This is a genomic window from Salininema proteolyticum (assembly GCF_042685645.1).
GTDB lineage: Bacteria > Actinomycetota > Actinomycetes > Mycobacteriales > Micromonosporaceae > Salininema > Salininema proteolyticum.
The window spans coordinates 3,565,846-3,621,440 of sequence record NZ_JBHUNX010000001.1 but is presented as its reverse complement, the minus strand read 5'-3'; the positions used below and the strand labels follow the sequence as shown (position 1 = coordinate 3,621,440).

Below are 55,595 nucleotides of genomic sequence, written 5' to 3'. Positions count from 1 at the left end.
CGACACCCACCTGCCGCACTGGTTCGGCAACGCCGACGAGCACCCGGTGGAGTTCCTGAGCATTCTAGGGCCGCAGGGCGAGCGCTTCCACATCAAGGCCCGCTACCGAAGGGAGTGAGTCGGAGGAGAGATCGGCCGCACTGTCGGCTGTCCAGTCGGACTCGATCTGACTGAACCGGAGCTCCCTGACCTGGGGTCCGACAGAAACTCCGGACTAGCAGAAGTAGTTACCGTCCGGTTGGAGTTGTCATTTCTGAAGTTTCAAGTTGACCCGGATTCCGCCACGTACCTGCCGGCTACTTCCGGATCTTGGCTTTGACGTTTGTCGCCTGTACCCAGGCATACAGCCCGTAGACCGCGCCCAATCCCAAGCTCGGCCCCACCAATATGGTTGTCAGAACCTCAGCCAACGACACGAAACTCACCAGAATCGTCGCCAGAATCCAAACCGTCGCCGTTGTCGTGTAGGTTCGCCGGAGGCTACTGGCTCGCGCCGTCACCATCAAGACTGCCACTGTCACCAGGGAAAGTAGCCACAGCGGAATATTGTACGTAGCGAAGAAGACCATAAATTCAATCGTCGAGTCGCTGTTACTCCTGACTTCAGCAATCCAGGCCAAATGGAAAACCACTTGGGCTGACAGAACCATGGCGACGGCTCCAAGGAGTTCCTTAAGGGGCCTGTTGATCACCTGCTCAGATTCTTCGTGGCGGCTGATCTGGTCGTCGCTCTGCGATGTTTCCATATGCACTGCCGTTCTACGAGGGGGAGGGGTCTCCGTCCGCATCATAGTCGACCCGACCAATAGGCTGTTGGGTCAGCTCATGACTCCTGGGGCCGTTTCCTTCTGGGCTGTACTGCCCGGTCCGGCTCGAAGTGACGGACTCGAACTGTCCAGTTTAACTTAAGGTGGCGAAACGACGTGGCGCCGACCTGGAACTCGACAAGTGCCTTGGACACGTTCTCTAGACTACTGTCCAGTCCAAGTTGTCATCTCTGAAGGGAGTACAGGGACCCTGAGGCCGATCGGACGGAACATGCGGCACGGCAAAATACGTAGATGCAGGTAGAGAAATACATGCGGAGTCGCGCATGAAAGATTCACTTGGAACCCGCCATGTGCTTGACAAGTAGTTTCAGAATTCGCCAACTAGGGCGGGACTGGACATCAGCTGTCGGTCATATCACTGGGTGGACGGCCGGTTGACATCCTCGCCCCGCTTATTGCAAAATTCTTGCAATAGCTCGATAGCGAGTTGTGTTTCCACGGTCGTTCGAAGCGGACCCGCTTCGAACGGCCACTACGCCCCGGCCGAAAGGCATGTCTATGGATCTTGCCCTCCATATTCCCAACGGCATCATCAACCTCCCCGTATCCCTGGCCTACCTCGCCCTCTCCGCAGCAGTGGTGGGCTTCGCCCTGTACAAGGCCCGCGAAGACCTCGACCAGCGCCTCGTCCCGCTCGCGGGACTGGCCTGCGCCTTCATCTTCGCCGCCCAGATGCTCAACTTCCCCGTCGCCGCCGGCGTCTCCGGCCACCTGCTCGGAGGCGCGCTCGCCGTCGTCCTCCTGGGCCCCTGGCTCGCGATCGCCTGCGTGACGGTCGTCCTCGTCCTGCAGGCCCTCGTGTTCGCCGACGGCGGCATCATGGCCATCGGACTCAACGTCGCCAACATGGCCGTCCTCTCCAGCCTGACGGCCGCCCTGGTCGTCCTCGCACTGCGGAAGATCCTGCCGAGCAACAGGACCGGCGTCATCGCCACGGTCTTCATCGCCTCGGTCCTCTCCGTCCTGGTGGCCGCCCTCGGATTCGTCCTGCAGTTCGCCATCGGCGGCGAGCCCATCGGCCCGAGCCTGGCCGCCCTGACCGCCACCATGCTCGGCGTCCACCTGCTCATCGGGCTGGGCGAGGGCGCCATCAGCGCCCTGACCGTCGCCAGCGTCGCCTCCACCCGACCGGACCTGGTGTGGGCGTTGAAGAACCAGCCGAAGGAGACTGTCGATGCGTAACCGTGGATTCCTCGTCTGGGGCCTGATCGTCGCGCTCGTCCTCGGCGGCGGCATCGCCCTGTTCGCCTCCTCCAACCCCGACGGCCTCGAATCGGCCATGCTCGACGGCTGCGAACTCACCGACGACGAGATCACCGGAGGGGAGTGCATCGCCCAGAGCGAGGGCGAGCACGAGGTCGGCGGACCGATGGCCGACTACGGCCTCTCGTTCCTCGGCGAGAACGACCTGGCCGCCTCTCTCTCCGGACTCCTCGGAGTCCTCCTCGCCATGGGAGCCGCCACGGGCCTCTTCTGGCTCCTGGCCAAGCGCCCTAAAGACGACGCCGCCGCGGCGACGGACCCGAAGCCCGCCCGGGCCGAGGGCGAGTAGGGATGGGAGCCGGACACGCGGAGGTCCTGTACCGCCCCGGAACCGGCCCCCTCCACCGGCTTCCCCCGCAGGCCAAACTCATCGCGCTGATCGCCTTCACCCTCGTCGTGGTCGCCACGCCGAGGGAGGAGGCGATCGCGTTCGCCGCCTACGCCCTCATCGTGGCGGCACTGGTCGCCACGGCGCGGATCCCCCTGGGATGGATGGCCAAAAGGTCGCTCGTGGAGGTGCCGTTCCTCCTCATGGCCGCCGCCTTCCCCTTCGTCATGCACGGCCCCCACACCGAGCTGTGGGGACTGGAACTGTCCGTGCCGGGCCTGTGGGCCGGCTTCAACCTGGCCGCCAAGGCCACCCTCGGCGTGTGGGCCGCCCTGGTCTTCGCCGCCACCACACCGGTGGCCGACATCCTGGCGGGACTCTCCCGCCTCAAAATGCCCGACCTCATGGTCCAGATCGCCGCCTTCGCCGTCCGCTACGCCCACCTGACCTGGGCCGAACTGGCCGCGCAGAGGCGGGCCCGCCTCGCCCGAGGCTACGATCCGCGCTTCCTGTGGCAGGCCAAGGCCATCGCCCAGGGACTCGGAACCATCTTCGTGCGCAGCTTCGAACGCGGCGAACGCGTCTGGATGGCCATGAGCGCCCGCGGCTACACCGGCCGCCTGCCCGTCGACGTCCGCCCCGAGACGGCCACCGCCGGACAGTGGGGCCAGGCGCTCGCGCCCGCCGCGGCCGCCGCCGCGATACTGGCCGCGACGGTCGTCTGAGAAGGAGAGACCCATGCCCGTGATCAAGGTCGACGACGTCTCCTACGCCTACCCCGACGGACACAAGGTCCTGACGGGACTGGGCCTCGAAGTGGAGGAGGGCGAGAGGATCGCCGTCCTCGGCCCCAACGGAGCGGGCAAGACGACGCTCATGCTCCTGCTGGCGGGACTGCTCATGCCCTCCGGAGGCGGCGTCGAGATCTCCGGGGTCCGCCTGGACGAGAAGACCGTCCGCGACGTCCGCCGGAAGATCGGCATCGTCTTCCAGATACCCGACGACCAGCTCTTCATGCCCACAGTCGCCGCCGACGTGGCCTTCGGCATGGCCAACTACGGCGTCACCGGCGACGAACTGGACACACGGGTCCGCGAAGCCTTGGAGGACGTGGACCTCGCCGACGCCGCCGAGCGAGCCCCGCACCACCTGTCGGTCGGACAGCAGCGGCGCGCGGCACTGGCCGGAGTGCTCGCGATGCGCCCCGACTGCGTTGTCCTCGACGAGCCCTCCGCCAACCTCGACCCCGCCTCGCGGCAGCAACTCGCCCGCGTCGTCGCCCGGACGGTCGAGACGCTCGTGCTCGTCACCCACGACCTTCCCTACGCGCTGCAAATGTGCGACAGGGCGGTCATCCTCGACGGCGGCACCGTAGCCGCACAGGGCACCGTGGCGGAAGTGCTGGCCGACGACGAGCTGCTGCGCCGCCACCGCCTCGAACTGCCCTTCGGCTTCTCGCTGGACCTCGCCCTGGAGCAGATGAACGCCTGAGACGCATAGAAGCGGGTCACCCCTTCGCGGGGTGGCCCGCTTCTATGCGTCTCAGGGTCCTACTCCGAACCGTCGATGGCCTTCTGGACCAGGGTCTGGAAGTCGTTCATCTGCTCCCTCTGGACCTTGGTGCCGTCGATGAACACCGTCGGAGTACCGGTCACATCGCCCTTGTCGAAGGTCGTGTCGGTTCCCTCGGCGATCCAGCCGGCGTACGTCTCGTCCCGGACGCCGTCCTCGAAGGCGGAACCGAACTCGAAGTCCTTGCCCAGGGCGACCAGCTGGTCGTTCGTCAGCGTCTCACCCGAGCCCTCCGGGGGCTGGTTGTCGAAGATCTTCTTCGAGTAGTCGAGGAACTCCACCGGGTCCCCGCTCTCCTGCAACGCGTATATCGCCGCGTTGCCGGCACGCGAGCTGAACTCCTTGTTCAGCTTCGTGTCGAGGAAGTTGAGGATGTGGAGGTTCAGCGTGATGTCGCCGTCGTCCACCCACGTCTCGATCTTGTCCCCGTTGGCGTCCTCGAAGCTTTTGCAGACCGGGCACTGGTAGTCGACGTACAGGTCCACCTGAGTGGAACCGTCGCCCACGACCAGGCCGTAGTCGTCGGTCGTGCTCGCCTCGGGCTGGACGACCTTGAGCTCCTCGGGCCGGTTGAGGTAGATGCCGAGGGCGATGAGCCCCCCGATGAGGAGGACCGCTATGCCGGCTACCGTGCCGAACAGAATCTTCTTGCGCCGGTCCTCGGCCGCCTGCTGCTTCTTCAGGGCGGCCGCGGCCTCGCGGCGAGAGTTGTTTCCCATAATCCTTTACGTCCTAACCATCCTGGCGGCAATCTCCGGAAAATCGCCGTGGCCGCCCGGAGTCGGTGCCCTCCCGAGCGCACGTGCCTACGTGGTGCACAACGATTCAGCCGGGCGATTGGACGCGGCCCGGCGGCCGGCCGGTTCCCGATGGTGACCGACTCGACAGGCCGTGGGGAGACGGTGACAGGACCGGTACCCGGTCACCAGTTCCCGAAGGCGCGCCGCGTGTTCTGGTCCAGCTGGAAGCACAGCTTGGAGAGGTCCTTGCCCAGGAACTCGGCGATGTAGGACACCGTGTACGCGGTGAGGGCGGGCTCGTTGCGATAGCCGCGGACGGGAACCGGCGCCATGAACGGGGCGTCGGTCTCCACCAGCAGGTGGTCGGAGGGCACGAACGTCAGCGCCTTGCGCAGCTCGCCGGCGTTCTTGAACGTCACGTTCCCCGCGAAGCTCATGAAGAACCCGCGCTTGGCGCACTCCTCGGCGAAGACGTAGTCGCCGGAGAAGCAGTGGAAGACCACCCTGTCGGGTGCGCCCTCGTCGTCCAGGATCGCCAGGCAGTCGTCGTGCGCCTCGCGGTCGTGGATGACGAGCGTCTTGTCCCGCCGCTTGGCCATCTCGATGTGCGCGCGGAACGACAGGCGCTGGACGCTGCGTCCCTCGGGGCCCGTGCGGAAGTAGTCCAGGCCGGTCTCGCCGAGGGCGGCCACGCGCTCGCGGGCGGCGAGGTGGTCGATCTCGTTGAGGGCGCCGTGGATGTCGCCCAGCAGGGGCGCGTCGTTGGGGTGGAGGGCGACGGCGGCCAGCACGCGGCGGTCGGAGTCGGCCAGGTCGGCCGCCCAGGTCGAGGAGGCGACGTCCGTGCCGACCTGCACGACGTGCTCGACGCCGGCGGAGGCGGCCTCGTCGAGCCACTTCGCGACCGCCGGGTCGTCGACGGAGGGGATCACCGCGCTGTCGGCGGGGAACCCGGCGTCGACCAGGTCGATGTGCGTGTGCGTGTCCACCACGGGAACGGGCAGGGACGCGGGTCTGGGTGCGGGATCAGTTCTGAACACCTTTTAAATGTGCCACGCGGGGTGGGGAGGCGTAAAGGAATACGGCAAAGAGGCCAGGTCGACGACCTGGCCTCTCACGCTTCGGATCCCGCGTCCTAAGAGTTGAACCTCTCCAGCTCCTCCTCGACGATCGAGGGGTCGAGCTTGGTGAAGATCGGCGTGGGCTTCTCCAGCGCGACGCCGGGCTTGAGCGCCACCGGCTCCCACGCGGGGGCGTCGGCGTAGTCGCCGGTCAGGATCGGGTAGTCGCCCTGGATCGCCCCGCCCTCGTCGAGGTCGGCGACCTCTTCGATGCGCGGCATGGGGGCGAACACACCTTCCCCGCCCAGCAGTTCGTGCACCTTCTGCGAGGAGTGCGGCAGGAACGGGGAGAGGACGGTCTTGAGGTCCGAGACGGCCTGCAGGACGGTGAACAGCACCGTGGCCTGGCGGTCCTTGTCCTCCTTGAGCTTCCACGGCGCGGTGTCGGCCAGGTACTTGTTGGCCGCGGCGACGGTCTTCATGGCCTCGGCGGTCGCGGCGCGGATCTTGTTCGCGCCGATCAGCTCGCCGACGGAGTCGAAGGACGCCTTCACCGTCTCCAGCAGTTCGCGGTCGACCTCCCGCAGCTCGCCCGGCTCGGGGACGGCGCCGAAGTTCTTGGCGGCCATCGCGACCGAGCGGTTGATCAGGTTGCCCCACCCGGCGACCAGCTCGTCGTTGTTGCGGCGCAGGAACTCCGCCCACGTGAAGTCGGTGTCCTGGTTCTCCGGACCGGCGGCGCAGATGTAGTAGCGCAGCGCGTCGGCCGAGTAGCGGTCCAGGAAGTCCCGCACGTAGATGACCACGCGGCGGGAGGAGGAGAACTGCTTGCCCTCGACGGTCAGGAACTCCGAGGACACGACCTCGGTCGGCAGGTCCAGCCTTCCGAGTTCGCGGGGCTCGCCGCCCGCGGCGCCCTCGCCGTTGTTGCCCAAGAGCATCGCCGGCCAGATCTCGGAGTGGAAGACGATGTTGTCCTTGCCCATGAAGTAGTACGAGATCGCCTCGGGGTCGGACCACCATTTCTTCCACGCCTCGGGGTCGCCGGAGCGGCGCGCCCACTCGATGGAGGAGCTGAGGTAGCCGATGACGGCGTCGAACCACACGTAGAGGCGCTTGTCGCCGCGGTCCTTCCAGCCCTCGAGCGGGATCGGCACGCCCCAGTCCAGGTCGCGGGAGATCGCGCGCGGCTTGAGGTCCTCCAGGAGGTTCTTGGTGAACCGCACGACGTTGGTGCGCCACCCGGTGCGCGTGTCCAGCCACGAGTTGAGCGCGTCGGCGAACGCCGGCAGGTCGAGGAAGAAGTGGCTCTCCTCGACGAACTTCGGCGCCTCCCCGTTGATGCGCGACTTCGGGTCGATCAGGTCGACCGGGTCCAGCTGGCGGCCGCAGTTGTCGCACTGGTCGCCGCGCGCGGACTCGAAGCCGCAGTGGGGGCACGTGCCCTCGATGTACCGGTCGGGCAGGGTGCGGCCGGTCGACGGGCTGATCGCGCCCAGCGCCGTCTGCTCGATGATGTACCCGTTCTCGTAGAGGGCGGTGAACATCTCCTGGACGGTCTTGTAGTGGTTGCCCGTCGTGGTGCGGGTGAACAGGTCGTAGGACAGGCCCAGGCGGTGCAGGTCCTCGACGATGACCCGGTTGTACTTGTCGGCCGCCTCGATGGGGGTGAGGCCCTCCTCGTCGGCCTGCACCAGGATCGGGGTGCCGTGCTCGTCGGTGCCCGAGACCATGAGCACGTCGTGACCGCGCATTCGCATGTAACGGGAGAAGACGTCAGCGGGGACCCCGAAACCGGCAACATGCCCGATATGGCGTGGGCCGTTGGCGTAAGGCCAGGCCAGCGCAGTCAATACGTGTGTCATGGGATTAATCCTATAGGTAGGGTCGAGAGGCGGCCCGGCTAGGCCGCCGCACCGCCGAATAGTGAGAGATCTCCGTCTCGGAGTGTCCCGTTTTCGGCCAATGCGGCATTTTCGCCTCCGAAGAATGGTCAAATACCAGTATGCCGGAATCGCCCGAGACCCGTGACGCCGAGGAAGCGCAGCCCCAGGCCGGATCCCCGCATAACGAGGGGTTCGAAGAGGGGCGCGGCCGCTCTTCCGACGGGCTCGGGGCGGAGTCGCGGACGACCGCCGAACAGGGCTCCGAGGATAGCGCGGATACCGCGCCCGGCGCCGAACGGGCCGGGAACGGGCCGGCCGACTCGGGGGAGGCCGTCCCCGGCACGGGTGAAAACTCCGGTGAACTCTCCGACACCGGCCCCATGACGGCCGTCGACCTCGCGAACGTCGACCTCCCCGACGTCCCCCTCGCTCCCCGCCCCGACCAGATCGAACCCGCCGTCCCGCCGCAGGCGCGCACCGCACCGCCCCCGCCCGAACGCGACCGCCAAGTGGAGGCCATCGAGGCCGTCTGGGACGACGCGGCCACCAAGAAGAAGCTCAAGAAGGAGAAGCGGGAGGCCAAGGCGAAGGTCGCGCCTCCGCGGCAGGACAAGGCCCGCCGCCCCGCCGTGGCACTGCCGGCAATGATCCTCCTGGCGCTGGTCATGGCGTTCTTCGCCTGGATGTCGGCCCCCGCCACCCTCATGCTCCTGGGCTTCGGCCAGAGCGAGTCGGTCAGCATCACCGACTGCTCCGAGGCCTTCGCCCCCTCCTGCGACGCCCGCACCGCCTCGGTCGACACGGCCGAGGAGGCAGGCGCCACTCTGCGCGTCATCGGCGACGCTACCGCCGACGACGCCGGTACCGACGTCACGGCCGAGCGCGTCGGAGAGACCGTCTACGTCGGAGAGACCTCCGGACTGCTGTGGCGTGCGCTCCTGCCGCTGGGACTCTTCGCGGTCACAACATTGCTCTTCGTATACGCCAGCGGCGCGGGGCGCCTCTACGATAAGAGGACCGCCGCCCGCCTCAGCTGCGTCGCCTTCGCCGGAGCCCTGTGGGTCGGCATCCTCGGCGCGAGCGCCACCGCCGCCCTCGCCTGAGCGAGTGGTCGGGAACGCAACGCCGTCGACTTCACCCGCGAAGCCCGGTTCGGCGCCTTAGTATGGACATCCGCCTTCCTTGCCCTGAAAGTCGGCCGAGCACGGGTCGCAACCCGGGCCCGACACGGCTATGCCGCTGAACGCCCAGCCTCAGCGTGCCGGCGGCCCGGCCGCCCAGTCGATTACGGGACGAACGATCAGAGGGACAGGACTTTGACAGAGAACACCAGACGGTTCCCACCCCTGAACCGGCAGCAACGCAAAGCACTCGCCACCATGGGACCCTTCGCCCTCATGGCCGGCGTAGTCGTCGCCCTCATCTTCGCCCCGCTGGCCATCGCCGTCGGCGGCGTCACCAAGGTCGGTTCGGAGACCGCTCTCGACCTTCCGCAGGACCTGGTCCTGCCCCCCGCCCCCAAGGCCTCCGTCCTCTACGCCAACGACGGGGTCACGCCGATCGCCGAGTTCGGCGACCAGTACCGCATAGCCCTCTCCTCCGACGAGATCCCCGACATGGTGAAGAACGCCGTCGTCGCGGTGGAGGACGAGCGGTTCTACGAGCACAACGGAGTCGACCCGACCGGCGTCATGCGCGCCGCGGTCACGAACGCGACCTCCGGCGGAGTCTCGGAGGGCGCCTCGACGATCACCATGCAGTACGTACGCCAGGTTCTCGCCTACACGGCCACCAGCCCCGAGGAGGTCGCCGCGGCCACGGACGTCACGCCGGGCCGCAAGATCCGGGAGATGGGCTACGCCCTCTCGCTGGAGAAGCAGATGAGCAAGGACGAGGTCCTCACCGGGTACCTCAACACGGTGTACTTCGGGCACGGCGCCTACGGCGTCGGCGCGGCCGCCAAGGTGTACTTCAACAAGGGCGTCGACGATCTCACTACCGCCGAGGCGGCGCTGCTGGCGGGACTCATCCAGGCGCCCAGCTCCTACGACCCGATCTCCGGCTCCACCGAGGCGGCCCTGCTGCGCCGCGAGCACGTGCTCGGCCGCATGAAGGCCAACGACTACATCGACAAGGCCGAGTTCGCCGAGTCGAAGGAAGAACCGATCGAGCTCGACCCGCAGCAGGAGGACGCCAAGGGCACCGGGGCGTACAACTCCGAGTACGGCTTCTTCGTCGACTACTTCGAGACGTGGTGGGAGAAGCAGGAGGCCTTCGGCGAGACGCCGGCGCAGCGGCGAGCCCGCCTCAACCGCGGCGGCTACGAGATCGTCTCGACACTCGACCTCGACATGCAGACGGCCGCCGAAGAGGCCATCGCGGAGGAGTTCCCCAAGAAGGATCCGATGGCGCTGGGAACAGCCGCCGTCGAACCGGGCACGGGCAAGATCCAGGTCATGGCCATCAACCGCGACTTCTCGCTGGACGTCTCGAAGAACGGCCCCAACACCGGGGGCGCGGGCAAGGGCTCCTACCCGAACACGACCAACCCCCTGCTGTCCTACGGCGGCTCGCACGGCGGGTCGACGTTCAAGCTGTTCACCCAGATCGCCGCGCTGGAGCAGGGATTCGACCTCGACTACTCGATCTACTCGCCGCACAAGTACAAGACGAGCGAGCCCACCGACCCGGGCCCGGCCGCCTGCGGACGCTACTGGTGCCCGTCGAACGCCAGCGAGTCCATGGCCGGGAACCGGAACATGTACGACGCCTTCGGCATGTCGGTCAACACCTACTACGTCCAGCTGATGGAGCGAGTCGGCGGGGACAAGGCCGTCGACGTCGCCGAGCGGATGGGCATCAAGTACTACAACTCGCCCGACCAGAGCCTGGCCGAGGACGGCGAGCTCAAGTACACGCTGGGCATGACGAACACGACGGCCCTCGACGAGGCGGCGGCCTACGCGGTCCTGCCGGCCGACGGCCAGTACTGCGAGCCGATCCCGGTCTCCACGGTGACCACCGGCAAGGGCGACGTCACCGAGTTCGACTCCACCTGCGAGCAGGCGATCGACACCGAGGTCGCCAGGGCGGCCCTGGACACCGCCCGGTGCACCACCGGCATGGGCGCCGCCACCGGCAGCTGCGGGAGCTGGGGCACCGCCGACGACATGTACAAGAAGGTCGGCGGTCCCGTGGCCGGCAAGACCGGTTCGACCGACAACAACGTCTCCAGCTGGTTCGCCGGGTTCACGCCGAACTCCGCCGTAGCCTCCTTCGTCGGCAACCCCGACGTCCCACAGGACGGCGTGCCGGACTCCAAGCTCCGCTCGCCCGCCTCGGTGGCCACCGAGGTCCTGAAGACCCAGTGGGCCGAGAACGGCAAGGGCGGCTTCACACCGCCGAACGAGCACACCGGCTAGAGGGCCGGCAGCGTCGGTGACCGCGGCACCGCGCCAGGACAAGGCGAAAGGCCGGGGAGGACTCCCCGGCCTTTCGCGTACTCCCTGAGGGACTCAGTCGGTGTACTTCCACGTCCAGGCGTAACCGGTGTCCTCGCACTCGAAGCCCGGCTCGCACAGCTCCAGCGGACGGAACGTGTCGATCATGACCGCCAGCTCGTCGAACTTCTCCGCGCCGATCGACCGCTCCGGCGCGCCCGGCTGCGGGCCGTGCGTGAAGCCCGACGGGTGCAGCGAGATCGAGCCCTGCTCGATCCCCGAGCCCTTGCGGGCCTCGTAGTCCCCGCCGGTGTAGAACATGACCTCGTCGGAGTCCACGTTGTGGTGGTTGTACGGCACCGGGATCGCGTCCGGGTGGTAGTCGACCTTGCGGGGCACGAACGAGCAGATGACGAAGTTCGGCCCTTGGAAGGTCTGGTGCACCGGCGGCGGCTGGTGGATGCGGCCGGTGATCGGCTCGAAGTCGTGGATCGAGAAGACCCACGGGTAGAGGCAGCCGTCCCAGCCGACCACGTCGAACGGGTGCTTGTCATAGGTGAACTTGGTCCACAGCGTGTCCTTGCCCCGGCCGCGGTGCTGGACGTAGACGTCCACGTTCTCGCCCTCGACGACCAGCGGCTCGTCGGGGCTGCGCAGGTCGCGCTCGCAGTAGGGGGAGTGCTCCAGGAACTGGCCGCGGACGGACAGGTAGCGCTTGGGCGGGGTGATGTGCCCGGTCGACTCGACCACGAGCGTGCGCAGCGGCCGGTCGCCGGTCGGGACGATCCGGTAGATCGTCGACATCGGCATGATCAGGTAGTCGCCCGGTCCGACGTCCAGGGCCCCGAAGGAGGTCTCCACCCGGGCGGTCCCGTCCTCCACGTAGACGCACTCGTCGCCGATGGCGTTGCGGTAGAGGGGGCTGGGGTCCGAGGCGGCGGCGTACGAGATGCGGCAGTCGGCGTTGGACAGCAGTGGCCGGCGCCCCAGCACCGGGTCGGAGTCGGCGCCGTTGAGCTTGTGGGTGCGCAGGTGGCGCGGTTTCAGGGGATGGTTGGGGACCGGGGACCCGTTGGAGGGGGCGAACTCCTGGCTGGAGCTGATCGCGGTGGGGCGGAAGCGGTGGTACAGCAGCGACGAGTCGGAGGAGAAGCCCTCCTGGCCCATCAGCTCCTCGCTGTAGAGGCTTCCGTCGGGCTGGCGGAACTGCGTGTGGCGCTTAGGGGGGATCTCCCCGACTCTTCTGTAGAAAGGCATCGTTGACTTCTCCTGTGCGTCCCGGGGCGGATGTACCCTCACCATCGAGACTAACGCAATAGATCTGTGTCACGTAGACAGCTCGCCCATTCATCGGCGCTCCACAACTCCAATCCGTCCCCGGGTGCACAGAATGCCTTGCCGTGCGGCCCGGAACCGGGGGTGACACCGAGCAGAATGACCAGTCGGGTAGGTGGCGTATGCTCGATCACATGGTTGCAGTCATTCCAAGGGCCTTCCACGGACTGGTCGACGACGCCGCCGTCTTCCCTCCGGGAAACGCCGCACTACCCGACGCACTGGAGAACCACCACCGCTACCGCGAGAGCTGGTACTCCGACCTGGTGGGTCCCCTTCTCCTGCCGGCCTCCCGGCTGGCCGAGGTTCCCGCCCTGACCGAGAAGCCGCCCGCCGTGGGGGTCGTAGCCGACACCGACCCCAGAACGATCGACATCCCCGACTCGCTCATCGTCACCCACTTCGAGACGAGGGCGCCCCTGGCCGACGACCTCCGCCTCGCCGCCCGGGGCCTGCCCGGGCACGAACAGCCGGTCATCACCGAGATCCCCTGGGGCGACGGGCAGAGGGACCTGCTCCGCCTCGCCCTGGACCTGGGCCTCACCCCGAAGTTCCGCACCGGCGGCCTGGACGCCTCCGCCTTCCCCGAGCCCGAAGAGCTCGGCCACGTTGTCTGGGCGTGCATGGAGGCCGAGTCCGGGTTCAAGCTCACCGCCGGCCTGCATCGTGCCGTCCGGCACACCGAGGACGACACCGGCTTCGTCCACCACGGCTTCCTCAACGTCCTCGCCGCCACGCAGTGCGACTCCGAGCGCGAGGTGGTCGACATGCTGCGATCCACCGATGCCGACGAGATCGCCTCGGCCGTTAGACTGCACATGAGCCGGCCGCGGAACCACTGGGTCGCCTTCGGATCCTGCTCCGTGGCCGAACCGCTCGAAGACCTGGAAGCAATGTCGCTTGTGGAGGAGATTCGATGATCCAGACCAGTTGGGTGCCCGGGGCCGACCAGAGCGGGCACTCTGTGCACCACTTGCCCTACGGCTCCTTCACCTCCCCGCGGAACTCCGAACCGCGCCTGGGCGTCCGGATCGGGGACCGCGTCCTCGACCTCTGCGACAACGCCGAGGACCTCGCCCCCGAAGGACCCCTGCGCGCGGCCCTGCGCCGCCCGAACCTCCAAGGACTGCTCCCGCTCGGCCGCGAGTCCTGGGACGAGCTGCGGACCTCCTTGCAGCGCTTCCTGACCGACCCGGCCAAGGCCCACGACCTGGTGGACGTCTCCCAGGTGAGCCTCCACGCGGCCTTCGAGCCGGCCGACTACGTCGACTACTACGCCTCCGAGCACCACGCCACCAACCTCGGCCGCCTCTTCCGCCCCGACAGCGCCCCGCTCATGCCCAACTGGAAGCACCTCCCCGTCGGCTACCACGGCCGCGCCGGAACGCTCGTCCCCAGCGGCGTGAACATCAAACGCCCCTCCGGGCAGCGGCGCACCCCCGACGGGGAGATCGTCTTCGGGCCCTCCGCGCGCCTCGACATCGAGGCCGAGATGGGCTTCGTCGTCGGCGCGCCGACCGCCCTGGGCGACACCGCCTCCGTTGACTCCTTCGCCGACCACGTCTTCGGGCTCTGCCTCGTCAACGACTGGTCGGCCCGCGACATCCAGGCCTGGGAGTACCAGCCGCTCGGGCCCTACCTGGGCAAGTCCTTCGCCACCTCCTACGGCGCGTGGATCACCCCGCTGGCCGCCCTGGAGGCCGCCAAGACCGAAGCGCCCGAACAGGACCCGCGGCCCCTGCCCTACCTGACGGAGAAGGACCGCTACTCCTACGACATCGAGCTGGCCGTGACCCTCAACGGCACCACCGTGTCCCGCCCCAACTACCGGGACATGTACTGGACCCCGGCCCAGATGCTCGCCCACATGACCGTCAACGGCGCCTCGCTGCGGCCCGGCGATTTCTACGCCTCCGGCACCATCTCCGGCCCCGAGCGCTCGCAGGTCGGCGCGTTCATCGAGCTGACCTGGGGCGGCAAGGAGCCGATGAAGCTCGACGACGGCACGGAGCGGACCTTCCTCAAGGACGGCGACATCGTATCCATCACCGCCACCGCCCGCGGGGCCGCCGGAACCACCCTGGAACTGGCCGAGGTCACCGCCGGCGTCCTCCCGGCCGACTGAGACCGGCGGCGGTCGTCCCGGACCCCGGCCCGGGGCGACCGGTCGACCGGCGGGCCCGCTCTTCGCTGAGCGGGCCCGCCGACCCCGCCGAGGCCGTGGACGGCGGCATTCGCGAAAGGGACGCGGGCCCTTCGCATTGATACCCTTGCATCATGCGTTTCGGAGTTCTGGGACCTGTGGCCGTCTGGGACGAAACGGGACGAGAAGTCCCCGTCCCCGGGACGAAAGTGCGCAAACTGCTGGCGCTGTTGCTGGTCGCCGACGGCTCCCCCGTATCGGCCGACCGCGTCGCCGACGCCCTCTGGGGCGACGCTCCGCCGCCCCAGCCCGCCAAGGCGGTCAAATCGAAAGTCTCCCAACTCAGGCGCGTCCTGCGCGACGCCGGCTGCGACGCCTCCGCCGTCCTGCCGTGGAGCCCGGGCGGCTACCGCCTGCTGGCCGCGGAGGGCGACCTGGACTCCCTGGTCTTCCGCGCCTCCGTCGAACGCGCCCGCCGTTCCCCCGACACGAACGACGCCTTCATCGAACTCGCCGTCGCCCTGCGCGCCTGGAGGGGAACTCCCTTCGGCGAGTTCCGCCACGAGCCCTTCGCGCTCGCCCCCGCCGCCGACCTCGAAGAGACCCGCCTGGAGGCCCTGGAACTCCGTGCCGCCCGCCGGATCGCGACCGGATCGGCCGCCGCCGCGCTCTCCGACCTGACCCGCTTGGCCGGCGAGCACCCGCTGCGGGAGTCCCTGCACGCCCTCCTCATGCGGGCCTACGGACTCACCGACCGCCAGGCCGACGCCCACTGCGTTTACACGGCCGTCCGCGAGCGCCTGGCCGACGATCTGGGCGTCGACCCCGGTCCGGCCCTCAAGGAGGCGCACGCCTGGCTCCTGCGACTCGACGAGGCCGAAGCGCCGACGGTCGCGCACCGGCCGGTCCATGCGCCTGCGCCGTCCCCTCCTGCGCCGCCCGAGCCGTTCATCGGCCGCGAGGACGACTCCGCCCGCGTCGCCAAACTCCTGTCCCAGTACCGCTCGGTGACCGTGACCGGTCCCGGCGGCGTCGGCAAGACCTCCCTGGCGCTGCGGGCCGCCGCCGACCGGGAGCACGACTTCCCCGACGGCGTCCATTTCATCGACCTGGGCGGGGTCCGGGGCGGCTACGACGAGGTCGTCAGGGCGATGGCCGAGGCGCTCGGAGTCCGCGACGACCAGGCCTCCGGCACCGCGACCACGGCGGAGCCGGTCGGCCTGTGGTTCCGGTTCTCCAGCCTGCTCCTCGCGCGGCGGTCGCTGCTCGTCCTCGACAACGCCGAGCATCTCGCGGGCGAGGTCGCCAAGGCCGTCTCGGCCCTGGTACGCGACACCTCGGAGGTCCGTGTCCTCGTGACCAGCCGCGAACCGCTCCACTCGCCGGGGGAGAGGACGGTCGTCCTCGACTGCCTGGCCGCTCCGCCGCCCGGGACGCCCGTCGAGGACGCCTGCCGTTATCCGGCGGTTCAGCTGCTCTTCGACCGTATTGAGGCCTCGGGCGCCGACCTCGCCGATGGCCGGGAGACGATGGAGGCCGTCGTCGCCCTCGCCCACCGCCTGGACGGGCTGCCGCTGGCGCTCGAACTCGCCGCGGCCCGCGTGCGGTCCATGGGTTTGTCGGCCACGCTCGACCGGCTCGACGACCGGTTCCGCCTGCTGCGCGGGGGATCGCGCCACCGGCCCGAACGCCACCGCACCCTCGAAGCGGTCATCGCCTGGAGCTGGGGCCTCACCGCCCCATCCGACCGGGAAGCGCTGGCGCGCATGGCCGTCTCCCCGGCCCCTTGGCGCCTGGACGACCTCGAGGCGGTCGTCGGTCCCGACGTGCTCGACTCTCTCGACCGGCTCGTGGACCAGTCCATGGTCGTCATGGAGGAGACCGAGGCCGGCCCGGAGTACCGGCTCCTGGAGTCCGTCCGCGCCTTCGCCGAGGCGCGGGGCGGCGATCCGGAGCACGCACGGCGCCACGCCGAACACTTCTCGCGCGTCGCCGGCGACCACGTGACCGGGATCCGCGCGGGAGGGCAGGAGTCCGCGCTGCGGGTCCTGACCCGCTTGGGCGGACACCTGCGCCGGATCCTCGACGGGGACCCCTCGAACCCGCTGGCCCTCCGGCTCGTCTGGTACTGGATCCTCACCGGGCGCCTGACCGAGGCCCGCGAAAGGCTGACGGCGCTGGGGGAGGACCCGGAGGCCGCCGCGTGGCTCGCGTCGCTGCGCTGGCGTGTCGACGACGAGGAGCCCGCCGGCTTCGCGACCGGCCCGGCGGGGTTCCTTCCGGCCTTCTACCTGGCATTGACCGCACGCTCCCGGGGCGCCGGGGCTCGGCCGGTCCTTCCCGAGCCCTCCGACGAGTGGGAGACGGCCGCCGAGTCCCTGGTCTTGGCTCTGGACGCGCTGTCGGGGGACGATCCGGCAGGGGCCGAGGGCCTCGCCCGGGCGGGAGGCGAGCTGTTCGCCTCGCTGGGCGACGAATGGGGCGAACTGCAGGTCCTGGACGTTCGCAGTCGGGCCGCCGAGGAGCGGGGGGACGACGGGGAGGCCGAGGCCTCGGACCGCAGGGCCCTGGACATCGCCGACCGCCTCGGGTTGCACAGCGACCTGTCGCGGCTTCTCACGCGCCTGGGCCGGAGGGCTATGGCGAAGGGCGACGTCGAGGAGGCCGGGGATCTTCTGCGGCGCGCGCTGCGGATCTCGGGGGAGCAGTGCGACACGGCCGTCTACGCCGAGGCCCACGAGGCGCTGCGGGAGTGCACGGGCAGTGCGGGGCCTCCTCCGGGCTGTACGGTCCTCGCACCGGGTTCCTGACCGCCGCACGGCGGCTCGAGGGCGTGGACGCCCCCGCCCTTCGATCGTTCGGGGTTCGGCGCACCGGGGATACGGGTTCTCGGGTCCTTTGCCCCGTTCCGCCCGTGCGCCGGACCGCCTCTAGATGAACGTTTCCCATTGGCGCCGCGCGGAGCGTCGGCGGCGGCCTGGTGTTCTACGCAAGGGGCGGAATCGTGTCCCAGTGCGTCAGATCTGTTTCTGTTCTTTCGCGTGGTCGAGGCGTCCTGGCGGACGTCCGACCGCGCGAAAGGGCGGAGACGGGGTGCCGGGGCGCGATTCCGCGGTCACCACAGCCAGGAAGCAACCGTCTAGGGGACCGCGAGCGCGTCCACGGCGCGGGCGATCTTCGCGCCCAGGTCGTCCGTCCAGCCGGGGACCTGGCGGGAGCGCAGGTAGAGGTCCTGGGAGTAGATGACGATGGCCGGGGACGCGCAGTTGTGCAGGGCCGCCATAACGGCCGGCGGGCGCTCGGCGACAGGGCAGTCGGCCGCCTCTCGGGGTATCAGGTAGACGTGCCGCGACCGCTCGTCGAACCGGACGTCGAAGGCGTCGCCGTCGTGGGTGACGGAGCCGAGGTCGGCCGTGTCGGGCGGCAGGTAGAGGACTGGCATCGGACTCTCCTTGTGGGATAAGGGCGTTGCCTCATCGGCGGGGTCGAGCGCCGAAGCGGGCGGCCGCGCGGGGATGACACCGCGCGACCGCCCTTCTCTGGCGGTGAATCAAGGCTGCGTGGAACCGATGGTGTAGGAGCCGCTTCCGGAGTAGGAGTAGGCGACCCAGCGGTAGTAGCCGGCGGTGCCGTCGTACGAGACCGTCTCCTCCGAGGAGGCCGAGGTGCCCGAGGCGACCGACGACCAGGAGCTGCCGTTCCAGCGCTGCAGGTAGAGGTCGAAGTCCGCGTCCGACGGGCCGGAGAGGCAGCCGCTGTGGGTGCCGGCACCGGAGTAGTAGTAACCGGAGTCGGGGTGGACGGAGGTCGAGCCGGAGCCCGACAGCGAGCCGGACTCGGTCGCGGCGTGTCCGTCGCAGTCGGACGGGTCGACCGGGTCGGGGTCGGTCGGGTCTCCGCCGTCGGAGCCGTCGAGCATGAACTCGGTGTTCGCGTTCAGGTTCGGCGAGCCGGCGCCGACGTCGGTGAGGGTGTCGGCCGTGGCGTTGCCCAGGATCTGCTGGGTCACCTGGTTCGGCGTGGCGCCCGGGTTGTCGGCGAGGTAGAGCGCGGCGACGCCCGCGAGGTGCGGGGAGGCCATGGAGGTGCCGGTGAAGGCCACGACGTCGGTGTTCGAGTCGTGGCGGGCCGACAGGATGTCGGTTCCGGGGCCGAAGACGTCCACGCAGGTGCCGTAGTTGGAGGTTCCCCGGCCGGTGTAACGGGCGTCGTCGCGGGTCGCGTTGGCGACCGTCAGCACGTTGTCGAAGCGGGCCGGCGCGTAGTTGCACGCGTCGTCGCCGTCGTTGCCGGCGGCGGCCACGACGGCCACGCCCTGGTCCACGGCGTTCTGGACGGCGTCGTAGTAGGCCTGGTCGGTGCCGTCGGAGGCGCCGCCGAGGCTCATGTTGATGACCGCCGGGCGGGAGCCGGAGGAGGCGACCCAGTCGATGGCGGAGATGATGCCCTCGGTGGAGCCGTAGCCGTCGCAGCCGAGGACCTGCACGCCGACCACGTCGGCCTGCGGCGCGACGCCGTACTCGGCGCCGGCGACGGACCCGGCGACGTGGGTGCCGTGGCCGTGGCAGTCGGTGGAGTCGTTCTCACCGGCGAAGGACGGTCCCATGGAGGCGCGGCCTCCGAACTCCTGGTGGTCGGGGTTGATGCCGGTGTCCAGGACGTAGACGGTCGCTCCGGAGCCCTGGGAGTCGGGCGTGGCGTAGGCGTCGTCCAGGGGCAGGTCCTGCTGGTCCAGGCGGTCGGTGCCCCAGTTCGGCGGGTCGTTCTGGGCGATGTCGGACACGCCCATGGTCTGGACGGCCTCGACGTAGGCGATGTCGGTGCGGGAGGCGATCTCCTCGGCCTCGTCGGCCGAGCCGGCGAAGGAGAAGCCGTTGAGGGTGGAGTGGTAGACGCTGCCGAGCTCGGCCGAGTGGGACTCGGCGATGCCGTCGGCGGCCTTGGCGGTGGCCTTCTTCCCGTGGGGAGCGGCGGTGTCGGTGAACACCGCGATGTACTCGCCGGAGACCGCGTCGGGGCTGTCGGACGCGAGGATCTCCGCCTCGCCGCCCTGGGCGAACGCGGTGGAGGCGAAGGGAATGGTGAAGGCCGCGGCCACGCTCGCCGCGCCTGCGGCGGCGAGCACGCGGGTTCTCGCGGAGCGTGAATGGAATGGACTCATCTGGGGTAATCCGTTTCTGTACCGGGGCCCGGCGGCGGTCGCCGCCGGTGGTCCGCGCATCGAGAAGAGTGACTTCTCTAGCGGATTTTTGAACGATACGATCGGACGTGCGAATGATTCAATAGGGAATACCCTTGCCGGGTCCATGCCCTCGACAATGAACATTCCTTGAAGATCAAGTGGATCCCCGCGAGTCGCCGGGGAGAGGCATGTCTCATGACAGGACTTGGTGGCGGCGTCACATCTGGGATACGGTGAGGTGTCGGCCTCGCGGCGGTCGAGCCGATGGAACACGGGTCGTATATCGAACGGCCCAGGAACACAACCGCCGAACAAGGAGAAAAACATGGCCACCGGCACTGTTAAATGGTTCAACAGCGACAAGGGCTACGGCTTCATCGCACAAGACGACGGTGGCGACGATGTCTTCGCGCACGTCTCCAACGTCGGGGATCCCTCTGTGAGGGAGCTCGACGAGGGCCAGAAGGTCGAATTCGACATCGCGCGCAGCCCCAAGGGCCTGCAGGCGGAGAACATCGCCCTGAAGTAGAGGCTACGGCTTCCAGGGTCTGCTCCGGCGGCATCGTCCGCCGAGGGGCAGACCCTTGGTTCTTTTGCAAGGGGCCGTCTCGGAGTGGAAACTCCGGGGCGGCCCTTTCGCCGTCTCCGGGCCGGGGCGGCGCCGGAGGTCCCGCGCCCCCCGCCGACCGCCCGCACCGCCTCAATGAGCGATCGCTGCTTCGGTCCCCGCCCCCGCATACCCCTGGCGCGCCCTGTGCGGGCCCTGGGGCCGTCAGCGGCCCCTGATGCAGGCCCGAGGACCCCTAACTGCCCCTGGTTCGGCACGCGCTTCGGGGCGGCCGTCGCGGCCACCAGCGGCAGGGTCCGGTACGGGATCCGCTCGGCCAGGGCGATGACCGACGACGCCCGCTGCACCCCCGGCGTGGACACGACCTGGTCGATCACGTGCTGCAGGTCGGCGTTCGTGCGCGCCACGACCCGGCACATCATGTCCCCCGAACCGGAGACGGTGTGCGCCTCCAGCACGTAGGGGATCTTCGACAGCTCGGCCGAGACCGAGCGGTGCCCGTTGTCCTGCCGCAGCTCCAGGGTCACGAAGGCCGTCACGTCGTAGCCGAGGGCCTCGGGGTCGACGTCCGGCCCGAACCCGGTGACGACGCCGCGCTCGCGCAGCTTGTCGAGCCGGGCCTGGATGGTCCCCCGCGCGACTCCGAGACGCCGGGAGTACTCCATGACGCCGAGGCGCGGTTCGGTGGTGAGGAGGGCGATCAGTTTGGCATCGAGAACATCGATTTGCGGTGAGGTGGTCATAGTGGCCAGAGTAACTTAGGAATGTGGGGTAAATCTGTACAGGGTGCGCAGTCATTTCGGGGCCAGTTGCGCGGTCCGGAATCCGGCGGGCAAGATCTGAATATGACTTGCGTCCCAACGGCGCGGTTTTTGCTGTGAACAGCGGTTTCGCGGGCGATCCACGCGCCGCCTGGCTCAACGAGGAGACGAATCATGGTTGACACCCCGATCAACGAGGCCCAGCTAGTCGGAGCCGTCGAACACGACATCGACGCCGACTCCTTCCCGATCAAGGGCTGGGACCACGTCCGGTACTACGTGGGAAACGCCAAGCAGGCCGCCCACTACTACTCGACGGCCTTCGGGATGAACTGCGTTGCCTACCGGGGTCCTGAGCAGGGCTTCCGCGAGCACGCCGAGTACGTGATGAAGTCCGGCGGCGTCTACTTCGTCCTCGCCGGCGGCGTCACCAAGGACTCCGCCGCGACCAAGCACTACGCCGAGCACGGCGACGGCGTCATCGAGGTCGCCATCGAGGTCCCCGACGTGGACAAGAACTGGGAGTACGCCCTCAGCCAGGGCGCGATCGCCATCGAGGAGCCCCACGACGTCAGCGACGACAACGGCACGGTCCGCGTCGCGGTCATCGGCACCTACGGCGAGACCCGCAACGTCCTGGTCGACCGCAGCCGCTACGACGGGCCGTTCTGGCCGGGCTTCGTCGAGCGCGGGCCCATCGTCGACCGCTCCGCCAAGATCGAGGCGGGCCTCGAGCCCAAGCGCTTCTTCCAGGCCGTCGACCACATCGTCGGCAATGTCGAGCTGGGCAAGATGCGCGAGTGGGTCGGCTACTACGAGAAGGTCATGGGCTTCACCAACATCGTGGAGTTCGTCGACGACGCCATCGCCACCGAGTACTCGGCGCTGATGAGCAAGGTCGTCGCCAACGGCACCCGCAAGGTCAAGTTCCCGATCAACGAGCCGGCCGAGGGCAAGAAGAAGAGCCAGATCGACGAGTACCTCGAGTTCTACGGCGGCCCGGGCGTCCAGCACCTGGCGCTGGCCACCAACGACATCCTCGCGGCCGTCGACGCCATGAGGGCCAACGGCGTCGAGTTCCTCAACGTTCCGGACGCCTACTACGAGGACCCGGAGCTGCGCGAGCGCATCGGCACCGTCCGCGTCCCGATCGAGGAGCTGCAGAAGCGCAAGATCCTGGTCGACCGCGACGAGGACGGCTACATGCTGCAGATCTTCACCAAGCCCCAGCAGGACCGTCCGACGATGTTCTACGAGATCATCGAGCGCCACGGCTCCCTGAGCTTCGGCAAGGGCAACTTCAAGGCCCTGTTCGAGGCGCTCGAGAAGGAGCAGGACGCGCGCGGCAACCTGTAGGGCCGAGGCCCGTTGACACCGGGGCGGATCAGCCGCCCCGCGTGGACGGCCCGCCTCCCTAGACCCGATCCGGCGCCGGCGCCCGTCTACGGTTGCTCGCGTTTTGACTGGACACCGCCAGCGCCCGGCGGACCGCGCTTCGGCTGGCGCGGTTCGCCCCCACAGTGGACGCCGATGGGCCGTATCCCACAAGCTGGATGCGCTCGTCGGCGTCCGCTTGCGTTCCGGCCAGGGCGATCCCTCCCCGGGGGCCGCGCAGGCGCAGCGGGCCCAGGTGGTCGATGACGGGGCGGAAGCCGGTGGCCCACAGGATCACGTCGGCCTCCAGGACGGTGCCGTCGGCCAAGACGACGCCCTCGGGCACGATCTCGGTGAACACGGGCCGCCGGTCCAGGACCCCGGTGTCGAGGGCCTCCCGCACCTCCGGGGTGACCGGGATGCCGGTGACGGCGACGACCGGCTGGGGCGGCAGCCCTTCGCGGACGCGCCGCTCGACCATCGCGACGGCCTCGGCTCCCCTCCGGCGGTCGAACTCCCCCTCGGCCCACCGGGGCGGCGTGCGCGTCATCCACGTCGTGGAGGCGGCGTAGGGATGGATCTCCATCACGTGCTGGACGCCCGAGATCCCTCCGCCGACGACGATGACCCTCTTCCCGGCGAACTCCCACGGCCCGGCGTAGTCGGCGGTGTGCAACTGGCGGCCCGCGAAGCTCTCGCGGCCGGGGTAGTGCGGCCAGAAGGGCCGCTCCCAGGTGCCGGTGGCATTGATCAGCGCGCCGGCTGTCCACGGCCCCTCCGAGGTCTCCAGGCGCAGGCGCCCGTCCGGCAGGGACTCCACGGAGTCGACCGAGACCGGGCGGCGCACATTGAGGTCGAACCGCTTCTCGTACTCCGCGAAGTACTCGGAGACGACGCCCGAGACGGGCGTGTCGACGGGGACGTCGGGGACGTCCAGGCCCGGCAGTTTGAAGATTCCGTTCACGGTCCGGAAGGTCAGTGTCGGCCACCGGAACTGCCACGCGCCTCCGGGAGCGGGGGCGCGGTCGAGGACGGCGAAGTCGTCCGGGGCCGACAGGCCGGCCCGCCGCAGGTGGTAGGCGGCGCCGAGCCCTGCCTGGCCCGCGCCGACGACGATCACTCGAGCATCGCGTTGCACGCCGTTCTCAACGGCGCGGAACCCCGGACTATTTCTCCCTCAGACTGTGTCGTCCGCCCCCAGGAGGTAGGGCGCCTCGCCGACCGGCAGCCGGTGGAAGAAGCGCACCGCCAGGTCGACGATGTCGTTCGGCCGTTCCAGGTGGACGAGGTGGTCGGAGCGGCGGATCTGCACGAACTGCGAGGAGGGGCAGGTCTGCGCCAGCTCCCAGCACAGCTCCGGGGGCGTGAAGGTGTCGTGCTCGCCGACGCCGAAGAGCATCGGCATGGACGGGCCGCGACCGGTGTCCATGGAGTCGAGGTCGAACAGCCGCCTCGTGTTGGCGACGAACTTGGCGACCTCGTCGTCGGGGATGTTCGCCAGCTTCCCCCACAGGATCCGGCGGATGACCGCCAGGCGCTCCACGTCGGCGCCGGGCCTGCGCGTGGTCATCCACTCCACCGCCGTGGTGGCGAACTCGCGGCGCCGCCCGGCGAGGATGTGGGCGATGCCCTCCTCGATGACGTCGCGCAGGTGGTCGGGGATCGAGCGCATGGTGCCGATCATGACGGCCCTCTCGACCAGGTCCGGGCGCCGCTGCGCCAGGCGGTAGCCCACGGCGGTGCCGTAGGAGCCGGCCATGAGGTTGAAACGGCCGGTCGTGCCGCCGTGCAGTCCGGCCGATTCCAGGTGGTCGTCCAGCGCCCGGATGCAGGCGTCGGTGAGGAAGTCGATCCCATACTGGCTGGGCAGGAGGTCCGCCCCGCCCCAACCGGGCAGGTCGACGGCGATGACGTCGGCGTGGTTGGCCAGTCCCTTCAGGATCCGGCCCCAGTCCTCCTTGCGCTGGAAGGCACCGCCGATGAGGACGACCGGGGCGGTGGTGGGGGAGGAGGTCGCGGGGGCGCGGAGGCTCTCGTAGTGGAAGCCGCCGTGCGAGTGGGCGGTGGTGGAAGGGGCGTCGGGGATAGCGGATCTTCTTGTCGCCGTAAGCATTATCGGCCTTCCTGAAGACGACGGATGGCGAACCCTTCGGAGGAGGGTGGTCACTCATCTTAGGAACGCCGGCACGTGAGGCGGCCTTCGAATCACGGCGTGTCGTCGAGAAATGCGCAGATCCCTCGACGGGGTGAGGACCGAACGGCGCGAAAGATCACCCGAACGTCCGGAGGAGAGAGGACGAAACGCGGACCGGGCGGGCACGCGGGCGCCGCCGGGACTGCCTTGCCGTGGGCCGGACGAGCGCGGCGGCTCTCCGGCGGAACCGGTCCGCCGCTCCGTAAGACCTCCTGTCTCCAGGCGGCCCACAGCCGTGCGTACTCGCCGCCCAGCGCCACCAGCTCCTCGTGGGAGCCGAGCTCGGCGATCCCGCCCCCGGAGACCACGGCGACCTGGTCGGCCGTCCGCGCCGCCTCCAGCTGGTGGGCGATGGCCAGCACCGTCCGGCCGTCGAGCGCTCCGGCCAGGGCCGCCTCGATGCCGCCGGCGTTGTCCGGGTCGATCCCGGCGGTCGCCTCGTCGAGGATGACGATCGGCGGGTCGGCGATGATCACCCGCGCCAGGGCCAGCTGCTGGGCCTCGGCCGGGTCGAGCTCCAGCCCGCCGTCGCCGAGGACGGTGTCGAGCCCCTCGTCCAGAGAATCGATCCACGTGGCGCCCACCGCGTCGAGCGCGCCCTTCAACCGCGCGTCGTCGGCCTCCGGGGTGGCCAGGCGCAAGTTGTCGCGCACCGAGGCGTTGAAGACGTAGTGCTCCTGGGTCACGAGGATGAGATGGCGGCGCAGCACCTCGGTGTCGATGTCGGACGCTTCGGCGCCCCCGATCGTCACCGATCCCTTCCTAGGCGCGTCGATCCCGGCCAGCAGGCGGGCCAAGGTCGACTTGCCCGCCCCGGAGGGCCCCACGATCGCCAGCCGCTTGCCCTTCTGCGGACGCAGGTCGAGATCCGTCAGCACGTCGGGACCGTCGCCGTAGCCGAAGGTGACGTTCCGGAAGACGATCTCGTCGCCCTCGGGAACGGACTCGCGCCGCGTCTCGGGAATCGTGCCGACCCCCTCGATGCGCGCCAGCGCCGCCGCGCCCTGCTGGAACTCGATCATGCTGTTCATCATCCGGTACAGGGGCCCGTCCAGGCGCATGGCGAGGATGGCGACGGCGGAGATCGCGCCGATCGTGATGGCCCCGCCGCCCAGGTACCACAACCCGCCCATCAGCGACACGAGGACGATCGGCGTCGCCAGGGACATGTCGGTGGCGGGCAGGAACCACGAGAACAGCCCGAGGATGCGCCGCAGGAGGCGCTGGTGCTCCCCCGCCTCCGTCTCGGTCGCCCGCTCCCTCTCCTCCTGCATCCGGAAGCTCTCGACCGTCTGGGAGCCCTCGGAGGTCGCCCCGAGGCTCTCGGCTATCTCGCTCATGGCGCCCCGCTCGGCCACGAACACGCCCTGCGAGCGCTTCCAGTACCGGCGGAACACGAAGATCAGCGGCGGGAGCACGGTGATGATGCCCAGGCCCAGGACGGGGTGGACGAACACCGCGGCCGCCGCGATGACGGCGACCTCGAGCGCGCCGGACAGCAGCTCCGGGCCGTTGGTGTGGAACAGGGTCGTCGCCGACTGGATGTCCGCCGACGTCCGAGTGGACAGGTCGCCCCGCCCGGCGGCCTCGACGGTGCCCAGGTCCAGGCGGAGGACCCTCTCGGTGAACCGCTCCCGCAGCTGGGCCGCGGCCAGCTCCCCGAACCGGCGCCCGAGCAGGGAGCCGTAGCGGAGGAACACGGCGGCGACGACGATGGAGGCCACGATGCCCGCCGCCGTCCAGTTCAACCGCTCGGACGACCAGCCGGCGCCGATGCCGTCGATGATGGTGCCGAACAGGATCGGGATCAGCGACGTGGCGGCCAGCCCGATCAGGTAGCAGGAGAGGAAGCCGGCGACCAGGCCCTTGCGGGCGGAGCTGAGTCGCAGCAGGGTGTACAGCGCGTCGCGGCCGGCCGCGACGGGAAGTCGTTGTCTCACAGTCGGGTGTCCTCCGCGGCGGATGGGGCGGGAATGCGGGCGGCGGGCGCGCCGCCGGCCTCGTCCAGGTCGATGACGGTGTCGGCCGCGGCCGCCCAGAGTCGCGACGAGGTGACGACCGCCGTCGTCGCACCCTTTCGCTTCCGGGCGACACGCTGCACGATAAGCGCTTCGGTCGCGGCGTCGACGGCCGAGGTCGGCTCGACGGCCAGCAGTACCGAGGGGTCGGCGGCGAGGGCCCGGGCCAGCCCGAGCCGCTGGCGTTGGCCGCCGGAGAGGTTGCGGCCGCCGTTCTCCACGCGGCCCTCCGGACCGCCCAGGGAGCCGAGCACGTCGGCCCCGGCGGCGGTGTCCAGGGCCGCGGCGGCCTCTTCGGACGGCACGCGCAGCGTCTCGGCGAGCGTTCCGGGGAACAGGTAGTCGTTGTCGAGCAGGAGCACTCGGCGGCGCAGGACGTCGTGGTCGAGGTCGGCGAGGGGCACCGAGCCCCAGCGCGCCCCGGACTCGTCGAATCCCGCCAGCCGGCGCATGAGCGCGCGCCCCTCGGGGCGGTGTCGGGTGAGCACGACCGTCAGCTTCCCCGGCTCGATCGCGACGTCGGTCTCGGCGTCGGTCAGCGAACCCGAGGCGTCTGTCTCCGTGCCGGAGCGGTCGGCGGCGGGCAGGCGGAAGAACCGGGCCATCTTCCCGGCCGACACCCAGATCATGACCAGGCCGTTGAACCCGGCGATGACCGACCGGGAGTAGACGACGAGGACCGTGGCGTAGCCCGAGACGGCCACCAGCTCGCCGACGGTGATGGCTCCCGAGGCGGCCCGGTTGGCGCCCAGCCAGATGAGCGCGGCGACCAGGCCCAGCGGCAGGGTGTCGCCCAGGGCCTTGATCCACGAGTCGGAGGACGCCACGCCGAAGCCGGCGTCGAGCACCTTGCGGGACAGCGACCGGTAGTGGCCGTTGAACTGGCGCTCGCCCCCGAGCCCGCGGAGGATGCGCAGGCCGCCGGCGATGTCGCTCGCCTGCGTGGTCAGTGTCGCGGTGGCCTCGCGGTAGGCGTCCTGGCGGGAGTGCAGCCGGTTGAGCAGCGGACCGGCGATGAGGCCGGTGGCGAAGGAGCCGAGGACGGTGACCAGGCCGAGGACGGGGTCGGCGCGCCAGACGAGGGCCGCGCCGGAGCCGAAGACGATCAGGGACATGATGAAGAAGCCCAGGTGCATCGCGGCCGAGCCGAGGCGGAAGGTGTCGTCCGTGGCGAGGTTGGCCATGTCGCCGGAGGTGGTGCGGCCGCGGACGGCGGGGCCGGTGAAGGACAGGTGGCGGGCCATGCCGGTGACGATCCGGTAGCGGTGGCGGGACTCGGCCCGGAAGAGCAGGGCGAATCCGGCTATGAAGATCAGTGCGCTGGCCAGGGCGAAGACGAGGATGAGCCCGGAGTAGAGGAGCAGTTCGCCGTGGGATCCGGAGGGGAGGGCCCGGTCGATGATCATGGAGATGGCCCAGGGGATGGCGAGCCAGGCGATCCCGGCGGCGCCGTAGAGCACGGTGCCCAGGACCATGCGCGTCTTTTCGCTGCGCAGGAGCCAGCCGATCTGTTTGGACCGGGTGTCGGGGGAGAAGGCCTCGGATGTCACGACAGAAGAGTAAGGGAATACGTTCGAAATGTCGATCGCTTAAGCCACTGGTCGTGACCGGCGACAAACCCTGAGACACGGGACACGGAAGACCGCCGGGGGAGCTTGTCACCGCGAGGGTGAATGGTGTATTGTCCGATTCATACGGAATGACTGCTTACTTCCATTCCGCAGACTTGAGAGAGCGTGTGCCCGCAAGCTTTTTTCAGGGGGATACTGGCTGGTGGCCGAAAGGTCACCAGCCTTTTTTCATGTGCGGGTGACGCGCCCCGGAGGCGGCTTCCGTGGTGAGGGTGAAGTCGGGTGAGTCGATCGAAGAGGCTGCGGCCCAGCGGGGGCGGGGACGGATTCTCGGAGAGTGGCCGTTCGCCGTGCCGGCGTTGGGGTTCCGGACACAAAAATGTGCCGGGGGCCACCCCAGACCCCCGGCACTCCCCCCGGTTTGGTATTTCCGCTGTGGGTCCGGTCCGCGATTCGCGATCGCCGTCTGTGACCCTGCGTGTCTACAAGACTACTCGATGTTCCAGTGCTGTCAAGTCCAACCCGCCGAAAACCCGGAGTGAATCCGTTCACCTCACGCCTACGAGGGACATATGGGGGTTGACGAACCGTCGCGCACATGATGGAACAACGGTCTGAACCCTATCACCCCGGCGGGCCCGAACGCTCCGAGGCGCGCCCGCGGAATGCCAGTTCAGGGCGTGATTTTGAACGGCGGCAAGGAGATAGGAATCCTCTATTGCCGGGCGTGTTCCCCCGGGAAGGGGACATCCGCGCTTCCCGGCGGGCCGCCGGGCGCCTCTTCCCCCGTGCCACTTCCTCGGCGCGCCGCTGGGCGCCTCCTCCCCCCCTGGACCTTTTCTCGGGCGCGCCGCCGAGAGCCGAGTCCGTCTCCATCCCGGCGTGTCGCCGAGCGCCCCGCACGATTCCCTCCCCTCCCGACTCCCGACCCTCGGAAACGGGAGCGTCATCCGACTCGGCCGCGAGCGGCCGACGTACCATTCGGTTATGGCCAATACTCTCCAGGGCAGCGACTTCAAAGTCGCCGACCTCAGCCTCGCCGACTTCGGGCGACACGAAATCCGTCTAGCCGAGAACGAGATGCCGGGACTCATGGCGCTGCGCGAACGCCACGCCGCGTCCAAGCCCCTGGAAGGGGCGCGCATCACCGGCTCGCTCCACATGACCATCCAGACGGCGGTCCTCATCGAGACGCTCACCGCGCTCGGCGCGGAGGTCCGCTGGGCCTCCTGCAACATCTACTCCACCCAGGACCACGCCGCGGCGGCCGTCGTCGTCGGCGGCGGGACCCCCGAGTCCCCGCAGGGCGTGCCGGTCTTCGCCTGGAAGGGCGAGACCCTGGAGGAGTACTGGTGGTGCACTTCCCGTGCCTTCGACTGGGGCGACCGCGAGCCGAACCTGATCCTCGACGACGGCGGCGACGCCACCATGCTCGTGGCCAAGGCCGCGGCCTTCGAGTCCGAGGGCGTCAAGCCCGACCCGGAGTCCGGTTCCTCGGAGGAGGAGAAGGTCTTCCTCGCCCTCATCGCCGAGTCCCTCGGCGAGGACGCCACCCGCTACAGCCGCAAGCTCTCCCAGCTCAAGGGCGTCACCGAGGAGACCACGACGGGCGTCCACCGCCTCTACGAGATGGAGCGCGAGGGCACGCTGCCGTTCCCGGCCATCAACGTCAACGACTCGGTCACCAAGTCCAAGTTCGACAACAAGTACGGCTGCCGCCACTCGCTGCCCGACGGCATCAACCGCGCCACCGACGTCCTCATCGGCGGCAAGACCGTCGTCGTCTGCGGCTACGGGGACGTCGGCAAGGGCAGCGCCGAGGCCCTCCGCGGCCAGGGCGCGCGGGTCATCGTCACCGAGGTCGACCCCATCTGCGCCCTCCAGGCGGCCATGGACGGCTACCAGGTCCTGCCGCTGGACGAGGTCGTCGGCCAGGCCGACATCTTCGTCACCTGCACCGGCAACAAGGACATCATCACCGTCGACCACATGCGCCGGATGAAGCACCAGGCGATCGTCGGCAACATCGGCCACTTCGACAATGAGATCGACATGGCCGGCCTGGCCGCCGAGCCGGGTATCGAGAAGCTCAACGTCAAGCCGCAGGTCGACGAGTGGGTCTTCCCGCCGAAGACGGGCGGCGGGGACGGCCACTCCATCCTCGTGCTCTCCGAAGGCCGCCTGCTGAACCTGGGCAACGCCACCGGCCACCCCAGCTTCGTCATGTCGAACTCCTTCACCAACCAGGTCCTGGCCCAGATGGAGCTGCAATCCAAGCTGGAGGAGTACCCGGTCGGCGTGTACACGCTGCCCAAGCACCTGGACGAGGAGGTGGCCCGCCTGCACCTCGACGCGCTCGGAGTCAAGCTGACGACCCTGTCGCAGGAGCAGGCCGACTACATCGGCGTCCCGGTCGAGGGCCCGTACAAGAGCGAGCACTACCGCTACTGAGTCTCGGACGCGCGCCGCTTGAACGCGGACACGCGAAAGGCCCCCGGCGGATGCCGGGGGCCTTTGTCATATCGTTCTAGCGGTTTCTCCCAAGTAGAGCCGCGCGCTTGCGTCGCGGCGTTAGCGCTGGAAGAAGCTCAAGCGCCGTGAGGTGCGTGAGATCGTGCCGATCGCGGCGGTCGATAGGGCTTCCGCCCATCGGCCGGCGGGATCGGTGCGAGATTGCGTGCCTCACGGCGCTTGAGCGGTCACCCACCCTAGTAGCTGGGCAGGCTCGGGTCGACCTGGTTGACCCAGGCCATCACGCCGCCCTGCACGTGCACGGAGTTGGACAGGCCGGCGTTCTTCGCCGCGGCCAGGGCCTCGGCCGAGCGGACGCCGCCCTTGCAGTAGAAGACGACCTGCTTGTCCTGGGGAAGCTGGTCCAGAGCGGCACCGGAGATGATGTTGCCCTTCGGGATCAGCTTGGCGCCGGGGATGCGGACGATGTCCCACTCGGCGGGCTCGCGAACGTCGATCAGCTCGATATTGCGGCCCTCCTTGATCCAGTCGTTCAGCTCGGCGGCGGTGATGGTGGAGTTCTCCACGGCTTTCGAGGCCTCCTCCGTGACGGCTCCGCAGAAGTCGTCGTAGTCGATCAGTTCGGTGACGGTGGCGTTCGGGCCGCAGACGGCGCAGTTGGGGTCCTTGCGGACCTTGATCTTGCGGTACTCCATCTCCAGTCCGTCGTAGACCATCAGCGATCCTACCAGGGGCTCGCCGATACCGGTGATGACTTTGATGGCCTCGTTGACCTGGATCGACCCGATCGAGGCGCACAGGACGCCGAGCACTCCGCCCTCGGCGCACGAGGGAACCATTCCGGGCGGGGGCGGCTCGGGGTAGAGGCAGCGGTAGCAGGGGCCGTGCTCGGCCCAGAAGACGCTGGCCTGGCCGTCGAAGCGGAAGATCGAGCCCCAGACGTAGGGCTTGTTCAGCAGGACGGCGGCGTCGTTGACCATGTAGCGGGTCGCGAAGTTGTCCGTGCCGTCGACGATCAGGTCGTAGCCGGCGAAGATGTCCATGACGTTGTCGTTCGTCAGGGCCTCGTTGTGGATCACGACCTCGGTGTTCGGGTTGATCTCCTTGATCGAGTCGGCGGCGGACTCGGCCTTGGGGCGGTTCACGTCGCTCTGGCCGTGGATGATCTGGCGCTGCAGGTTGGACTCGTCGACGATGTCGAAGTCGACGATGCCGAGCGTGCCCACGCCGGCGGCGGCGAGGTACATCAGCGCGGGGGAGCCCAGGCCGCCCGCGCCCACGCAGAGCACCTTGGCGGTCTTGAGACGGCGCTGGCCGTCCTTGCGGACGTCGGGAATGATGAGGTGGCGCGAGTAGCGCTGGACCTCGTCGACGCTGAGGTCGGCGGTCGGTTCGACAAGTGGCGGCAAACTCATACTCTGATAATGCCGTACCGCGATGCGGATATTCCGCGGGCTCTCAAGGCGTGGGAAACCGGACCGGTGGCGCTGCCGACCGGCGGCGGAGGTCACTCCTCGTCGTAGTCGTCCGGCGGGAGCGCGGGGCCGCCGTACTCGCCGGGCGGTCCGTCGAGGTAGGTCTTCCCGTCGGGGTAGGGCCAGCCGTTGGACTCGCAGCCGCCCAGCTGGTAGGTCTGCTGGGCCATGACCGGCGAGGGCTCGCCCTCCCCGCCGCAGACGTTGTGGCCCATGCCCAGCCGGTGGCCGATCTCGTGGTTCACGACGTACTGGCGGTAGCTCTCCAGGTCGTCGTCCCAGTGCGGGACGCCGCGCAGCCACCGGGCGGAGTTGATGACCACGCTGTCGCCGTTGCGGCAGGAGACGCTGACGTCCTCGGACGAGCCGCACAGGACGCTGCGCTGGTAGGGGCTGGTGAGGTAGAGCGTGAAGTCGGCCGGGTCGTGTTCGCCGACGAAGGTGAACGACCAGTCCCCGGCGATCCAGGAGCGCTCGTCGCTGAGGACGTTGACCGCCTCGGAGGCGAACTCGTCGAGGTCGAGGTCGGCGCCCTTCTCGACGGCGATGTTGAAGTTCAGGTGCTGTCCGCCCTCGCCGATGTCCTCTCCGGTCCCCTCGGCGTAGGTGAAGGACCCGCTGCCGCGGTAACGGAGGGTGCGGGAGGCGGGCTCGCCGTCGTCGTCCTCGGCGGCGGTGCCCGGAGTCGCGGAGGCGGTCGGGGGAGCGATGGACTCGGAGGGCGAGTCCGTGGTGCGGTCCGTGGTGGGGGCGCCGGCCTCTCCCGGGTTGAACTCGTTGTAGGCGACGGCGCCGGCTCCGAGCAGTACCACGGCGGCGACGGCGGTGAGCGCGAGACCGCGCCCTGCCCGACCGGGCCGACCGTTCTTTCTGCTTGGTGCGCTGTCAGTCATGTCCTCTACCTTATCGTCCGATCCGTCCGGGTCGGGGGTGTTCGGGGCTCACCGCAGCCTCTCGCGGCCCGGCTTCCCCTCCACCAGGGCCGCCATGGCCCGCGCGACGGCTTCGGGGTCCTCCATCTGGGCGACGTGGCCGACTCCGCCCAAGATAAGAAGGTATCCGTCCTGAAATGCCGCCGCCGTCCGGGGTGCCTGTCTGACGTCGATGATCCTGTCCTCCTTGCCCCAGACGACGAGTGTCGGGACCCTCACATCGCCCGCCTTGCGCCACAGCGTCGGCGAGTGGGGGACGAGGGTCTGCAGGAAGGACCCCATCAAGCCGCGGAACGCGCCCACGTAGGCGGTGCTGGTCCACGGGATCACCTGCCGGGACCGCGCCTCGTCCACGGCCTCGCGGTAACGCTGGGGGTCCATGTCGTAGGGCCTGGCCCAGGTGCTGGAGGTGATCTCGTGGACCAGCTGCTCGGGGTCCTTGCGGCGCAGGAACCTGCCGGCCATGACGTCCAGCCGGGGGAGGGCGAGCATGGGCACGAACCGCGACTGGCGCGAGTAGCGCGGGTCGGTGAAGGGCATGGCCGGGGAGATGAGCGTCAGGGTCTTCACCAGCTGCGGCCGCGTCGCGGCGACCCATACCGCCACAGCCCCGCCGAGCGAGTTTCCCGCCAGGTGGACCGGGCCGCGGCCGCGCTGGGCGATCCACCCGGCGACGATCTGCGCGTAATGGCGGATGGAGGCTCCTTTGACCGGCGCGGAGTGGCCGAACCCGGGCAGGTCGATCGCGTCGGAGGCGACGTGGTCCGAGAGGCTGTCGGCCAGGTCGGTCCAGTGCTGGGACGACCCGCCGAGGCCGTGCACGAGGACGGCGGGCTCGGCGTGGTCGGACGTGGCGGGGGTGGAGCGGACGAAGACCCGGTCTCCGGCCACTGTGTACTCGCGGCCGGGCCAAGGGGAATGAGGGCGCGCCGGGCGGCGGATGCGGTCCGCCTCAACCCACCTCGCCCTGCGCATGGTCCCAGTGTCGCATTTTTCGGGCGCTCGTGCCGACCACTGTGCCCAGTTGCCGACACCGCGCGGTCGTCCCGCGGCGTCGGCTCCGACCGCGCTTCGCGCGGCCGTGCGGACCGGGCGTGTCGATCGCGCGGTGAGGAACGGCCGTGCCGGAGGCACGGCCGGGGCGACTCCGGTGTCATTCGGCCCGCGCGGAGCCGAATGACACGGATGTCCTAGTGGCGCATCTTCTCGGTGAGCGCGCCGACGGCCGCGCGGACGACCGCTCGGAGCTGCTCGCCCTGGACGACGGACGCGCCCGCGAAGCGCTGCTGGCCCTCGGCGTCCAGCCACAGGAAGGTGACCAGGGCCGTCTCGACCGGAGCGGTCGCGACAATGGACACGTGTTCGACTTCGACCCGGGCGCTCGGCGGCACCGCCCACGGGCGCAGGGCCTCCAGAGTGGCGGAGGCGGCGGCGCGCTGGATGTGCCAGTCGGCCGCGGCCGAGACGGCCGAGCCCTGCACCTCCTCGCCGCCGACGGTGACGTCGACGTGCACGGCGGCCTCGAACTCCTCGGAGTTGACCGTCAAGCGCTGCAACTCCACCGGCACGGCGGCGCGCTCGGAGTCGCGCGGCGTGACCGGGGAGCCCTCGAACGCCGGGACGGGCGGGAGGGCCTCGTCGAACGACCGCGACGCGCGGTGCGACCGGGAAAGGCGCGGGGCCGCCGGGGTCGGCGGGACCGGTCCGGAGTCCCGTCCCTCGGCGTGGGCGGGAGGCATGGGCTCGGTCTGCGGGAGGGCGGCCTCGTCCTTCTTCCGCGGAGGGGAGACGTCGGCCGCCTCCTGCGCCTGCGCCGGAATCGGCTCGGGCGCCCTCCTGGCGCGGCGGGCCGGCGGCTCGGACGGGGCCTCCGCCTCGGCCTCCTCTTCGGGGTCCTCGCGGCGGGCGGCGGGCGGCTCCGACACGGGTTCGGCCCGGGGCTCCGGCTCCGGTGCGCGCGGCGGCTCGGGCTCTTCGTCCTCGGGCGGGAGCTGCTCGGCCACGACCGCCGAGACCTGGTCCTGGATCTGCGCGGGGTCGACCCCCTCCTCCAGGTCCAGGCGGAGGCTGGGGGAGCCGTCCTGGGCGGTCACGTAGTAGGCGTCGCGGACCCCGGCGATCTCCCGGACGCGGGCGAGCAGCGCCTCGCGCTCCTCGTACTCCTCGTCGGTCGTGTGGGGAGGCGTCGGGCTCGACGGCGGCATCTCGGGGGCCGGCGGAACGGTCTTCACGCTCGGCGGCGGTGCGGCGGGAGGCGGCGTGGGGCCCTCCTCGCGCGGGTCGTGGCCCTGGGGCGCACGGCCTCCCGGTTCTGGCTGCCGGGTGACGGGCTGCTGTCCGGGGCCCTCGGCCCGCGCCTCGCGCGGGGCCTCGGGTTGAGACTCCTGTGTGGCTTCGAAACGACGTGACATGGGACCGCCCTCTGGGAACTCGGTATCGCGATAGTCAGACGACTGCGGGGTGGGGCCGGCGGCGTAGTGCGGGGCGCCGGGGGTCATCGTAACGTCGGCGGGACCGGGCGTGTCCGGGAAATCCGGTGTGTCAGGCGACCGGGGCGCGAAGAACGACCCGTTCGGGGGAGGGTCTTCCCGGTACGGTCCTTCGGGTTGCGGGGTGTCCGGCGCGCCCGGTCCGTCGTCGTGCCGGCCGTGGCCGGACGGGTTTCCCGGGGTGATCCCGGAGGGCAGGGTGGGGTCCTCGGAGGCGTTCCGGGCCTCGGAACCGGGGGCGGGGCGCGGATCGGACTGCGGGGGCTGCGGGTCGCGGCCCTGGGGAGCGGGCCTTCCCTGCTCGGGAAGGGGGCGGTCGGTCCCGAAGGGCTGCACCGGGACCGCGTTCGGCTGGGCCTGCCCGGGCCCGGGGGTGACGATCGGGAACTGGACCGTCGCGTTCATGTCGGGGTCGTCGAACCCGGGGTTGAACTGGATCGTGGCGGCCGTGTCGGTGTGGATGACGGCGGTCTCGGCCTCGTCCGGGTTCTGGGCGAAGGGCTGACCCGTTGCGGCGCCGGGGTTTCCGGGAGGAGGCTCCTCGTCGGCCCGCGGGGGGTTGGGGCGCGAGGGATCGGCCGGGCCCTGCGGGGACCGGCGTGCGGCGCCCGGCCTGGGCGCGGACGAGGCGGAGGGTGCGGGGGGACCCGGTGCCTCTCTGGGTTCGTAATTCACGACTACTCCTTCAAAAGTTCCTTAGGAAAGGTACCCCGCGGCGGCCTTCCCCTACCAGGGCAGTGGGTGGCCGCTCACGCACGGGCGGAGGCGGCCGGTAACGAGTGTAGGAGCGGGGTCCGACGGGAAACAACCTCTACGGTTTCTCTGCGGGAGCGGCCGTTCGGGGGCGCTGGCGCGCGGCGGGGGCCGTCCTCGCCGCGCACGGCGCGTCCGAGGGACAATGGGGGCATGGCGAAGCTCGTTCTGGACCTGCACGACATCTTCAATAAGAGTCGGGAAATTGACAAGGCGCTGCGCGACGTCATCCGCGAGGCGGTGGAGAAGCGCATCGACACCGTCGAGATCATCCCCGGAAAGGGGTCGGGGCAGCTGAAGAAGAAGGTGCTGCGCTTCCTGGACCAGAAGGAGATCAAGGCGCAGTACCACCGGATCGACAAGGACTCCAAGAACTTCGGGCGCCTCTTCGTCTACTTCAAGCACGAGAGGCCCGGAAAGGGAAAGGGCCGCAAGCGGAGGTGAGATCCGCTCGCGGCCCTGGAGGGTCCGTCCCGCCCCGGCCTCAGGCCAGGACGCCGTTCCGGGCGGTGACCTTGCCGCCCTTGACGACCACCGTCGGCGTCGGGTGGGTCATGACGGCCTCGGCGGCGTTGCGGGCCGGGACGGCGACCAGGTCCGCCTTCGATCCCGCCGAAAGGCCGTAGTCCTCGGCGCCGGTGATCTCGGCTCCTCCGAAGGTGGCCGCGTCGAGGGCGAGCTCGATGTCCTCGTCCCTGCTGAAGCCCGAGTTGCGAGCGAACCACAGGGTCCGCTCCAGCATCTCGCCCGTGCCGTAGGGGGACCAGAGGTCGCGCACGCCGTCGTTGCCGATGCCGGTGCGCACGCCCGCCGAGTCGAGCTCCTTGAGCGGCAGGACCTTCTTGGGCGCCACGGAGGTCACGGAGATGCGGTTCTCGGCCAGCTGCTCGATGAGCCGCTCCCGCACGGCTCCGGCCGCGTCGTAGAGGGCGAAGGCGTGGCTGATGGTCACCCTGCCCTGCATGGACAGGGCCCTGGTCCGCTCGATGATGAGGTCGAACTCGTGGACGCCCAGGTTGTCGCCGTCGTGGACGTGGATGTCGACGCCCGCTCCGTGCCGCTCGGCCATCTCGAAGACCACGTCCAGGTGCTTGACCGCGTCGCCGTCGAAGCCGCCCGGGTCGATGCCGCCGACGTACTCGACGCCGGCCGCGAGCGCCTCGTTCATGAGCTCCTCGGTGCCGGGGCTGACGAGGAGTCCGGTCTGCGGGAAGGCGACCATCTGCATGTCGACGCGGCCCTCCAAGCGCTCGACCGCCTCGCGGACGGCGTGCACTGCGTCGATGCCCAGGCCGGGGTCGATGTCGACGTGGGAGCGGGTCCGGGTGGTGCCGTGGACGGCCATGTTGGTGAGGAGCGCGGTGATGTAGTCGGGGTTGGGGACGCCGTACTTGACGCGTTCGGTGGCGCCGTACTCGATGGCGGCGGCGAGTCCGGGGCCGGCTGTGCGCGGGACCCAGGGGCCGCCGAAGAGGGTCTTGTCGACGTGGGCGTGGGCGTCGACGAGTCCGGGGATGACGAGGGCGCCTTCGAGGTCGACGGTGTCGGGTCCGGCCGTCTCCGCCTCGCCGGAGGCGGTGTCGACGTCGGCGATCCTCCCGTCCTCGATCGTCACGTCGGACAGTCCCTCGGTGCCCCACAGGCGGGCGTTCCGCAGTCTCAGGTCGGCCATGGCGTTCCCTCCTCGGTTAACGGTATACCACTAATGTCTCATGGTATACCATTGACTCGGTCCCGGCAAACCCCAGTTCGCGGGGGCAGTGGACCGTGGAGGCGTCGGAGCGTGAGCGGAGGATCGCGGATGGGCAGTCGTCGGGCCGAGGCGATCGAAGAGGTCACCCGCCGGATCGTGCACCTGGAGTACCGGCCGGGGCAGCGGATCGTGGAGCGGGACCTGGCCGAGGAGCTGGGGCTGTCGCGCATCCCCCTGCGAGAGGCGCTCAACCGGTTGGAGGTCGACGGGCTCGTCACCAAGGTCGCCGGGCAGGGGACCATCGTCGGCACCTGGGACGGGGAGAGCGTGCGGGACCTGTTCGACCTGCGGGGGCGTTTGGAGCCGCTGGCCGCCTCCCGGGCGGCGGAGCGGCGGACGGACGCGCAGCTGGAGCGGTTGCGGTCGGCGTGCGAGCACGTCGGCGCCGATGCGGGAGACGGGGGAGGGCCGGCCGGCCCTGCGAGCGGCGCCGGGGTTCGCGAGGACGGCGGGGCGGAGACCGCCGGCGGCCGCGACGTCGACCAGACCGACCGGAACGCGGTCTTCCACCGGCTGTTGATGGAGGCGGCCTCCAGCGGGCTGCTGGAACAGAGCATGCGGCCCATGCTGGTGCGGCTGCGCTGGCTCTTCCACCTGACCAGCGAGCGCGGCGCCCACCACCAGGCCGAGGAGCACCGGTCGATCTACGCCGCCATTCGCGACGGGGACGCGGCGGCGGCCGAGAGGCTGACCTACGAGCACGTCATGGACGGCTACGACGAGACTTTGGCGGCCGTCGAGGGGTGGAGCGGCGACCGCGTCGACCCGGTGGCGGCCACGCGGACGCGCAGGCGGCGGGGTTGAGGGCCCGGGCCGCTCCTCACTCCTCCGCCAGATCGGCGGCGGCGCTCCGGTAGACCTCTTCGAGATCGGAGAGGACGCCCGTCACGAGCTCCCGCTCGGACGGAGACAGGCGGTCGAAGACCGCGCGGGCGGAGGAGTCGACCTCTCGCCACAGCTCCCGGCGTTCGTCTTCCCTGTTGTCCGTGGCGATGATCCGCACCGACCTCCGGTCGTCGGCGTCAGGGACTCGCTCGGCGAAGCCGGCCCGCTCCAGGCGGTCGAGAACCTTGGTGACGGCTGCGGGGCTCAGTCCGCCCGCCTCGGACAGCCTTTTCGGGGAGATCGGCTGTTCGCGCTGGATCACTTCCATGCAGCGCAGGTCGTTGCGGTTGACGCCGAGGCGGAGGGCCACACCGTCGAAGAGCGTCTCCGTGGCGGCGTGGAGCCGGCGGACCGCTCGGATCGGATCGGCCGACGGACCCGGAGAAGGTAGTACACCATGTGTATCATTCACGGTGTGAATAATATCAGTTCCACGCGACGCGAAGGAGGCGCGGCCGCCACGGCCGCCGCGATCCTCTACTGCGTCTGGGGCGTGCTCCACCTCGGGCTCGGCGCCGTCATGGCCGCCTCCGGCCTTGACCCGCGCGGCGAGCTCGAGGCCGAGAGCCTGATGTTCTTCCTCTGCGCGATCGTGTTCGGCGCGCAGGCCATCGCCGTCGGGCTCGTCCTGAACCGGCGCAACGACCTCTTCGGCTACTGGCTCAACCTGGTCGTCCTCGGCGCCATCGACATCGCGTTCCTCCTGGTGCTCGTCCGGCCCGGGCACGTCGACCTCGCCGGGGGCCTCTCGGGCCCGGTGGTCTGGGCGGCCGCGGCGGTCCTGTCGACGATCGCGCTGCGCAACGGGCGCCGTCGGGAGGTCCGGCCGGATCGCGCCTGAGGAGGGCCCGTCGACGCTCATCGCCCTCCGGGGGCGCTCGTGCGGGCTAGACCCCGCGGATGGCCCCTTGACGTCTCGCCTCGGCCACGGCCGCGGTCCGTCTCTTGACCTCCAGCTTGCGGAAGATGTGCACCAGGTGGGACTTGACCGTCGCCTCCGAGATGAACAGCCGCGAGGCGATGTCCGCGTTGGACAGGCCGTCGGCCATGAGCTTGACGATCTCCACCTCGCGCGCGGTCAGGGCGTCCCGCTTGGCCGTCATGTTCCGCATCATGCGCGAGGCCAGTCGCGGCGACAGGACGTTCTCCCCGGCCGCCGCCGACCGGACCGCCGCGAACAGCTCCTCGGGCGGGCACGCCTTGAGCAGATAGCCGACGGCCCCGGCGTCCACGGCACGGCGGACGTCGTCGTCGGAGTCGAAGGTCGTCAGGACGAGTACCTGGGGAGCGGGGTCCAGCCGCCTGAGCAGCCGGGTCGCCTCGATCCCGTCGGTGGCGCCCGCCAACTGGATGTCCATCAGCACCAGGTCGGGCCGGAGCCTCCGGGCGGCCTCAAGGGCGCCGTCGGCGTCGGCGGCGCGCCCGACGACCGAGAACCCCTCCTCGCCGTCCAACAGCGCGGCGAGTCCGGCCTGGACCACGGGATGGTCGTCCACGAGCAGCAGGTCGATCACGGTGTCTCCTCTCGCAGGGGAACGGAGGCGGTGATGACGGTACCCGCCGCCGGGCTCTCCACCTGGAGCGTGCCGCCGACGTCCTCGACGCGGCGGCGCATGGTGGCGATCCCGAAACCGCGCCCGGGACGGGACCGGTCGGAGGCGCCCTCCCCGATCCCGATGCCGTCGTCCAGGACGTCCAGGTTCACCGCCCCGTCGAGATAGGTCAGGGTCACCGCGGCCTCGTCGGCCCGGGCGTGCTCCACGATATTGGCCAGCGCCCCCTGGGCGACCCGCAGAAGCGCCGCGGCGGTCGCGGCCGGGAGTCGGAGGCGCTCGCCCTCCTCGTGGAACCGGACCGTCAGCGGAAAGCGGTGCTCGAAGTTCGCCGCCAGGTCGTGCAGGGCGTCGGCAAGCGGCCGGTCTCGGAGCAGGGGTGAGGTGAGGCCCGAGACGAACTGCCGCGCCTCGGCCAGGTTCTCCTCGGCCACCTGCTCGGCCTGCTCCACATGGGCGGAGCGCCCCGGTTCCCCGCTGCGCTGGGAGGCCTGCAGCAGGAGGCTGATCGACGAGAGTCCCTGGGCGAGGGTGTCGTGGATCTCCCCGGCCAGGCGCTGCCTCTCCTCGAGGACGGCGCGCTCGGCCCGTGTCTGCGCCAGGCTGTCCTCGGTCGACAGCAGTTGGTCGATCAGCTGCTCCCGCCTGCGGATGCCGTCGTCGAGCGCCCACATGACCGAGGTGATGACCGCGGCGATCCCGATGGGGGCGAGGACGAGGCTGGGCTCGAGGACGTGGGAGATCCGCAGCTGCCCGACGATGACGGCGCCCGTCAGCGCGACGGCGGCGACGATGGTCAGCCCGCGCGGGAAGGTCTGGATGCACAGGAAGTACAGGGGGATCGCGCACCACGCGAAGGCCGGGGCGAAGAGCGCCAGCACTATGTACAGCGCCAGCACTGCCAGGAGCCACGACACGGCCGCCCCGCCCAGCCGCGTGCGGAAGGCGATGCCGATGCCGTAGACGACCGCCAGCACCCCGGCCAGGGCCAGTGAGACGACCGTGAGGCGGTCGTCCAGTTCGTGGCGGAATCCCAGGCGCGCGGCCGAGGCGGCGAGCAGGACGTAGAAGCCGGCGGTCATGGCCGTGTCGACCGGCCGGGTCGGCCTCTTCCAGCGCATCTCTCACCGCTTTCCGTTGGCGCGGGTCAGGGGGAATTCTATGTCCTCGAGGATGACTCGCGGGGTGGGACGCCGCATCCATGGAAAGTTGTACGCCCCCTGGACCGGAGGTGGGGTCGGGAATCGGAGGCGAGTGCGATGTCCGGAGACCCGCGGAACCGGAGACTGGAGCGGAGTCGGGGGCGATCCCCGGCGTTGACCCGAAGATTCGAGGAGCAGACCCATGAAGAAGCGCACCATCATCGGCTCCGGCGTCGCGGCGTTCGTCGCGGCGGGAGCGATCGGCCTGGGAGCCTACGGAGTGGCCGGGGGCGAGGAGGCCGAGACGATCGAGGCCGTCCCGGTCGCCGACGTGGCCGACGCCGACGTCTCCCAGTCCAGCTCGCTCACGCAGGAAGCGGTCCTGGACGTGCTCGACGCCGCCGTCGCAGAGGCCGAGAAGCAGGACCAGCGCGTCACGGTCGCCGTGGTCGACCGCGACGGCAACACCGTCGGCCTGATCAAGATGAACGGCGCCGGCCCGCAGTCGGAGCAGTCCGCGCAGCAGAAGGCCTACACCGCCGTCGCCTGGAACAACAACACCAGCGAGCTGTCCAAGAACCTCAAGGGCAACGGCCCGAACATCGACGACATCCCCGGCACGCTCTTCCTGCCCGGCGGGGCCCCGGCCGCGTTCGACGGCGTGCCCGTCGCCGGCGTCGGAGTCGCGGGAGCGCCCGACGGCATGATCGACGAGGCCATCGCCGAGGCCGGGCTGGCCGCTCTCGACGACTGACCCGCTTCTACGGCTGAACGCTCCCGTCAGTATCGCCTGCCGCGCGGTGCCGCCGCCGATACCCGACGAAACGGGCCGGGGATCGTTCTCGCGAACGGTCTCCGGCCTTTCGGCGCGTCCTACATCAGGGTCTCGCGGTCGTGGAAGGTCGTCTGCAGCAGGGCGTCCAGGGCCGCGTCGTAGTACTCCGTCCCGGACTCGGGGATCGAGGCGGTCCCGGCGAAGACCTCGCCGTCCTCCAGCTCGACCAGGAGCAGCGCCACGTCCTCGAAGGTGTCGGTCGTGCAGGAGCCGCCGTCGTCCCAGGTGATCTTCGTGGTCGCCAGGGCGGCGGGGAAGCCGTCGACGCGCGTGTAGGTCACCTCGACCGGCGAGTACTCGGCGCCCTTGGTGCACTCGAAGGACGAGCCGTAGGTCCAGGCGCTGAGGGCCTTGTCGGCGGCGTCCTCGATGTCGTCGGTGTCGGCCTCCAGCGACAGCTGCGAGTACTGCCCGACCGAGACGTAGGAGATCCAGTTCCCCGTGTGCTGCAGGTTGATCGCCTGGGTGTCGGTGGAGAAGTTGTCCTTGGACCCGGCGGGCAGGTAGTCGATCCACGGGCCTTCCGGCCGGGGTGTGAGCGCGCCGAGCGTCTCCACGCCCAGGTACCCCTGGGGGATCTCGAAGGCGCCGAGCCCAGGGGCCCCTTCCCCGTTGTCGCACGGTTCGACCGCGCAGTCCTCGGTGATCTCGCCTTCCCCGGAGTCCGACTCGCCGCCGGTGCAGGCCGAGAGCGCCAGGAGCACGACGAGGGGGAGCGTCAGCCGGTGGAGGAGGCGGCGGGGGCGGTTCATACCTACCATCGTAGTGAAGCCTCCCCACCGCCGGTAGGCGGGACGTGGCCCGCCCGCCGCCGCGGGACAATGGAAATGCGGTCCCGGCGCGCGAACGGTAGATTGTCCACATGGAAGACCCTGCGCTCGACCCCGACATCGAGGCCTTCTACAGCCGCCTCGGAGAGAACGACCGACTAGTGGTGCCCCCGGACGGACGCCTCGAGTACCTCCGGACCCAGATCCTCTTGCGCCGCCTCATGGACGGCGAGAACCTCCGCGTGCTGGACGTGGGAGGCGGGACCGGGGTCCACTCCGCGTGGTTGGCGAAGGACGGCCACGCGGTGACGCTCGTCGACCCCGTCGCCGCGCAGGTCGAAGCGGCCCGCACGCTGAACGGCGTGGAGGCCGTCACGGGCGACGCGAGGAAGCTCGAGTTCGACTCGGGGTTCTTCGACGTCGTCCTGATGCTGGGCCCGCTCTACCACCTCGTGGACAGGGAGGACCGCCTGGCGGCCCTGCGCGAGGGAAGGCGCGTCGTGCGCGACGGCGGACTCCTCGCGGTGGCGACCATCAACCGCGCCTCCGCCTGGTTCGACGAGCTGACCCGCGAGAGCACGGGCGACCCCGAGCAGGAACCGACGATCGACGAGGGCGCGGCCCACTTCGAGACCGGGGTGCTGGACCTCGTCGCGAAGGGCATCTTCACCCGCGCCTACTTCCACCGCCCCCAGGACATCGCCGAGGAGTTCACCGCCGCCGGCCTGCCCGCCCCGCACCAGTACCAGATCGAGGGCCAGCTCGCCTGGTCCCCGCACCTCGCGTCGATCCTCGACGACCCCGCCCAGCGCGAGGGCGCGCTGCGCATGACCGAGCTGATGGAGGCCGACCCGTCGCTCCTGGGCGTCGGACCGCACCTGCTCTCCGCCGTCAGGAAGTGAACGCCTGAACCGGACGCCGAGAACGACGAGGGGCCCGGACCGAGCGAATCGGTCCGGGCCCCTGGCCGTGGGGTGGTCTGGCGCTGCGGCGGGGGCCCGTGCCGAACCCCCGCCGGGCGCCTAGCGGGCCGCGGCCTTCTCGGAAGAGGCCTGCGGCTCGTCGGATTCCTGGTCCCAGCAGTTGACTTCACCGGCGCCGTCGATGCGGTCGCGGGTGAAGACCGGGTCGAGGCCCGCCTTGCGCTGGTCGTCGTAGTCCTTCAGCAGCTTCAGCGCGACCGAGCCGAGCATCAGGATCGCCACGAGGTTGATCGTGGCCATGAAGCCCATGGTCAGGTCCGCCAGCTTCCAGACCACGTCGATGGCGAGGATGCCGCCGATGACCGTCAGGATGATGGTGCTGGCGCGGAAGGCGTTGAACAGGCCCTTGCCCTTCGAGAGGAAGCGGATGTTCGCCTCGCCGTAGTAGTAGTTGCCCAGGCAGGACGTGAAGGCCAGGCACAGCAGGATGATAGTCACCACGTGGACGGCCCAGCTGCCGAGGCTTCCGCCGACGGCGACCTGGACCAGGTTGCCCTCCAGGTCGGGGTTGCCGAGGTCGGGGTTGGACACCAGGATGATGACCGCGGTGATGGTGCAGACGATGATGGTGTCGAAGTAGACGCCCGCGGCCTGGGTCAGGCCCTGCTTGGCGGGGTGGCTGACAGAAGCGGTGGCACCGGCGACCGGCGCCGAGCCCATGCCGCCCTCGTTGGAGAACATGCCGCGCTGGAAGCCGATCACGATGGCCGTGCCGATCGTGCCGCCGACGACCTCGCCGAAGCCGAGGGCCGAGGAGAAGATCGAGCCGAGGGCCGGGCCGACCTCGCTGAGGTTCGCCACCACCATGATGACGCCGACGATGAGGTAGATGCCCGCCATGATCGGGACCATCAGCTGCGCCACGTGGGCGATGCGGCGGATGCCGCCGAAGATGACCAGGGCGATGACGGCGGCCAGGAGAACGCTGACGACGAGCAGGCCGGGCGTGCCCAGCTCGACGCCGAGCTCGTCGGCGGAGGAGCTCACCGCGCCGGTGATGGTGTTGGACTGCACCATCAGGAAGACGACGGGGAAGGTGAAGATGAGGACGACGGCGAAGACCTTGCCGAGCCACGGCATGCCGAGCCCGTGCTTGATGTAGTAGGCCGGACCGCCGACGTAGGAGTCCTTGTCGCGCTGCTTGTACAGCTGGGCGAGGGTCGACTCGACGAACGCCGCCGCGGCGACGATGATGCCCATCAGCCACATCCAGAACACGGCGCCGGCACCGCCGGTGGAGATGGCGACGGAGACGCCCACGACGTTACCGGTGCCGACGCGGGCGGCGGCGGACACGGAGAAGGCCTGGTAGGCGGAGATGCCCTTGCGGCCCGAAGCGTCGGTCTCGGCGGGCTCGAAGAGGCTCTTGGCCATCTTGGGCAGCAGGCGGAACTGGGCGCCCTTCGTGAAGATCGTGAAGACGACGGCGGTGATCCCGATGAGCGGCACCAGGATCAGCGACCAGTAGCCGCCGCTGAAGTTGCCGATCGCCTCGGCTATCTCGCTCAGGCGCTCGTTGATGGTATCCAAAACTGGACTCCCTAAATGTTACTTCCGGGGTACGGACATACCCAGTGAAATTACCAGCCAGAATGGGTAACACGAGAATTGCTTATCGAATGGTTATGCTCTGAGACCGTTCTGTGATCCACACCGGACCACAAGGGTCCGGATTGCCGGATTTCAACGTTTTCGCAGGTTGACACCGGTAGTGAATGGTGGTAAACGCCTCTTGTGCATAGGTCCATAGGGGGCGCGGCCTGCATTGATTGAGACAGTCCACTGGATGATCATGACTCCGGAGGGGTACGGGTCATTCACTCAATGAGTGTTTCCGACGAAAGGAGCTGAATTCCGATCTCTCGAAGACACTATCCATAGTGAATCATGTGATTGCGTTCATGGAGGACACGGGCCCTACCGGGGGCGAATCAGGGCGAATCGGTCCTCCACATGGATCTCGCCGTTCAAATCCAGGTCGGAGGAGGCGCCGTCCCACTCGAACCCCTGGCTGCGGTAGAAGGCCTTCGCCCGCTCGTTCTCCCGCAGCACCCACAGCCGCACCGGCGACAGGCCCTGCTCGTCGAGCCGGGCGAGGCCCGCCTTCATGAGCATGGTGCCCACTCCACTGCGGTAATAGGCCGGGTCGGCGTAGAGCGCCCAGATCTCGCCGCCCTCCTCCGGGCGCCTGGTGTGGTCCGGGGTGTCCTGGTCGCGGTAGTGCCCGACGGTGAGGAAGGCGGCCACGCGCTCGCCGTCCACGGCGACGTAGGTGTAGCGGTCGTCCATGAGGTTGTCGAACCCGCGGATCTGGAGCGGGGTGGGCTCCTCCTGGATCCGGTCCATGAACTCGGCGCTGATCACGCCGGCGTAGGCGGCCTTCCAGGACTTTTTCCTGACACGGAAGATGTCGCGGGCGTCGGCGGCGGTGGAGGGGCGGATCAACATGCCCCGATTATCGGGGGAGGGGAAGGGGCACGGCAAGCGGATATCGGCGCCCGGTGGGGGGGGAGTGGGATGCGGTAAGCGGGCATCTCCTGGGCGGGGAGAGGGACGCGGAAAGCGGACTTCGTCCCGGTGGGAAGAGAAGACACGGCGGGTGGACGTCGGGCGGGAGAGGGCGCGAAAAAGCCCCCGTCCCTGGTGGGACGGGGGCAGTCGTGGAGCTGCTGGGAATCGAACCCAGGTCCTCCGCTGCTTCGATGAGACTTCTCCGGGTGCAGTCCGCTGTGCCTTTTATCGAGCCCCACCGATCACGCGGACCAGTCGGTGGGACGGGCTCTAGCCTCCGTTAATGTCGCCGATGGCCCAGTGGCCAAACCATCGACCTAGCGTCCGAAAATGATGTCTCAGGACCGGACTGGACGCTTGTCCGGAGAGACAACTTCGCTATCGCTTAAGCAGCGAGGGCGAAGTCAGTGCGTTTAGCGTTGGCACTTATTGGTTTCCAACGTCGGTTTACGAGACGGCGTTGGCTTCCTCGACCCGCTTCCCTCATCTCGACATACAGAGTCGAAACCGATCAGCCCCTTGATGCGGAGATGAGATCCCCTATTCAGTTGTGGACCCATCGTAGCTCATACAACGCGTCGAGCTCCACCTATTATTCCCGCCGGGGGTCACACGCCACAGACGGGGCAATAACGGCAAAACGGCCTCAGCGGTCCACTGGCTTTCTAGCATGAAGGCATGCACACGCTACTGGTGGTCCTGCACGTCCTGGTCGTCGTCATCGTGATCGGACCGGCGATGCTCTACCCCTTCACGGCCCTGAAGGCTTTCGAGGGGCAGAAGGCCGACGAACTGTCCCAGATCGGGCGGTGGACGATGATCTTCAACGGGTTGACGCTGGTAGCCGCCCTGGTCGGCGTCTTCGCGGCCCTGACCGCCGACACGAACATCTTCGGCGAGGTCTGGATGATCATCGCCTCCACCCTCTACGTCCTCGCGCTGATCAACGGCATCGGACTGCTGCCCATGATCATGGCCAACGCGGCGAAGACCCTCAGGAACGGCGAAGGGCAGATGGACGCCGACCGGATCTCCCAGAAGAAGGGCCAGATCATGGGCTTCGCCGCGGCGAACGCCGTCTTCTACATCCTCATCACGGTGCTCATGACCTGGCAGCCCTGAGCAAGGCGGGAGGCCCTGCAAGACTGGGCTCAGATCGGTTCCGTCTCCGGGGCGGCTCCTTAATATAGTGCCGCCTCTGGAGGCTGTTTCGGACGGTGCCGCGGCCGGCGGCGATCTGGTTCAGTTCCGCCTCCGGCGGCTCTCTAATTCAGTTCCGCCTCCGGCGGACTCAGTTCAGTTCCGCCTCTGGCGGAAAGTGCGCCATGGTGGCCAGCAGGCCGCCCTGGCGGCGCCAGACCATGGCCCACATGTCCTCGGGACTGCTGTAGAACGGGTCGGTCGGCAGAGCGTCGAAGACCATCCAGGCCCCCGCCTGCACCTCCGCCTGCAGCTGAGCCGTCTCCCAGCCCGCGTATCCGGCGAAGACGCGCATGCCGTCGAGCCTGTCGCGGTAGTACTCCGGCCCCTGGGAGAGGTCGAGGGTCCCCAGTCTGCCGATGACCGGCCGGTAGACGGCCGATTCCGGAGCCGAATGCTTGCGCCAGCCCAGTGCGATGGCGGAGTCGGGCTGGACCGGACCGCCCTCGAACATGACGGCCGGGTCGCCGGCCAGGCCGCCCCAGTCGCCGAGCACCTCGTTGACGGGCAGGTCGGTCGCCCGGTTCAGGACGAGGCCCAGAACGCCGTCCTCTTCCTGGCCGACCGCCATGACGACCGTGCGGTCGAAGTTCGGATCCTTCACGATCGGGGTGGCGACGAGGAGGGAGCCCACGAAGGATTCCCGCGCTACGGGCCGGGTGGTGTTGGAATTGGTGATCATGATTCACCTCCGGGCGGTGCTGTTCTACGCACGGTAGCGTGCCGAACCGTTATCCACCTACATTCCCGCACATTTCGGAGAATGACACTCGTGTGTCGTGAACCGGACTGGACTGAGAGTGAACGAACGGCCGCGCGGCGCGTTGGTCGCGCCGCGCGGCCGTGGCTCCCTATAAGTAAGGAGAAGAGGCGTCGGTTCGCGGTGGTGATCGGAGGCAGCTCCGGGCCTCGCCGGTCCGTCGGGCGGAGGGCGTCGCGGAGCCGGTCAGTTCACCGGCCGCAGTCCGTCACAGCGCCCGCTAGTTCACCGGCCGCAGGCCGTCGAACAGGTCCCCCTCGGGCTTCTCGGTCTCGACGGTGGAGGAGACCAGCTGGTAGCACTCCCACGGCCAGACCTTCTGCTGGATCTCCTGCGGGACGGCGAACCAGAATCCGTCCGGGTCGACCTGCGTGGCGTGGGCCTTGAGGGCCTCGTCGCGGGTCGGGTAGTAGTCGGCGCACTCGACCTTCGTGGTGATGCGGTGCCCCTTGTCGGGCATCCCGGACCTCCGCTTGATCCAGTCCCCGTAGGGCGACTCGAGCCCGGCGTCCAGCAGGGCCTCGTGTAGGGCCGAGAGCTTGTCCTTGCAGAAGGTGACGTCGTAGTAGAGCTTGTCCGGCTGCCAGGCCTCGCCCCTGTCCGGGTAGGCCTCCGGGTCCCCGGCGGCCTCGAAGGCGGCGACGGAGACCTCGTGGGTCTTGATGTGGTCGGGGTGCGGGTATCCGCCGTCCTCGTCGTAGGTGACGATGACCTGCGGCTTGAAGCTGCGGATGAGCTCGACCAGAGGCGCGGCGGCCTTCTCGGTCGGAACCAGGTAGAAGGAGTCCTCGGGGAGGTCGACGCCGGAGTCCGGCATCCAGCCGTCGGGGAGGCCGGAGTCGGTGAAGCCCAGCCAGGCCTGGTCGACGCCCAGGATCTCGCGCGCCTTGGCCATCTCGGCGGCGCGGATGGAGGTGATGTTGTCCCAGACTTCGGGACGGTCCATCTTGTCGTTGAGGACCGATCCGCGTTCGCCGCCGGTACAGGTGACAACGAGGACCTCGACTCCCTCGTTGACGTAGCGTGCCATCGTGGCGGCGCCCTTGGAGGATTCGTCGTCCGGGTGGGCGTGGACAAACATGGCTTTGAGCTTGTCAGACATGATAGGGTCCTCGTCGCTGTCGAGAATTTCGGGTAAAGTCGCGGGAACGGCCCGCGTCCCCCGGCGCCGACCGGGAGGGGCGGTCGCCCCCGCACCGGGGCATGGCCGCCGCGAATAACGGAACCGGTCCCATTATGTGACCGGGGACCGACAGAGTCCTTACGGGCTTGTCAGGTCACGCATTCTGTGCAACGATACCCGTTATCCGAATCTTCCCGGAATACGCAGGCCCGCACGATGAAAGTTATGTGATGACCGCTACAGTCGAATCAGCGCCGGAGTCCACTCCGTCGTACCCGCCCGGGCGTTACGGGCGGCGCCGCGAGGGCCGTCGGCCCCGTCGGTGGATCGCGGGCACGCTCACGCTCCTCGTCGTCGCCGCCGGAGTCGCGGTGGCTCTGCGCATGGAATCCGTCTACGGTTCGGAATACGACAGCAAGCTCATGGCGTACAAGATAGGGGACGGGTACGTCGAGGTGACGTTCGCTGTGACCAAGCCGGAAGGCGAGGGCGCCACGTGCCGGGTCCGCTCCCGGAACTTCGAGGGAGCCGAGATCGGCCACGCCGACGTGGTAGTCCCCGCGGGAGAGGCGCGAACGGTCGAGTACACCTACCGGCTGCCGGTGACCGGCGAACCCAACACCGGTGAAGTCCAACGATGTTGGCCGACGGATTGACGAGAACGTCAAAGCGCCTAAGCCGCCGCCGGTCGAGAGACTAGGCGGCTTTAGTTTTTTATCCGTACTGATATTGGGAGGTACAGACCTATGACGACCACCGACGCCAACAAGGCGACCTGGCTGACCCAGGAGGCTTACGACCGCCTGAAGGGCGAGCTCGACGAGCTGATCGCCAACCGTCCCGCCATGGCGGCCGAGATCAACGAGCGCCGCGAAGAGGGCGACCTGAAGGAGAACGGCGGGTACCACGCCGCCAAGGAGGAGCAGGGCAAGCAGGAGGGCCGCATCCGCCAGCTCGAGGACCTGCTGCGCAACGCGCAGGTCGGCGAGGCCGCCTCGTCCGACGAGGCCGCCGTCGGCTCGGTCATCACCGTCGCCTTCGACGGCGACGAGGACGACACCGAGCGCTTCCTGCTGGGCAACCGCGAGATCGGCGCGACGACCGACCTCGCCGTCTACAGCGCCGAGTCCAACCTGGGCGAGGCCCTCGTGGGCCACAAGGCCGGGGACACGGTCGCCTACGAGGCCCCGAACGGCGCCGAGCTCTCCGCCAAGATCATGAAGATCGAGCCCTTCACCGGCTGACCGGTGGAGGTCCGCAGGCGATGGCCCGCGGGAACCGGCCGGCCCCCGACGGTCGGAACGAGGCCAGGAAAGAGGCGGTGAACCACCGCCTCTATTTCTTTGCCCTGCCGACGGGCGCCGGTTCCCGCGACACGCCGTCACCCGGTCGGGATCCGGACGGCGGATCCGGGTCCTGCCAAGGAGAACAATGCGGTGGAATCGGCTCCTTCGCAGTTCAAGGCGCCCTGTTCGACGCTCCGGGGCGGTTAGAGTACTGGAGTGACCGAAACCGTGACTCTCGATGACATCCGCGACGCCGCGGAGATCGTCAGCGCCATCGTCCGCCACACCCCGCTCGAGCCGGCCCGGGACCCGGGCGTCTCGGACGTCTACCTGAAGTGCGAGAACGTGCAGCGCGCGGGCTCGTTCAAGATCAGGGGCGCCTACAACCGCATCGCCCGCCTGTCCCCCGGGCAGCGTGAGAAGGGCGTCGTCGCGGCCTCGGCGGGCAACCACGCCCAGGGCGTGGCCCTGGCCGCCGGTGAACTGGGGGCCAGGGCCACGGTGTTCATGCCGGAGGCGGCGCCGCTGCCGAAGGTGGCGGCGACGAAGGGATACGGGGCGGAGGTCGTCCTCACCGGGGCCACGGTGGACGAGGCGCTCGTGTCGGCCCGCCGCTTCTCCGAGGAGACCGGGGCCGTCCTCATCCACCCGTTCGACCACCGCGACATAGTCGCCGGCCAGGGCACGTGCGGACTGGAGATCCTGGAAGACCTGCCGAACGCCGAGACCATCGTGGTCTCGCTGGGCGGGGGCGGGCTCCTGGCGGGCATCGCCATCGCGGCCAAGTCGGTCAACCCCGCCATCAGGGTCGTCGGGGTGCAGGCCGCCGAGGCCGCGGCCTGGCCGGGGAGCATCGACGCGGGGCGTCCCGTCGCGGTGGCGGAGATGCACACGATCGCCGACGGCATAGCGGTCGGCCGCCCTGGCGCGGTCCCCTTCGCCCATGTCGCGAAGTACGTCGACGAGATCGTGACCGTCGGCGAGGAGGACATCTCCCGGGCGCTGCTCTCTCTGCTGGAGCGCAACAAGCTCGTCGTCGAGCCGGCCGGCTCGACGGCCTACGCGGCCGTCCACAGCGGAGTCGTGGAGGCCGCCGGGCGGACGGTGGCCGTCCTCTCGGGCGGCAATATCGACCCGCTGCTGCTCATGCGCCTCATCGAGCACGGCCTGACGGCCACGGGCCGTTTCCTGCGGATCAACGTCCGCTGCCCGGACCGTCCGGGCCGGTTGGGCCACATCCTGCAGACGATCGGCGAGCGGGGCGGCAACATCGTCGACGTCGCGCACATGCGCTCCGATCCCGAGCTGGGAATCGGGGAGGTCTCTATCGACATCTCGATCGAGACGCGCGGACCGGAGCACGCGCGGGAGGTCGGCGCCGCTCTGCGCGCCCACGGTTATCTCATCGCCGGCTTCCGGCCCGGGTAGCGGTTCGCGCCGCCGCTCGCGGCGGCCTCACGGGGTGTGTTCGCAGGTTCTCGCACAGTTCGTGCGCCACAACGATTTTCGAAGTAATGTAACCGAGAGTCGTTGGGCAACAATGATTCCTGTTCGACGTAGGGGGGCGGCAAGGGTTATCCCTATTTGCTTCCGCCATACCGAAAACTAGTCTTGTGGAACATTCAGTAGCAAGCTATATATAACGATATGTAGCTTGCTGGAATCATGTTTCACGAGGAAGAAGGGGACTTTGTGAAGAACCTGATACGAACCCTGGCCGCTACGGCGGCCGCCGCCGTCGGGGCCCTCGCCCTGACCGCGTCCGCCGGGGCGTCCGGCATGGGCGCCCAAGTGATCGGGGGCGACCCCGCCGAGGAAGGCCAGTTCCCCTACCTGGTCTCCCTGCAGAGCGGCGGCCACTTCTGCGGCGGGTCCCTCATCGCCGAGGACGTCGTCCTCACCGCCGCTCACTGCGTGGAGGGCTCCGGCCCCGGAGACTTCACGGTCAAGCACGGCTCGGTCGCGCTCGACAGCCCCGACATGAACGAGTACGAAGTGGCGGACGTCGAAGTCGCCCCCGACTACGGACAAGGGAGCCGGTTCTCCTGGGACTGGGCCCTGGTCCAGCTCACCGAGCCGGTCGAGGGCGCCGAGACCGTCGCCCTGTCGGACGGCTCCGTGGACGAGGGGCCGACCTTCACCGTCGCCGGCTGGGGCGTCACCGACGACGGCGGCCTGGCCAACGAGCAGCAGTTCGTCGAGGTCCCCTTCGTCGACGACCAGACCTGCTCCGAGGCCTACGGCAGCTCGCTCGACCCCGAGTCCATGGTCTGCGCCGGCGACGTCGAGAACGGCGGAGTCGACTCCTGCCAGGGCGACTCGGGCGGACCGCTCGTGGCCGGCGAAGAGGGCTCCCACGTCCTCGCCGGCATCGTCAGCTGGGGCCAGGGATGCGCCGAGCCCGGCTATCCCGGCGTCTACTCGCAGGTCAGCTCCTTCCGTGATGACGTGGAGAACGGCCTCGCGCGACTCGGCTGACACCTGGACCGAATCCTGAGAGGGTTCGCCGCCGCCGACCGGATGCGGGTCGGCGGCTCTGTCGTGTCCGAGGGGGGAATGCTCGGGGAGGGTCCGGCCGCCGTTTCCGAGGAGGCTCGTCGGCACTCGGGGCCCGGACGTCGCGGTTCGTGCCCGACCGCGGGAGAGGCGCCCGGGCACCGCGCCTGCGCCGCCGCACCCGACCGCGCCTTGTCGGAGGCCGGCGCGCCTCGGGAGTAGAATGTCGGTGAGCACATCTAGACTTTCCCTATGCCGCAGAGATTTCCTGAGACGATGCCGAAAGAACTGACCGACCTCATGGAGCCGGGCTGGGCCAAGGCCCTCGACCCGGTGTCCGACCAGATCGCCGCGATGGGCGAGTTCCTCCGGTCCGAAGTGGCCGCCGGGCAGACGTACCTGCCGTCCGGGGAGCACATCCTCCGCGCCTTCCAGCAGCCCTTCGACGACGTCAAGGTCATCATCGTCGGACAGGACCCCTACCCGACGCCCGGACACGCCATCGGCCTGTCCTTCGCCGTGGCCGGGGACGTGCGGCCGCTGCCGCGCAGCCTCGTCAACATCTTCAACGAGCTGCGCGACGACCTGGGATGCCCGCTGCCGAAGAACGGCGACCTCACGCCCTGGTCCGAACAGGGCGTCCTCCTGCTCAACAGGTCCCTGACCGTGCGGCCGGGCAAGGCCGCCTCGCACCGCGGCAAAGGCTGGGAGGCCATCACCGAACAGGCGATCAGGGCCCTGGCGGCGCGCGGCAAGCCGGCCGTGGCGATCCTGTGGGGGCGCGACGCCCGCAACCTCGCCCCCATGCTGCAACCGATTCCCTGCGTCGAGTCGGCCCACCCCTCGCCGCTGAGCGCCCGGAACGGCTTCTTCGGCTCCAAGCCCTTCAGCCGCGCGAACGAACTGCTCGCCGAGCAGGGCACCGACCCGGTCGACTGGGAACTGCCCCCGCTGGAGCAGTAGCGGAGAGGCCGGGCGCTGCGGCCCCGGACCCGGTCCGGGGCGCCCTCCGGCACCGCCGCCGGCGATGGTCGGAGCACCGGCACGACGGCCCCGGACGCGGTCGGACCTCGCAACGGCGGAGAGAACCGCTTCGATAGGCCAGATCACCGCCGCTGTTCGCCTCTGGCGGGCGGGCACGGCGGTGCACTACCCTTGAGGGGTGGACATCCTTGCGCAAGCTACGTTCGGACCCGACCGCCCCGGGGCGCTCGCCGGCCCCTTCGGCCTGTTCCTGACGATCTTCCTGCTCATCGTCGTGATCTTCCTGATCCGCGGCATGAAGAAGCATCTCGGCCGCCTCAACGCGCGCCTCGAGCAGGAGGCCATGGCCGCCGAGGCGAAGCCCGCCGACGAGACCGGGCCCGACGCCAAATAGCCCTTTGCCCCCATGCCCCGTCGAAACCGCCGTGCGTCAACTCCTCGACCCCGCGTGTCCGCCGGACAGGACCGCCATGTGGTCGACGACGGCGACCAGCGCTGGCAGGTCCGCCGCATCACCGGCGAGGCCGCCGAGAAGGCCTACCGCTGCCCCGGCTGCGACCTGATCATTCCCTCGGGCAAGGCCCACGTGGTGGCCTGGGACGACTCCGGTGACGGCGAGGACCGCCGCCACTGGCACGAAGGTTGCTGGAACGCCCGCCACCGCCGGAGGCCCGGACACTTCCGCTGACCGCTCCGCCGCGCGCGTTAGCCCGCTGAGTCATCAAAAGAACGCCCTTCAGGTCGGCGAGGTCGCTCCGCCGCGCGCGAGCCCGCCGAGACTCCGGGAACGGCCTCGCCCGCGAGCGGGCCTCATGTGAGTCGACCCACCGTTACCATTGCAGACGTGGCAGTAATACGTTCTTCCAGTCTTCTCCCCGCCCGGCGCGAGGCGGTCACCCTGCAGACGGCCGACGGGCTCGACCTCGT

51 protein-coding genes, 1 other RNA gene and 1 pseudogene (2 of these 53 only partly in view) are annotated in these 55,595 nt (G+C 69.3%); 27 read left to right on the top strand and 26 right to left on the bottom strand.

From position 1 onward, the window contains the following. Positions 1–118, top strand: the 3' portion of a protein-coding gene (locus tag ACFTE1_RS16820; protein WP_380621658.1) for a helix-turn-helix domain-containing protein. The gene continues 467 nt to the left of window position 1, outside the view; the window shows 118 of its 585 coding nt (coding positions 468–585); its start codon lies off the left edge, out of view; it ends in the stop codon at positions 116–118. A 178-nt stretch (positions 119–296) separates the two neighbouring features. Here ACFTE1_RS16820 and ACFTE1_RS16815 read toward each other — a convergent pair whose 3' ends face one another. Next, positions 297–746 (bottom strand): hypothetical protein, encoded by a 450-nt coding sequence (locus ACFTE1_RS16815; protein WP_380621656.1) that lies wholly within the window; start codon positions 744–746, stop codon positions 297–299. Positions 747–1,328: 582 nt separating this feature from the next. Between ACFTE1_RS16815 and ACFTE1_RS16810 the strand changes: the two genes are divergently transcribed. From ACFTE1_RS16810 to ACFTE1_RS16795, 4 genes are read left to right on the top strand one after another with little or no spacing between them, the layout of a single operon-like run. Continuing rightward, positions 1,329–2,012: an energy-coupling factor ABC transporter permease gene (locus ACFTE1_RS16810; protein ID WP_380621654.1), complete on the top strand. Its 684-nt coding sequence runs from the start codon at positions 1,329–1,331 to the stop codon at positions 2,010–2,012. Next, on the top strand, positions 2,005–2,382 hold the full coding sequence (locus ACFTE1_RS16805; RefSeq protein ID WP_380621652.1) for a PDGLE domain-containing protein: 378 nt from the start codon (positions 2,005–2,007) through the stop codon (positions 2,380–2,382). The genes ACFTE1_RS16810 and ACFTE1_RS16805 overlap by 8 nt, the downstream gene beginning before the upstream one ends. 2 nt (positions 2,383–2,384) lie before the next feature. Then, complete coding sequence (gene cbiQ, locus ACFTE1_RS16800; RefSeq protein WP_380621649.1) at positions 2,385–3,146, top strand: cobalt ECF transporter T component CbiQ; 762 nt, start codon at positions 2,385–2,387, stop codon at positions 3,144–3,146. Positions 3,147–3,159: 13 nt separating this feature from the next. Then, positions 3,160–3,912 (top strand): energy-coupling factor ABC transporter ATP-binding protein, encoded by a 753-nt coding sequence (locus ACFTE1_RS16795; RefSeq protein ID WP_380621647.1) that lies wholly within the window; start codon positions 3,160–3,162, stop codon positions 3,910–3,912. A gap of 59 nt (positions 3,913–3,971) precedes the next feature. Here ACFTE1_RS16795 and ACFTE1_RS16790 read toward each other — a convergent pair whose 3' ends face one another. From ACFTE1_RS16790 to metG, 3 genes are all read right to left on the bottom strand, one after another. Then, positions 3,972–4,712 (bottom strand): DsbA family protein, encoded by a 741-nt coding sequence (locus ACFTE1_RS16790; RefSeq protein ID WP_380621645.1) that lies wholly within the window; start codon positions 4,710–4,712, stop codon positions 3,972–3,974. 203 nt (positions 4,713–4,915) lie between these two features. After that, positions 4,916–5,773 carry a TatD family hydrolase gene (locus ACFTE1_RS16785; RefSeq protein ID WP_380621643.1) on the bottom strand — a complete coding sequence of 286 codons (858 nt, stop codon included), beginning with the start codon at positions 5,771–5,773 and terminating at the stop codon, positions 4,916–4,918. Positions 5,774–5,868: 95 nt separating this feature from the next. Further along, the gene (gene metG, locus ACFTE1_RS16780) at positions 5,869–7,659 is read right to left on the bottom strand and encodes a methionine--tRNA ligase (protein ID WP_380621641.1); all 1,791 of its coding nucleotides are present in this window, start codon (positions 7,657–7,659) and stop codon (positions 5,869–5,871) included. A gap of 140 nt (positions 7,660–7,799) precedes the next feature. On the opposite strand from metG, the gene ACFTE1_RS16775 reads away from it, so the two are divergent. Both ACFTE1_RS16775 and ACFTE1_RS16770 read left to right on the top strand, forming a co-directional pair. After that, positions 7,800–8,783 (top strand): hypothetical protein, encoded by a 984-nt coding sequence (locus ACFTE1_RS16775; RefSeq protein WP_380621638.1) that lies wholly within the window; start codon positions 7,800–7,802, stop codon positions 8,781–8,783. A gap of 213 nt (positions 8,784–8,996) precedes the next feature. Beyond that, positions 8,997–11,102 (top strand): transglycosylase domain-containing protein, encoded by a 2,106-nt coding sequence (locus tag ACFTE1_RS16770; protein ID WP_380762786.1) that lies wholly within the window; start codon positions 8,997–8,999, stop codon positions 11,100–11,102. A gap of 93 nt (positions 11,103–11,195) precedes the next feature. Here the strand turns inward: ACFTE1_RS16770 and ACFTE1_RS16765 are convergent, their stop codons facing one another. Next, entirely contained in the window at positions 11,196–12,377 is a 1,182-nt protein-coding gene (locus ACFTE1_RS16765) for a homogentisate 1,2-dioxygenase (protein ID WP_380621634.1), read from the bottom strand. Positions 12,378–12,589: 212 nt separating this feature from the next. On the opposite strand from ACFTE1_RS16765, the gene ACFTE1_RS16760 reads away from it, so the two are divergent. The 3 genes from ACFTE1_RS16760 to ACFTE1_RS16750 all read left to right on the top strand — a co-directional run bounded on the left by ACFTE1_RS16760 (position 12,590) and on the right by ACFTE1_RS16750 (position 17,408). Continuing rightward, positions 12,590–13,375 carry a hypothetical protein gene (locus tag ACFTE1_RS16760; protein ID WP_380621632.1) on the top strand — a complete coding sequence of 262 codons (786 nt, stop codon included), beginning with the start codon at positions 12,590–12,592 and terminating at the stop codon, positions 13,373–13,375. Further along, positions 13,375–14,580: a fumarylacetoacetase gene (gene fahA, locus ACFTE1_RS16755; RefSeq protein ID WP_380621719.1), complete on the top strand. Its 1,206-nt coding sequence runs from the start codon at positions 13,375–13,377 to the stop codon at positions 14,578–14,580. Before ACFTE1_RS16760 ends, fahA begins: the two co-directional genes overlap by 1 nt. 152 nt (positions 14,581–14,732) lie before the next feature. Beyond that, the gene (locus ACFTE1_RS16750; RefSeq protein WP_380621630.1) at positions 14,733–17,408 is read left to right on the top strand and encodes an AfsR/SARP family transcriptional regulator; all 2,676 of its coding nucleotides are present in this window, start codon (positions 14,733–14,735) and stop codon (positions 17,406–17,408) included. A gap of 329 nt (positions 17,409–17,737) precedes the next feature. Here the strand turns inward: ACFTE1_RS16750 and ACFTE1_RS16745 are convergent, their stop codons facing one another. After that, the gene (locus ACFTE1_RS16745; RefSeq protein WP_380621628.1) at positions 17,738–18,040 is read right to left on the bottom strand and encodes a hypothetical protein; all 303 of its coding nucleotides are present in this window, start codon (positions 18,038–18,040) and stop codon (positions 17,738–17,740) included. 108 nt (positions 18,041–18,148) lie between these two features. After that, on the bottom strand, positions 18,149–19,723 hold the full coding sequence (locus ACFTE1_RS16740) for a S8 family peptidase (RefSeq protein WP_380621626.1): 1,575 nt from the start codon (positions 19,721–19,723) through the stop codon (positions 18,149–18,151). Positions 19,724–20,105: 382 nt separating this feature from the next. On the opposite strand from ACFTE1_RS16740, the gene ACFTE1_RS16735 reads away from it, so the two are divergent. Further along, complete coding sequence (locus tag ACFTE1_RS16735) at positions 20,106–20,309, top strand: cold-shock protein (RefSeq protein WP_380621623.1); 204 nt, start codon at positions 20,106–20,108, stop codon at positions 20,307–20,309. Between the two features lie 305 nt (positions 20,310–20,614). Here ACFTE1_RS16735 and ACFTE1_RS16730 read toward each other — a convergent pair. Beyond that, positions 20,615–21,091, bottom strand: a pseudogene (locus tag ACFTE1_RS16730) (Lrp/AsnC family transcriptional regulator); the annotation flags it as partial. Between the two features lie 192 nt (positions 21,092–21,283). Between ACFTE1_RS16730 and hppD the strand changes: the two are divergent. Continuing rightward, a complete protein-coding gene (gene hppD, locus ACFTE1_RS16725; protein ID WP_380621621.1) occupies positions 21,284–22,465 on the top strand; it encodes a 4-hydroxyphenylpyruvate dioxygenase in 1,182 nt (393 codons plus the stop codon). A gap of 58 nt (positions 22,466–22,523) precedes the next feature. Here hppD and ACFTE1_RS16720 read toward each other — a convergent pair whose 3' ends face one another. The 4 genes from ACFTE1_RS16720 to ACFTE1_RS16705 form a co-directional block, all read right to left on the bottom strand. Further along, entirely contained in the window at positions 22,524–23,621 is a 1,098-nt protein-coding gene (locus ACFTE1_RS16720) for an NAD(P)-binding domain-containing protein (RefSeq protein ID WP_380621619.1), read from the bottom strand. 39 nt (positions 23,622–23,660) lie between these two features. Beyond that, on the bottom strand, positions 23,661–24,596 hold the full coding sequence (locus tag ACFTE1_RS16715) for an alpha/beta fold hydrolase (RefSeq protein WP_380621617.1): 936 nt from the start codon (positions 24,594–24,596) through the stop codon (positions 23,661–23,663). 92 nt (positions 24,597–24,688) lie between these two features. Further along, a complete protein-coding gene (locus ACFTE1_RS16710; RefSeq protein ID WP_380621615.1) occupies positions 24,689–26,617 on the bottom strand; it encodes an ABC transporter ATP-binding protein in 1,929 nt (642 codons plus the stop codon). After that, positions 26,614–28,245, bottom strand: coding sequence for an ABC transporter transmembrane domain-containing protein (locus ACFTE1_RS16705; RefSeq protein WP_380621613.1), 1,632 nt, complete (start codon positions 28,243–28,245; stop codon positions 26,614–26,616). The genes ACFTE1_RS16710 and ACFTE1_RS16705 overlap by 4 nt, the downstream gene beginning before the upstream one ends. 1,008 nt (positions 28,246–29,253) lie before the next feature. On the opposite strand from ACFTE1_RS16705, the gene ahcY reads away from it, so the two are divergent. Beyond that, entirely contained in the window at positions 29,254–30,717 is a 1,464-nt protein-coding gene (ahcY, locus tag ACFTE1_RS16700) for an adenosylhomocysteinase (protein WP_380621611.1), read from the top strand. A gap of 257 nt (positions 30,718–30,974) precedes the next feature. On the opposite strand, the gene moeZ is transcribed toward ahcY, so the two are convergent. From moeZ to ACFTE1_RS16680, 4 genes are all read right to left on the bottom strand, one after another. Next, on the bottom strand, positions 30,975–32,153 hold the full coding sequence (moeZ, locus tag ACFTE1_RS16695) for an adenylyltransferase/sulfurtransferase MoeZ (protein ID WP_380621609.1): 1,179 nt from the start codon (positions 32,151–32,153) through the stop codon (positions 30,975–30,977). A 92-nt stretch (positions 32,154–32,245) separates the two neighbouring features. Then, positions 32,246–33,106 carry a DUF3152 domain-containing protein gene (locus ACFTE1_RS16690; RefSeq protein ID WP_380621607.1) on the bottom strand — a complete coding sequence of 287 codons (861 nt, stop codon included), beginning with the start codon at positions 33,104–33,106 and terminating at the stop codon, positions 32,246–32,248. A gap of 48 nt (positions 33,107–33,154) precedes the next feature. After that, a complete protein-coding gene (locus ACFTE1_RS16685; protein WP_380621605.1) occupies positions 33,155–34,120 on the bottom strand; it encodes an alpha/beta fold hydrolase in 966 nt (321 codons plus the stop codon). A 215-nt stretch (positions 34,121–34,335) separates the two neighbouring features. Then, positions 34,336–36,309, bottom strand: a complete 1,974-nt coding sequence (locus ACFTE1_RS16680; protein WP_380621603.1) for a hypothetical protein — start codon at positions 36,307–36,309, stop codon at positions 34,336–34,338. A gap of 231 nt (positions 36,310–36,540) precedes the next feature. Here ACFTE1_RS16680 and ACFTE1_RS16675 point away from each other — a divergent pair, with 231 nt between their 5' ends. After that, positions 36,541–36,831 carry a Smr/MutS family protein gene (locus ACFTE1_RS16675; RefSeq protein ID WP_380621601.1) on the top strand — a complete coding sequence of 97 codons (291 nt, stop codon included), beginning with the start codon at positions 36,541–36,543 and terminating at the stop codon, positions 36,829–36,831. A gap of 40 nt (positions 36,832–36,871) precedes the next feature. Here ACFTE1_RS16675 and ACFTE1_RS16670 read toward each other — a convergent pair whose 3' ends face one another. Next, positions 36,872–38,059: an amidohydrolase gene (locus tag ACFTE1_RS16670; RefSeq protein WP_380621599.1), complete on the bottom strand. Its 1,188-nt coding sequence runs from the start codon at positions 38,057–38,059 to the stop codon at positions 36,872–36,874. Positions 38,060–38,188: 129 nt separating this feature from the next. Between ACFTE1_RS16670 and ACFTE1_RS16665 the strand changes: the two genes are divergently transcribed. Beyond that, positions 38,189–38,944 (top strand): GntR family transcriptional regulator, encoded by a 756-nt coding sequence (locus ACFTE1_RS16665; RefSeq protein WP_380621597.1) that lies wholly within the window; start codon positions 38,189–38,191, stop codon positions 38,942–38,944. Between the two features lie 16 nt (positions 38,945–38,960). Here the strand turns inward: ACFTE1_RS16665 and ACFTE1_RS16660 are convergent, their stop codons facing one another. Next, complete coding sequence (locus tag ACFTE1_RS16660) at positions 38,961–39,437, bottom strand: MarR family winged helix-turn-helix transcriptional regulator (protein ID WP_380621595.1); 477 nt, start codon at positions 39,435–39,437, stop codon at positions 38,961–38,963. Between the two features lie 3 nt (positions 39,438–39,440). Between ACFTE1_RS16660 and ACFTE1_RS16655 the strand changes: the two genes are divergently transcribed. Continuing rightward, the gene (locus tag ACFTE1_RS16655; protein WP_380621593.1) at positions 39,441–39,866 is read left to right on the top strand and encodes a hypothetical protein; all 426 of its coding nucleotides are present in this window, start codon (positions 39,441–39,443) and stop codon (positions 39,864–39,866) included. A 46-nt stretch (positions 39,867–39,912) separates the two neighbouring features. Here the strand turns inward: ACFTE1_RS16655 and ACFTE1_RS16650 are convergent, their stop codons facing one another. Then, positions 39,913–40,539 (bottom strand): response regulator, encoded by a 627-nt coding sequence (locus ACFTE1_RS16650; RefSeq protein ID WP_380621591.1) that lies wholly within the window; start codon positions 40,537–40,539, stop codon positions 39,913–39,915. Next, positions 40,536–41,699: a sensor histidine kinase gene (locus tag ACFTE1_RS16645; protein WP_380621589.1), complete on the bottom strand. Its 1,164-nt coding sequence runs from the start codon at positions 41,697–41,699 to the stop codon at positions 40,536–40,538. Before ACFTE1_RS16645 ends, ACFTE1_RS16650 begins: the two co-directional genes overlap by 4 nt. Positions 41,700–41,922: 223 nt before the next feature. Here ACFTE1_RS16645 and ACFTE1_RS16640 point away from each other — a divergent pair, with 223 nt between their 5' ends. Further along, positions 41,923–42,474 (top strand): GlcG/HbpS family heme-binding protein, encoded by a 552-nt coding sequence (locus ACFTE1_RS16640; protein ID WP_380621587.1) that lies wholly within the window; start codon positions 41,923–41,925, stop codon positions 42,472–42,474. A gap of 119 nt (positions 42,475–42,593) precedes the next feature. Here ACFTE1_RS16640 and ACFTE1_RS16635 read toward each other — a convergent pair whose 3' ends face one another. Further along, positions 42,594–43,307 carry a hypothetical protein gene (locus tag ACFTE1_RS16635; RefSeq protein WP_380621585.1) on the bottom strand — a complete coding sequence of 238 codons (714 nt, stop codon included), beginning with the start codon at positions 43,305–43,307 and terminating at the stop codon, positions 42,594–42,596. A gap of 110 nt (positions 43,308–43,417) precedes the next feature. Between ACFTE1_RS16635 and ACFTE1_RS16630 the strand changes: the two genes are divergently transcribed. After that, the gene (locus ACFTE1_RS16630; RefSeq protein ID WP_380621583.1) at positions 43,418–44,227 is read left to right on the top strand and encodes a class I SAM-dependent methyltransferase; all 810 of its coding nucleotides are present in this window, start codon (positions 43,418–43,420) and stop codon (positions 44,225–44,227) included. A 120-nt stretch (positions 44,228–44,347) separates the two neighbouring features. Here the strand turns inward: ACFTE1_RS16630 and ACFTE1_RS16625 are convergent, their stop codons facing one another. From ACFTE1_RS16625 to ssrA, 3 genes are all read right to left on the bottom strand, one after another. After that, a complete protein-coding gene (locus tag ACFTE1_RS16625; protein ID WP_380621581.1) occupies positions 44,348–45,838 on the bottom strand; it encodes an alanine/glycine:cation symporter family protein in 1,491 nt (496 codons plus the stop codon). A 387-nt stretch (positions 45,839–46,225) separates the two neighbouring features. Further along, a complete protein-coding gene (locus ACFTE1_RS16620) occupies positions 46,226–46,756 on the bottom strand; it encodes a GNAT family N-acetyltransferase (RefSeq protein WP_380621578.1) in 531 nt (176 codons plus the stop codon). 210 nt (positions 46,757–46,966) lie between these two features. Next, positions 46,967–47,338: a transfer-messenger RNA gene (gene ssrA, locus ACFTE1_RS16615) on the bottom strand. Positions 47,339–47,497: 159 nt separating this feature from the next. Here ssrA and ACFTE1_RS16610 point away from each other — a divergent pair. Then, a complete protein-coding gene (locus ACFTE1_RS16610) occupies positions 47,498–47,941 on the top strand; it encodes a hypothetical protein (protein WP_380621576.1) in 444 nt (147 codons plus the stop codon). A 169-nt stretch (positions 47,942–48,110) separates the two neighbouring features. On the opposite strand, the gene ACFTE1_RS16605 is transcribed toward ACFTE1_RS16610, so the two are convergent. Both ACFTE1_RS16605 and mca read right to left on the bottom strand, forming a co-directional pair. Then, the gene (locus ACFTE1_RS16605) at positions 48,111–48,701 is read right to left on the bottom strand and encodes a YqgE/AlgH family protein (protein ID WP_380621574.1); all 591 of its coding nucleotides are present in this window, start codon (positions 48,699–48,701) and stop codon (positions 48,111–48,113) included. 298 nt (positions 48,702–48,999) lie between these two features. Then, complete coding sequence (gene mca / locus ACFTE1_RS16600) at positions 49,000–49,881, bottom strand: mycothiol conjugate amidase Mca (RefSeq protein WP_380621572.1); 882 nt, start codon at positions 49,879–49,881, stop codon at positions 49,000–49,002. A gap of 251 nt (positions 49,882–50,132) precedes the next feature. On the opposite strand from mca, the gene ACFTE1_RS16595 reads away from it, so the two are divergent. The 8 genes from ACFTE1_RS16595 to ACFTE1_RS16560 all read left to right on the top strand — a co-directional run. Continuing rightward, the gene (locus ACFTE1_RS16595) at positions 50,133–50,558 is read left to right on the top strand and encodes a DUF4307 domain-containing protein (protein WP_380621570.1); all 426 of its coding nucleotides are present in this window, start codon (positions 50,133–50,135) and stop codon (positions 50,556–50,558) included. A gap of 90 nt (positions 50,559–50,648) precedes the next feature. Beyond that, positions 50,649–51,146 (top strand): transcription elongation factor GreA, encoded by a 498-nt coding sequence (gene greA / locus ACFTE1_RS16590; RefSeq protein WP_380621568.1) that lies wholly within the window; start codon positions 50,649–50,651, stop codon positions 51,144–51,146. A gap of 258 nt (positions 51,147–51,404) precedes the next feature. Next, positions 51,405–52,616 carry a threonine ammonia-lyase gene (ilvA, locus tag ACFTE1_RS16585; protein WP_380621566.1) on the top strand — a complete coding sequence of 404 codons (1,212 nt, stop codon included), beginning with the start codon at positions 51,405–51,407 and terminating at the stop codon, positions 52,614–52,616. 264 nt (positions 52,617–52,880) lie between these two features. Beyond that, positions 52,881–53,666, top strand: coding sequence for a serine protease (locus tag ACFTE1_RS16580; protein WP_380621564.1), 786 nt, complete (start codon positions 52,881–52,883; stop codon positions 53,664–53,666). Positions 53,667–53,936: 270 nt separating this feature from the next. Continuing rightward, a complete protein-coding gene (locus tag ACFTE1_RS16575; protein WP_380621562.1) occupies positions 53,937–54,647 on the top strand; it encodes a uracil-DNA glycosylase in 711 nt (236 codons plus the stop codon). A gap of 199 nt (positions 54,648–54,846) precedes the next feature. Next, a complete protein-coding gene (locus ACFTE1_RS16570; RefSeq protein ID WP_380621560.1) occupies positions 54,847–55,062 on the top strand; it encodes a hypothetical protein in 216 nt (71 codons plus the stop codon). 54 nt (positions 55,063–55,116) lie between these two features. Further along, positions 55,117–55,356, top strand: a complete 240-nt coding sequence (locus ACFTE1_RS16565) for a hypothetical protein (RefSeq protein WP_380621558.1) — start codon at positions 55,117–55,119, stop codon at positions 55,354–55,356. Positions 55,357–55,503: 147 nt separating this feature from the next. Next, on the top strand, positions 55,504–55,595 hold the 5' end (the start) of the coding sequence (locus tag ACFTE1_RS16560) for an alpha/beta hydrolase (protein WP_380621717.1). Its footprint extends 712 nt past the window's final position; the window shows 92 of its 804 coding nt (coding positions 1–92); it begins with the start codon at positions 55,504–55,506; the stop codon falls past the right edge of the window.

What these genes read in the sequence shown, in the direction of transcription:
- ACFTE1_RS16810 (WP_380621654.1), top strand. Translation starts at nt 1,329, where the DNA reads ATGGATCTTGCCCTCCATATTCCCAACGGCATCATCAACCTCCCCGTA.
- ACFTE1_RS16605 (WP_380621574.1), bottom strand. Translation starts at nt 48,701, where the DNA reads ATGATCACCAATTCCAACACCACCCGGCCCGTAGCGCGGGAATCCTTC.
- ACFTE1_RS16635 (WP_380621585.1), bottom strand. Translation starts at nt 43,307, where the DNA reads ATGAACCGCCCCCGCCGCCTCCTCCACCGGCTGACGCTCCCCCTCGTC.
- ahcY (WP_380621611.1), top strand. Translation starts at nt 29,254, where the DNA reads ATGGCCAATACTCTCCAGGGCAGCGACTTCAAAGTCGCCGACCTCAGC.
- ACFTE1_RS16645 (WP_380621589.1), bottom strand. Translation starts at nt 41,699, where the DNA reads ATGCGCTGGAAGAGGCCGACCCGGCCGGTCGACACGGCCATGACCGCC.
- ACFTE1_RS16815 (WP_380621656.1), bottom strand. Translation starts at nt 746, where the DNA reads ATGGAAACATCGCAGAGCGACGACCAGATCAGCCGCCACGAAGAATCT.
- ACFTE1_RS16575 (WP_380621562.1), top strand. Translation starts at nt 53,937, where the DNA reads ATGCCGCAGAGATTTCCTGAGACGATGCCGAAAGAACTGACCGACCTC.
- ACFTE1_RS16685 (WP_380621605.1), bottom strand. Translation starts at nt 34,120, where the DNA reads ATGCGCAGGGCGAGGTGGGTTGAGGCGGACCGCATCCGCCGCCCGGCG.
- ACFTE1_RS16760 (WP_380621632.1), top strand. Translation starts at nt 12,590, where the DNA reads ATGGTTGCAGTCATTCCAAGGGCCTTCCACGGACTGGTCGACGACGCC.
- ACFTE1_RS16765 (WP_380621634.1), bottom strand. Translation starts at nt 12,377, where the DNA reads ATGCCTTTCTACAGAAGAGTCGGGGAGATCCCCCCTAAGCGCCACACG.
- ACFTE1_RS16790 (WP_380621645.1), bottom strand. Translation starts at nt 4,712, where the DNA reads ATGGGAAACAACTCTCGCCGCGAGGCCGCGGCCGCCCTGAAGAAGCAG.
- ACFTE1_RS16750 (WP_380621630.1), top strand. Translation starts at nt 14,733, where the DNA reads ATGCGTTTCGGAGTTCTGGGACCTGTGGCCGTCTGGGACGAAACGGGA.
- greA (WP_380621568.1), top strand. Translation starts at nt 50,649, where the DNA reads ATGACGACCACCGACGCCAACAAGGCGACCTGGCTGACCCAGGAGGCT.
- ACFTE1_RS16735 (WP_380621623.1), top strand. Translation starts at nt 20,106, where the DNA reads ATGGCCACCGGCACTGTTAAATGGTTCAACAGCGACAAGGGCTACGGC.
- ACFTE1_RS16805 (WP_380621652.1), top strand. Translation starts at nt 2,005, where the DNA reads ATGCGTAACCGTGGATTCCTCGTCTGGGGCCTGATCGTCGCGCTCGTC.
- ACFTE1_RS16630 (WP_380621583.1), top strand. Translation starts at nt 43,418, where the DNA reads ATGGAAGACCCTGCGCTCGACCCCGACATCGAGGCCTTCTACAGCCGC.
- ACFTE1_RS16675 (WP_380621601.1), top strand. Translation starts at nt 36,541, where the DNA reads ATGGCGAAGCTCGTTCTGGACCTGCACGACATCTTCAATAAGAGTCGG.
- ACFTE1_RS16595 (WP_380621570.1), top strand. Translation starts at nt 50,133, where the DNA reads ATGACCGCTACAGTCGAATCAGCGCCGGAGTCCACTCCGTCGTACCCG.
- ACFTE1_RS16745 (WP_380621628.1), bottom strand. Translation starts at nt 18,040, where the DNA reads ATGCCAGTCCTCTACCTGCCGCCCGACACGGCCGACCTCGGCTCCGTC.
- ACFTE1_RS16795 (WP_380621647.1), top strand. Translation starts at nt 3,160, where the DNA reads ATGCCCGTGATCAAGGTCGACGACGTCTCCTACGCCTACCCCGACGGA.
- ACFTE1_RS16670 (WP_380621599.1), bottom strand. Translation starts at nt 38,059, where the DNA reads ATGGCCGACCTGAGACTGCGGAACGCCCGCCTGTGGGGCACCGAGGGA.
- ACFTE1_RS16690 (WP_380621607.1), bottom strand. Translation starts at nt 33,106, where the DNA reads ATGACTGACAGCGCACCAAGCAGAAAGAACGGTCGGCCCGGTCGGGCA.
- mca (WP_380621572.1), bottom strand. Translation starts at nt 49,881, where the DNA reads ATGTCTGACAAGCTCAAAGCCATGTTTGTCCACGCCCACCCGGACGAC.
- metG (WP_380621641.1), bottom strand. Translation starts at nt 7,659, where the DNA reads ATGACACACGTATTGACTGCGCTGGCCTGGCCTTACGCCAACGGCCCA.
- ACFTE1_RS16640 (WP_380621587.1), top strand. Translation starts at nt 41,923, where the DNA reads ATGAAGAAGCGCACCATCATCGGCTCCGGCGTCGCGGCGTTCGTCGCG.
- ACFTE1_RS16620 (WP_380621578.1), bottom strand. Translation starts at nt 46,756, where the DNA reads ATGTTGATCCGCCCCTCCACCGCCGCCGACGCCCGCGACATCTTCCGT.
- hppD (WP_380621621.1), top strand. Translation starts at nt 21,284, where the DNA reads ATGGTTGACACCCCGATCAACGAGGCCCAGCTAGTCGGAGCCGTCGAA.
- ACFTE1_RS16715 (WP_380621617.1), bottom strand. Translation starts at nt 24,596, where the DNA reads ATGCTTACGGCGACAAGAAGATCCGCTATCCCCGACGCCCCTTCCACC.
- ACFTE1_RS16775 (WP_380621638.1), top strand. Translation starts at nt 7,800, where the DNA reads ATGCCGGAATCGCCCGAGACCCGTGACGCCGAGGAAGCGCAGCCCCAG.
- cbiQ (WP_380621649.1), top strand. Translation starts at nt 2,385, where the DNA reads ATGGGAGCCGGACACGCGGAGGTCCTGTACCGCCCCGGAACCGGCCCC.
- ACFTE1_RS16665 (WP_380621597.1), top strand. Translation starts at nt 38,189, where the DNA reads ATGGGCAGTCGTCGGGCCGAGGCGATCGAAGAGGTCACCCGCCGGATC.
- ACFTE1_RS16610 (WP_380621576.1), top strand. Translation starts at nt 47,498, where the DNA reads ATGCACACGCTACTGGTGGTCCTGCACGTCCTGGTCGTCGTCATCGTG.
- moeZ (WP_380621609.1), bottom strand. Translation starts at nt 32,153, where the DNA reads ATGAGTTTGCCGCCACTTGTCGAACCGACCGCCGACCTCAGCGTCGAC.